Here is a 56,463-nt window from a genome sequence, read left to right as displayed (position 1 = left end):
CGAGAGCAGATTGAGACTGATCGACAACTTGTTGAAAATTCAAGGCTCGGGCGTCAACGCCGCCGTTCGGCGTTTCGGCGAGGGACGGCGGTTTCTGGTGCGGATCGACGCCCATGCCGACTATCCGGCCGACTATGTGGCCCGCCTGCTTCAGGCCGCCGAGGCTACCGACGCCGCATCGGTGGTGGTCCCCCTGGCCTCGCGGGGCAAGGGCTGTTTCCAGGTCGCCGCCGCCGTGGCGCAGAACTCGAGGATCGGCACAGGCGGGGCGGTCCACCGTGTCGGCGGCGCCAGCGGCTGGATCGACCACGGTCACCATGCTCTGATGCGGATCGAGGATTTCGTCGCCGTCGGCGGCTATGACGAAGGCTTCAGCCACAATGAGGACGCCGAGCTGGATCTTCGACTGGTTCAGGCAGGCGGCCGCATATGGATGCAGGCGGACCTGGCCGTCGGCTATTATCCGCGGGCCACGCCCGGCGCGCTGTTCCGTCAGTATGTTCACTACGGCCAGGGACGGGCCCGGACGGTGCGTCGGCATCGGACCCCGCTCAAGTTGCGACAGGCGGCGCCGCTGGCCGTCGCGCCTGCTGTCGCGCTCGCCGCCCTTTCGGCGCCTCTGACGCCATTGAGCAGCGTCGCCGCGCTGGGGGGGCTTCCAGCGGCGGTCTGGGCGGGCGTCTGCCTTGCGGCGGGAGCCTGGGCCGGGATGAAGTCGCACTCGGTCTGCGGGCTGGCGTCGGGTTTCGCCGCCATGATTATGCATCTGGGCTGGTCGTTGGGATTTCTGAGCCAGACCATCCGACCCGCCGGGCGCTTCTTAGCCAGGCCTGTTCCGCCAGTCGCGCGATCAGGGACAGGCTGACGCGGGGCGAGGTGAAGGCGCTGAGGCCGCGCCCCGGATCGCGGGCCTTCACCGCTTCGATCAGCCGTCGCCACTGGACGCGGGCGTCGATGCTCTGATGGTGGGCGCGGATCGCGCGGCGTTCGGGCGGTGTGAAGCAGCGAAGACCGGCCAGCCGCAGGTCACAGTCCCGGAGCGCCTCCAGATCAGCTACGTCGTGGCGGGCGCTGAGGGAGTCCACGCGCGTCACGGCGCAATAGCCCATGGGCGGCAGCAGGTGCAGGCGCGCCCCCAGGGCCAGGGCGCGGGCGTAGAGGTCGTAGTCCTCGCCCAGCCGCATCCCTTCGTCATAGGCAAGGGCGTGAGCTGCGAGGAAATCCCGTTTCATCAGGGGCTTGATGAAGCCCATCTCCTCACGGGAGCGGCCCGGCCGGGTGATGTTGGCGCGAACGAATTGCTCGAAACTGACCTGCTCGGGCGCGGCCTGATCCTGCCTGACCCAGGCCGCGTCGTCGCGCAGGGGCCGGTCGGCGATCAACTCGGCCTCGCCGCCGGCGCGCAGCATCCGACCGATCCGACCGGGCAGGAAATGATCGTCCGCGTCAAGCACGCAGACCCAATCCGCTGTCGTCAACGACAGGGCCTGATTGCGGGCGGCGGCGGGGCCGTGATTGACCGACAGGGCCAGCATTCGGAGCCGTCCGGAACCGTCGTCATGGCGGCGCGCCTCCGCCGCTGTCGCATCTTGGGAGGCGTCGTCCACGACCCAGACTTCCGCGACCTCGGGCTCGGCGAGGGCGGAACGCACCGCGCCCCCGATGGTCCGGGCGGCGTCATGGGCGGCGATGACGACGGCGACGCTGGTCATGTGGCCGCCTTCGGCCCGCGCTTCTGATCAGGACGCACGGCGATACCTGTCTGAAGGCCGAGCAGCAGCGCCCACATCATGGCCACGGATGGAATCTGGAGCGGATAGTCCACCAGCCCTTGCAGCAGAAAGACCAGGTCGACGGCGAAGAAGGGGGCGAGGCTCTGGAAGGCGCCGCGCGTCGCGCCCTTCACCGCGACGGCCAGAAGGCAGGCGAGCGTGGCGAACATCAGGACGGCGCCGATGAGCCCGCCCTCGACCAGCCATTGCAGATAGACATTGTGGACGGCGCGGATGTTCCACAGGGCGTCATAGGTGTCCGGCGTTACGGACATCTTGGCCAGGATCGGCGCCGAGCCGAGGCCGAATCCGTACAGGGGCGATTGCAGGAAGGCCGATCCATAGGCGCTCCATATGGCCCAGCGGTCGGCCGCATCGAGGCTCGTGTCCGCCAGCCGGCTCAGGACGGTGCGATCCGTGGCGAAGGCCAGCAACGCCAGACCGACGCCGCCGACGACGCCTGCACCCGCGATCCAGGCCCGCTTCTCCGGACGGGCTCGCCAGAACCGGGCGCCGACCAGCAAGGGGCCAAGCGCGACCGCAAGGGCCAAGGCCGAGCGCGAAGCCGTCAGACTCAGGCAGAGGGCGAGCAGGGCGGCGTAGGCGGCGTAGGGCGCGGCGCGGATAGCCCTGTCCAACGGGCGACCGCGCCGTTGGGTCAGTGGTCGGGCGGCTCGCCCCAGCGCCAGAAGGAAAAGACAGAGCAGAAGACATCCAGCCGTGTTCGGACTGACGAACAGGCCGCTGAGGCGAGCCTGGCCGTTGATCAGAAACCCGCCCAGGGCCGCCAGTGTCCAGACGAGACCCAAAGCGAGGATCAGATTGACCGCTCGGCGCGCCTGCAGCGCCTCGCTCCCGATCTGGAAACCGCAGATGACGGCGGCGGCGAGCCCGACCAGCTTGATCAACTCCAACTGGGTCTGGTCCGGGGCGATGGCGACGCGCGATGATCCGACGAGGGCGGCCAGAGGCCCTTGCAGCAGACGCGAGGACGGCGCCCAGGCTGTCCAGACGACGAAGGCCAGAAGCGCGACGAAACAGACCGCCGCCGCATAGAGCGGGCGGTAGTCCAGCGACCGGCCGAGCGTCCCGCGCCAGACGGTCACGCCCGCCGCCGACATCGCGGCGATCAGGATCAGACCGGCCTGGGCGCTGGTGGCTCCACCGAGGCCATGCGCGACAAAGACCGTCAAGACGGCAGGGGCGAGAAGGGCGTACTCGATCCAGGCTGAGCGGCTGGACCTGGCGCTGCCCGCCGCGCCCCTGTGACCCGCCTCAAGCGGCGTAATAGTTCTTGTAGCTGGAGTAGTAATAGCCCGGGTCTCCATAGCCGTAGCGGGCCTGTTCGTTGACATCGACCTGGGTCAGGACGACGCCGGCGATAGTGGCGTCCGATGACCGAAGCGCCTGGAGCGCCGCCTCGGCCGCCTTGGCGGGGGTCTTGCGCCAGCGCATCAGGAAGACGACGGCGTCCGACTGGCTGGCCAGGACGCGAGTCTCGGCGATGGCGAGCAGGGGAGCGGTGTCGAGGATCACCAGATCGAACTGCTGGCGCAACTGCTTGAGCAGGTTGTCCATGGCCGGGGTGTTGAACACCTCGTGCGGGGTGAACTCGCGCTTGGCCAAGGGCAGGATCCAGGCGCCCGAAGCTTCGTCCAGCAGCATGGTCTCCTTGAGCGTGGCCGACCCTTCGAGCACGTCGAGCAGGCCCTTGTCGGCGCTGACGCCCAGCAGGCGGCTGACGTTGCGGCGACGGATGTCGCAGTCCACGACCAGGACGCGCGATCCGGCCTGGGCCGCCGAAATCGCCAGGCAGACCGAGGTGGTCGTCTTGCCCTCGCCGGGCAGGGCGGAGGCCACCGCCACGACCTTCACCGCCTGTCCGAGGCGGGCGTAGAGGATGGAGGTCCGCAGGCCGCGAAACGCCTCGGCGAAACCGGACAGCGGGCGGCTCAGCAGATAGTCGGTCGGCGGCATGTGCCGATCCTTGCGCTCGGCGATCGACATCAGCAGGGGCACGGAACCCAGCGTCGGCAGACCCAGACGGGCCTCCACGTCGTCGGCCGTCAGCAGGCCGTCGTCGAGCATCTCGGTCAGCACCACGGCGGCCAGCCCCGCGCCGATCGCGAAGATCAGGCCGAAGACGAGATTGACCGGGATGTTGGGCGAACTGGGCGAGCCGGGCGCCTTGGCGGCGGCGATGATGCGGCTGTCGGCGGTTTCGATGCCCGCGCGCGAGGTGGTTTCCTGGTAGCGGTCCAGCAGCCCCTTGTAGAGGGTCCGCACGGCTTCGGCGTTGCGTTCCAGTTCATTCAGGCGAACCGAGGCGGCGTTGTTGCCGGCCAGGGCGCCGCGCGCACGGCCGATGCTGCTCTGGACCGAGTTGGTGCGGTCGCGCGCGACCTGGACCCGGGCCTCCAGATTGGAGATGACACGCTGGATTTCGGCCTGGATCTGGCCGTCGATGGCGGCCAGTTCCTGCTGGGCGCGAAGCATCTCTGGGTGGCGCGGGCCATAGCGGGCCTGAAGGTCCGCGACGCGGGCGGTGACGACGGCGCGCTGGGCGCGAAGTTGACCGACCACGTTGGATTGCAGCGCCTCGCCGACGTCGTCGCCGCTGGACCCGCGCGCCAGCTGGCTGCGCGCGGCGCGCAGGCGGGCTTCCTCGGCCGCCTGTTCCGCCTGGGTGGTGGCCAGCTGTTGGTTGTAGCTGGAGATTTCCTGCTCGGTCAGGGTCGCGCCGGATGAGGTCAGCAGGTTGTTGGCGGTGCGGTACTGCTCAACCGCCGCCTCCGCCGCCAGGACCTCGCCGCGAAGTTGGTTCAATCGCGTGTCGAGGAAGCTGTTGGCCTGGTTGTTGGCGGCGTACTTGGCTCCGATCTGGTTCTGGACGTAGGTCTCGGCATAGGCGTTGGCGATCTGGGCCGCCTTTTCCGGGTTCAGCGACGTATAGGCGATGACGATGATGTAGGTCAGGCCCGCGCGGCGCACCGCCAGGCCGCCCTGCAGCGCCGAAGCCGCGCGTTCGCGGCCTTCGCGGATTTCGGCGGGCGTTCGGGGCGGCGACGGCGGGGCGGTCGAGCGGCCCTGCAGGCGGGACAGCAGGGCGCTGAAGCCGCTGTCGGGCCGCAGGGCCCAGTTGAATTCGGGATCGCGTTCGAGCTGGAGTTTCTCGACGACCTGTCGCGCCAGGTCGCGCGACTGAAGCACCTCGACCTCGGAATCGATGACGCCGGATTCGGCGGGCAGGTTGGACAGCACCGCCTTGGTGTCGACCACCTGCTCCTGCCGGGTGTTCAGCATGACCTGGGCCTGCGCCGTGTAGCGCGGGGTGGTGCGGGCGGTGATGACCAGGGCCGCCAGGAAGACAATGAGCACGATGGCGGCGAAGAGGCGCAGGCGCCGACGGAAGACGGCCAGCAGGTTCCTCAATCCGAAGGTCTCGGAGGGAGGCTTGGAGAAGGCGGCCGGAGCTTCAATCGTCGTGGACATGAGGGGCCGTACAGTCTGTTCCTGGGCTGCCCGTTAGTATTGGGCGACAAGCGAGAGCACGAAGCGGTGGGTGTTGAAGTCGTTGGTTCGGTCGAACCCGGAGGAGCGGCGGTTCTCGAAATCGTAGGCGGCGGTGACGCCCAGCCGCCGGTTGAGCAGATAGGTGGCGCGCACGCCGCCGAACCAACGGTCGTTCTGGCGGTCGATGGCGTCGAAATCTTCCTGGGCGAAGCCGGCCCGCGCTTCGACGATGACGTTGCGACGAAGCTCGTAATCCGCCGTCAGCTGGACCGTGGACGACAGATAGCCGCCGGACCCGGGCACGCCGGAATCGCCGACAGACCGGTCTGCGTTCAGACCCAGGGTCAGAAGCTGGGTAGGGAAGTATTCCAGGCGAACCCGGGTGCTCAGGCCGCTGGTTGAACCATAGAGCGGATCGTCGAATGACTGATCCAGATAGCCGACGCCCGCTTCGCCCCGAATGAGATTGGTGAGCTCGAAATCGACGCCGACGATGGCGTTGACCCCGCTGGAATCCCGCTTGGGCGTCAGGGCCGTCCCGGCGGCGTCATAGGACCGGTCGTTGAATGACACCCGCGCGAATACCGCCGTCGCGGGACTGACGGCGTAGTCAGCCCGGCCAGTGATCTCATAGGTGGTCTGGTCGCGATCAGACTGCGGCACCGGAACCCCGGCAAGCGTGACCCCGTCGTGATAGTCGTAGGAGCGGACGTCGCCGCGTCCGGAAAACCGCAGGCGATTGAAGGAGTGGCTTCCAGTCACATAGGCCTGCGCCCGGTTGTAGCGAATGGGCTCGGCGATCGACTGAGGCGAGTTGGACGAGGTGCGGGGCTCGACTTCGCGAGCATAGTCCATGCCGCCGCCCAGATTGGTGCGACGGCGCAGATCGAGGCGCCCGGCGGTCCCTACCGACCAGGTTTGATAATTCTCGCTGCCGTAGCTGGCTGACCAGGTCGATTGGCCTTTGGCGAAGGCGGTCAGCGAATGACGAGACCAGTCGGACTCGACCTCGACGCCCGGGGCGAGTCTGATGAGGGTGTCTGACTGTTCGTCGGTGTCCGTGGCGAAGATATTGCTGTCGTAGCCGACGTCGGCCTGGATGCGGGGATAGGCGCGGAAGGAGCCCCAGCGCACGCCGAGAGCCTCATACTCCGGGTGGGGCCGATCCTTCACCGAGACGTTGCGGTCGCGTGCGAAATAGTCGGTCTGGGCCTGGGCGCTCACCGACGGCAAAGCCAGAGCGCCGCCCGTCGCCAGCACGGTGAGCAGTCGAAGTTTCATGCGGTCCCCCATGTTCATGCCTGTGCAGGTGTCAGTTGCCGCGTCGGTAGTCTGATCCGCCGCCGCCGCTGGTCGGCGGAGGGACGCCCGGGCCGGCGATGCCGCCATTGCCGCCCGTCGCGCCGGGGCCTTGCAGTCCGGCGCCCACCGCCATCGAGACGCGGTTCAGGCCCTCGCAGCCGACATGGCTCCAGGTCTGATCGTCGCGCAGCAGGCAGTGTTCCCGCGCCATGGCCAGCCGCAGGGCGGCCTGCACCACCATGGGATCGGCGCCGCTGGCGCTGATGACGTCTTCGACCGCCTGGGACACGGCCAGTTCGATCTCGCTGCTGTCGCGACCCCGGTTGTTTTCGATCGCAGCCGCCATGGCCGCCCTGATCCGAGCGGTCAGGGCTTCCACTTCGGGAGAGGGTTGATCGGATGGCGCCGGGGCCTGTTGCGCGGGTGTCGAGGTCGCGGCGGGGGTCGCCAAGCAAAAGGCGACGATGGCGAACAAGCAGGTATGTTTCATCGTCATTCTCGATCTCGGCGGTGCAAAGGAAAATTTCGCATGAAACTGTCCGATCGATGGTGTCTGACGTCTTTTACCTACTCAAAAAAGGTCGTTTATACTCATTTATTTGATATAATGATTGTTCTGATCTAGGCGTATTCGTTCCGTATCATGGGCTTTATCATTCATGAAGCTTCAAGAATTCAGGAAGCGGTGGATCGGTAGTTGTGACCCGGCAACGGAAAGCAGTATCGATGACTCCAGGCTAGAAGGCGTGAGCGAACGGCGACCGACGACCAAACAATCGTCCGTTCGGCAACCGGTACGCTTGAGGCCAAAATATGTTCCAGAGTCGGACAGCGACCTGCGTCGCGAGGGAATTCGCCGGGCCTTGTCACGGGCCATGATCGCCGTGGCGGTCTTCTTCGTCGCCTTGGTCGTCCTGGGCGTCATCCTGGACTATCTGCCCGCCTATCTGCGGACCTATGTCTATGATCGCTGACGCGTCGCGCCGGTCAGATCCGTCTCTGTCCTGAGCCGCGAGAAGGCGATGAAGGCGATCATTCGTCCGCGCGGATTTCGGATGGTCGACGGCAGATCCCTGAGCGCCCAGCCGTGGCGCGGGAAGACGGCGGCCAGTTCATTCATCGCCTTGCCTTGCAGGGCCGGAGACAGGGCGTCCCAGTTTTCAAAGAGGAAGCTCAGCCGCCACCGTGTCAGTTCGGGGCCGAGCGGCTCCAGCTCGTAAGAGCGCAACACATGGGCCTGTGCACGCTCGGACAGGGGCGACTGACGGGCCCGATCGATGTAGGCCAGGCGCAGCCAGGCCGAGGCGTCGCTTGGGCGCTGGGCGATGTAGTCGTCGGTCAGTCTGGTCGCCCGCCGAAGGTCTTCGGACGCGGGGACGGGCGCTTGCAACCCTTCGACGGCTGCGGCCTCCTGGCGGTCGAGGGGGAGGGGGCCGATCGACCCCATCAGGCCCAAGAGCGCCAGAGCCAGTGCGAACAGACTGATCGATCCGGGCAGCCAGACGGCCATGCGCCGGCTCACTCGGTGGCGACGTGCACCCATGTCAGCATCTGGCCCGGCGCCTGGCGTTCGCGCCATGTCAGTCTGGCCTCCGTCCAATGCACCACCCAGGGGGTGAGATTGTCGAGAACGTATTCCCCCTGATCCGTGGCGACAAGGAGAACGGCGTGGCTCAGCCCCGTCCGCGTCGTGACCAGGGCGATGGACAGGGCCTCGGCGGGGACGCCCTGCGCGATCAGGCGTTCGCGCTTGGTCAGAGCGAAGTCCTCGCAGTCGCCAACGGGCCTGGCGCGGCCGGTCGCACGCGGGATCGTCCAGTAGTCGGCCTGTCGATAGGCGCGCAGATCGTCCTCGGCGCGAAGGGCGGCGTTGACCTCGGCGTTGACCGCCGTCACCGCGCTCCACTGGGGGCTGCGCCGCTCGACAAGCGCGCCACTGGTTGTCGTCGTAGGGCGACGAGGCTCGACCTCGGCTGGCTGGCGAGCGGATCCTGACACCAGTGAGGTGGCGCCCGGCGGCGATGCCTGATGCGAGCGGTCAAACAACTGTCGCCAGTAGACTCGCGCCGCCGCCTGGATCAGGACCTCGACATCCGCGACCGTCGAGCCGGGTGTGCGGCAGGCCTCTGGATCACGGCGGCAGTAGTCGATCACCCCCGCAGGCGGGGCCGCTTCGGCGCCCAGGGGCATGGCTGAACGAGGCTGGGCGCAGGCGGGGGCCGCCGCCACGCATAGGGCGATGAACGCCGACGACGGCGCGAGCCGGAAACTGGGTCGCGACATTCCTTCGAGCCCTGCACAGATGGGTGATCGCGACGTTGCGGCTGCGGTCGTCAAGATTCCGTAAGCTGACTCGTCCGAAATTTTGAACGCGAAACCTGCTGCGTCGTTAGAAGCGAAGCTGTGCAGACTGGGAAGGCCGACATGATCTCTCGTCGTCTGGTGTTGCTGACCTTGCCGGTCCTCGGTCTGTCGGGGTGCGCGACCGCGGCGCCCTTGAGCGCGGGCGAGACCTCCGGGGCTTCCGGGTCAAGCGATCGCGTGGTCGAGGACTATCGTCTGGGGGCGGGTGACAAGGTCCGCGTCAATGTCTTCGGCGAGCAGGCGCTGACCGGCGAGTTTCAGGTCAGCGGCGCCGGGATGATATCCCTTCCCCTGATCGGCGACATCCGGGCGGCGGGTCTGACGGTGGCCGAGTTTCAGCGCTCGGTCGAGGAGGGTTTGAAGCAGGGCTATCTGCTGGATCCCAAGGTCAGCGCCGAGGTTCTGACCTATCGGCCCTTCTTCGTCCTGGGGGAGGTCGGGGCGCCCGGCACCTATCCTTACAGCACGGGACTGACAGTGTTGAACGCGGTCGCGACGGCCGGGGGCTTCACCTATCGCGCCGACACCAAGCGGGTTTTCATCCGTCGCGCCGGCGGCGGAGACGAAGAGGTCTATCGCCTGACCACAGGCACCATGGTGGCCCCTGGCGACACGATCCGGATCGGAGAACGGTTCTTCTGAGCGATGTTCTTCAGCGCACGCCCCAGAATTGCGGATGACCTGTCGCAGCGCGGCGTGCCTTCGGACACCCTGATATGGGCGATAGGCGACGTGCACGGTCAGGCGGATTTGCTGGCCTGTCTGACGCGGGCGATCGTCACAGACCTGGGCCAGAGCGCCTGCAGGCGGCGGATTTTGCTGCTGGTCGGCGACTATGTCGACCGTGGGCTTCAGTCGCGCGAGGTGATCCAGCACGTTCTCGACCTGGAAGCTGAGCTGGAGGCTGAGGGAGGCGAGGTCGTCTGCCTCAAGGGCAATCACGAGGAACTGCTGCTGAGATTTCTCGAGGATTCCGCGATCGGTCCCGACTGGGCGGCGCTGGGCGGCAAGGAGACGCTGATCTCCTATGGGGTGGAGCCACCGCCCCTGGGTGCGAAGTCGGATCAGTGGCAGCGCGCCTCCACCGCCCTGCTGGAGCACATGCCCAGGGACCATCTCGAGTTTCTGCGCTGCCTGCACATCTCGGTGACGCTGGGGGACTTTCACTTCGTCCATGCCGGGGTCAGGCCTGGCGTTCCGCTGGAGCAGCAGACCGAAGCGGATGCCCTGTGGATCCGCGACGCTTTTCTGGCCGATGAGACGGCTCTGCCCAAGGTGGTGGTCCACGGTCACACCCCGGTTCACGAGGTTCACGTCGATCATCGGCGGATCTGCATCGACACCGGCGCCTATGCGACCGGCGTGCTCAGCGCCCTTCGGCTTGAGAGCCGGACCCGGATGCTCATGCGCGCCGAGCGCAAGGGGAGGGAACTCGGACTGTCCTTCGGGCGATTGTAGTGGTTGAGACGGCGTCGCTTGGCGTGACCTTGGCGGTCTGACAGGGCGTCGGGAGGGAGAAGGGTGGAGGAGCACGCAAGGGCTTTGGCCGCCTATGGCGGAGAAGTGTGGCGGCGCGGTCTGGCGACGGCTGCGGTGCTTGCCCTGCTGGCGGCGACCGTCTTCATCGGCCAGAGCGTGCTTCAGGCCTGGAATGAGCGCCATCTGCGGGTGTTTCACCCCATCGCCGGTCTGGACTACGAGCGGCCCCTGGTCGACGTCGCCGCCACCACGCCCGACAATCCCGTGCCGATGGCGTTCCAGAAGATCAGCGCCAATGACGCCTACCGCTACAACGCCTCCGTTCCGGTGGTTTCGGGCGCGCTGGCGACGGCGCGCCCCTTCTTTCTGCCGGTGATGGCGGGGGTCAGCAACGAGCGCGCCCTCTATTGCCTGACGGCCGCCGTCTATTACGAGGCGGCGTCCGAGAGCGCCGCGGGTCAGCAGGCCGTCGCCCAGGTGGTTTTGAACCGGGTGCGCCATCCGGCCTTCGCCAACAGCGTCTGCGGGGTCGTCTTTTCGGGATCGCAGAGGGCGACGGGATGCCAATTCACCTTCACCTGCGACGGGGCCATGGCGCGTCGGCCCAGCATCGCCGGCTGGGCGCGGGCGCGTTCGGTCGCCCAGGCCGCATTGAATGGCTACGTTTATCCGGGCGTCGGCACGGCGACCCACTATCACACCCTGTGGGTAGCCCCTTACTGGAGCCCGTCGCTGACCAAGGTGGCCAATATCGGCGCCCATACCTTCTATCGGTGGAAGGGCGGCAACGGCCTGCCGGCGGCCTTCACGTCGCGATACGCCGGCTTCGAGCCCGCGCCGACGCCGGGCGGGCGGGCCGAGGTCGTGCTGGCTGCGGCGGTTCCGGCCCCGGTCGAGGTGCTGGACGTGACCCCGGCCAAGTCGACCCTGCCGCCGCCCCAGGAAGCGGCGTCGATCCCTGCGCCGCCGATCATTCCAGCCCCGCTGCCGACGGTCGTCGTGGAGGAGGCGCCGGTTGTCGCCGCTCCGCCGCCGCCTCAGGTTCTTGTCGAGAATGACCGGCCCCGGCGTCGGATCGCCAAGCCCAGCTGGTAGGTCAGAAGAGCATCCAGATGACCGTGATGATCCCGGCCCAGAGCACGATCGAAGACGCGACCACGAACGCCAGCGTCCGGCGGGCGGACCAACGGGGTTCGGCCGGTCTAGGTTCGGCGCACGGCGTCGATGTCGGCAGGGAGGAGGCGGTCACCGAGGTTTCCTCTGGCGTGTGCGGATCAATCGAACGTAACGCCGCCTTGCGGCCTGTTTGGGGTTCGTATCTGTTCAAGGTGCGACAGGCGGCAGGGGCGAGACCTTATGAAGTCGTCTCCCTGCCTAGGGAGATTCTTCTCCCCTCGCCAATCAGGCGGGTGCATCCCTTACCGCGTCCCCGACGCCTGTCAGCCTCGGGGTTCAGATGACGGATTGCTCCATCATCGTCTGCACGCGCAATCGCCTCGAAGCGCTTCAGCCCTGCCTTGCATCGATCATTCAGGCCGTCGGCGCTGCGGATGACGCCCGGTGCGAAATCGTCGTCATCGACAATGGCTCGACCGATGACACGGCGCGATGGGCTGCCGACTATCTGTCGCAAGCGGCCGTGGCCTTTCGTGTCGAGCGAGAAGAGCGGCCGGGTCTCGCGGCGGCGCGGAATGCGGGCGTCCGCTGCGCCTCGGGCCGCATCCTGGTTTTCACGGACGACGATTGCCGTCTGACGCCGGACTATGTGCGCAAGGCCCTGCATTATCATGCGGCGGATGCGGCGCCGGTGATGCGGGGCGGGCGGGTGGATCTGGGCGACGCCAGAGACCTGCCTTTCACCGTGATCGCCGACCCGCGTCCACGGCGCTACGATCCGGAGCAGAAGACCCAGAATCTGGGCGGCTTCATCCTGGGCTGCAACATGAGCGCGCCCAAGGCCCTGCTTGAAGCCGTCGGGGCGTTCGACGAGCGTTTCGGCGTCGGCGCGCCATTCCGGGCGGCGGAGGACACGGACTACCTGTACCGCATCCATCTGGCCGGCTTCGGCGTCGAATACGTCCCGGACATGGTGATCCGCCACCATCACGGCCGCCGCAGCGTCGGTGAACTGCGCCGGGTCATCGACTACTACAACGAAGGGGAGGGGGCGATTTACGCCAAATACCTGTTCGGCCCCCGCGCCTTCTTCCGTCAGCTGCGGTGGGATCTCCGCGACGCCCTGGCCGAGACGCTGATGCGGCGGCCGATCCGGGACGTCTTCGGCGTGGGCAAGCTGACCAAGTTGAGGTCGAACGCCGTGGGCTTTTGGCGCTACCTGACCTACCCCGGCGTAGGTCCCGAGCGGCCAGGTTTCTGAGATGACGCCTGCCCCGAACGTGACCTCGAAACCCGGCGCCCTGGGCCGCACCACGGTCGGCGGGGTGGCCTGGCTGCTGGCCCAGACCCTGGCCAATCGCGGCGTCGGGGTGATCAGCCAGATCGCCCTGGCCTGGCTGCTGATCCCGGCGGACTTCGGTCAGTTCGGCCTGGCCCTGTCCATCGTCCTGGTGGTGGGGCCGCTGACCAGCTTCGGCGTGGACGACGTCCTTCTGCAACGGTCGGCCAGGTCGCGCGTCTGGGCGCCGCCGGCCTTCTGGACCGGCCTGATTGCGGGGCTGGTCAGCATGATGTTGGTTCTGATCGCGGCGCCCTTCCTGGGCGAGGCCTATCGCGCGCCCCGGATCGTCGGCGTCATGGCGGTGCTGGCTGTCGCCATTCCGGTGGCCTCGCTGTCCACGGTGCCGATGGTGACCCTTCGCGCCCAGCTTCGCTTCAAGACCCTGGCCTGTATCGGCACGGCCGAGTTCGCGGGTCAGCAGGCCCTGACCGTGGCCCTGGCGGCGGCGGGGATGGGAGCCTACGCCTTCGCCATTCCGGCCTTGGCGGTGGCGGCGATCAAGGCGGCGGTGCTGTGGCGCATGGCGCGACCGTCCTTGAAAGTGGGGCGTCTCGGTCTGTTCCGGCTGCTGGCTCAGCGCGGCGGTTCGGTCTTCCTGTCGCGCATCCTGATCGCCCTGAGACATCAGGGGGACGTCGCCATCCTGGGGCTGTTCGCCACCCAGGTTCAGGTCGGGCTCTACTTCTTCGCCCTGCGGATCGCGGCCCAGCCGGTCCAGATGTTCGCCGGCAGCCTGAACACGGTCCTGTTTCCCGCCCTGGTGCATCTGAGCGGCGACCGCCCGCGCCAGCTGGCGGCCTCGCTCAATGCGGCGCGGACCCTGGCCTTCCTGATCACCCCCATCTGCTTCATGCAGGCGGCGGTGGCCGAGCCCCTGCTGACCCTGCTGTTCGGCGCCAAGTGGGCCGGCGCGGTCCTGCCGATCCAGTTTCTCAGTCTCGGTCTGGCCTTCGACGGCGTCGCCTGGGTGGCTGGAGCGCTGTTGACCGCGCGGGGCCATTTCAGACTGGGGGCCATCTACAACGCCGTCATGCTGGCGATCTTCGTCGCGGTCGTTCTGACGAGTTCGCTCCCAGGTCGCGCCGCCTATGCCGCCCTGGCCGTGGGGGGATTCTATGCCGTCGTGCCGCCCGCCTATTCATGGCTGGTGTTCCGCCGATACGGCGCCGCGTCGAGCGACATCCTCGGTCTCTACTTCAGGCCGACCTTGATCGCGGGCGCGGCGGTCGGGACGGCATGGGCCGTGTCGCGTCTGGGGCCGTGGGGCGCGGACCCCTTCTGGACCTGCGCGGTGGTCGGACTGGTCGGCGTCGCCCTATATGCAGGCCTGACGCGCTGGTTGATGGCCGACCTGTTCGCCCAGACCCTGGCAAGGCTGCTGGGACGATTCAGCCGTCCGGGCCGGATCGCCGTCGCCGTGCCTGATCGGCCATGAAGGCGTCGAAGGCCGTGTCCGACCGCCCCAGCAGCCGGATGGCCAGACCGCGCAGGCTCAGGTTTATGACCTGCTTGAGCGGCAGTATGGATAGAGCCTGCGGCCCGGCCAGAAGCGCCTTGGTCAGGCCCTTCGCCCGGTCGATGCGGCTGGCCGGAAAGTCCGGCAGGCTCAGGTAATCACGGCGGCGTTCAGCCCCAGCCAGTCGCCAGGCCTGTCGCTGCAGCCTCTGGGTCCGGTGCTTAAGGTCCAGTTCGCGGCGCAGATAGGAGGCCTTGTTCCCCACGTCGCGGGTCGTCTGCTCGCCGTTCTCGGCCCACACGGCCAGCGGCTCCATGGCGACCAGGATGGGTTCGCTCACCGCGAAGGTTCGCATGTATTCCTGGCTGGTCGCGGTGCAGGGGCCGATCTCCAGCGCGCTCCTCACATCTCGCGTCCAGAACAGACCGCCGTTGGAGACGCCGATCCCGGTCAGCAGGACCAGCCGAAACAGATCCGGTTCGTACAGCCCCTCGATGAGCTGACCGTCCAGCACCCCGCCGTCGCTCAGGCGCGCCTGAGCCGTGCCGCTGGCCAGTTCGACGAACTGATTGCGCAGGATCAGCTCGACCTTGCGCGTCCGGCACAGGTCGATGTTCCGTTCCATGAACGGCGGCAGCAGAGAGTTGTCGTCTTCAACCACGCAGAAATAGTCGGCGTCATTCGGGTTGGCGGCCGAGAAGCACTGGTCGATGTTGGCCGAGGCGAACTTGCGCGGTCGGTTGGCTGTATAACGGATGCGCGGGTCGTTCAGGGCCGCGCAGACCGCGCGCCCGCTCTCGTCGGGATCGTCGTCGAAGACATCGCAGATCCAGTCGGTCCAGGTCTGGGCCAGCAGAGACTCCAGACAGCGCTTCAGCGCGACGGGGCGTCGGTAGGTCGGCGTCCGTACCTGAACCCGTCCTCCGTTCCGCTCCACCCGGATGCTCCCTCAAGCCTGATCGGATCATCGGCGCGCATGACGCCGTTATCAACATGGCTGGCGTCGAAACCTGTTCAGGCGGATAGTTGGCGCGGGGCTCAGGAGACGCCATGAGGCCGCACTCGCCTGCGTTGAGAAGCCTGTTGCGCTTCGCCCTGGTCACGCCCCTGTGTGGGCTGGCGTCTTTCGCGCGGCGATCCTCACGGCAGGATACGGGGGCTTCATCAGCCTCCGCCGCGCTGATCCCGACGCCGATGGACCGCGCCTTGCCGGACTGGCGCGGCGTGACTCTGCGGGTCAATCGCTGGCGCACCCACCCGTTTAATCCCTCGTACTGGAGCGAACCCAAGCTGGGTCCCTATGCCTGGAGCCCGCGCAATGCGCTGGTTTCTGACGGCGCCTTGAAGCTGCGCGTCAGCGAAAGGGCGTCCGGTCAGATTCAGGCCTGGGATCGGGCCTTCGCCACCCGCGCCCTGTGGGAGGTGGACGTCACCTTGCCGGCCATGGCGCCCGGCCTGATCGCCGCGCCGCTGTGGACCTACAACCGCACGACGCTGGAAGAGAGCGACTTCGAGGTCGTCGGCGTCAAAGGCCTGTTCGTGACGCTGTGGGCCAAGGTCGGCGGCCGGCACGTCGCTGTCTGGGACAACGGCGGGGCGCCGATCATTCCGGGCGACCTGTCAGGACGGCGGCTGCGCCTAGGCATGGCCTATGAGGCCGGGCGCGCGGTCGTCTATTTCGTCAACGGACGCGAGGTCGCCCGCGTGACCCCGGCGGACACTCGCGACGGACGCTTTCCGACCGGACCGCAGAAGGCCTATCTGGACCTCTGGGTCGCCGCGGGTCTGGATCCTGGCTGGGCGGGGGTCTGGCGCCCCATGCCCGATGGGCGGCGGCTTGAAATGGTGGTCCACGGCTATCGCCAGGCCTGAACGCGACAAGCAGGAATTTCAGGGTTTTATCGGGAACCGGCGTTCTTCGTGCGCGTCTAACTTGATAGGGTGTGCATTCAGGAGCGGGCGCGGGTCATGTCGTCCAAGGATATCGCGGATTTCGCCATTGAACTGAGGTTCGAACCGGTCGCGGACTGGCTGTGGGCCGTCATCGACGCCGAGGGCTTGACCCTGACCTCAGGCAGTTCGACGTCGCGAACCCTGGCCTGGCGAACCGCGACGCGCGCGGCCGAAACCCTGCAGCAGGCGCGTCAGCCGTCCCAGGGACGGTAAGCGCAGCCTATTCGATGGTCTTGATGTAGCGGGCGGGCACGCCGCCCCACAGTTCGCCGGCAGGCACTTCCCCACGCACCACGCTGCCGGCGGCGATCACCGCATTGTCGCCGATGCGGGCTCCCGGCAGGATGGTGCAGTTCGCTCCGATCCAGACGTTGGCGCCGATCTCCACGCCGCATTTGACGTCGTCCCAGGGCGTATGAAAGCGCGGCACGCCCGGCTCGATCCTGTGATTGGCGGCGACCAGCACGCAATGCTGGCCGATGCCGGAGCGATCGCCGACGCGGATGACGCCGCCCGCCGCGCGGATATTACAGCCGGTCGAGATGACGACGGCGTCGCCGAGGACCAGCCCGCCTTCGACCGGGCTGTGCCTGGCATGACGTTGCACCAGCACCTCGGTGAAGGCGTAGACCCGCACCCCCTGGCCCAGCTGGATGGCGTCGACGTCGCGGTAGCCGTAGTCCCAGATCACGGTCGGGTCGCTGAACAGCGTCGGGTTCCGCAAACGGACGCGCAGGGCCAAGAGCCATCGTGTCGCGCGCAGGCGACAGTCGCCCACCAGCACCTTGAGCAAGCCTCCACGGCTCATGTCGTCGTCTCCAGGGTCAGCGCCTCGCGATGCCAGGCGATGGTCCGGGCCAGGCCCTCGTCCAGCGAGACCCGAGGTCGCCAGCCCAGTTGTGCGCGCGCCAGCGCCGCGTCTCCGGCCAGATCGAAGATCTCGGTCGCCCGTTCCGGAGCGCCGCCAATGTCGAGCAGGGCGGTCGCGTCCACCATTCCGGCGATCCGGGTCGCGATATCGCGGATGGCATGGCCCTCGCCGCTGGCGATGTTGAAGACGGCGCCGCGCAAGCTGTCATGCCTGTCTGCTGCGGCGACGGCGGCGCTGACGAAGTCGTCCACGTGCAGCAGATCACGGCGCTGCCGCCCTTCAGTCAGGGTGAAGCGCCGCCCGCGCAGCAGGGCGTGGATCAGGCCGGGGATCAGGAAATCGCTCGACTGGTCCGGGCCATAGATCAGGGTGGGGCGCAGGGTGACGACGGCGAAGGGCAGGTGCGGCTGCATCATCTGGCCCAGATGCGTTCCCGCCGTCTGGGCGAAGGAGTAGGGCGAGCATGGGGCTTCACGCTGGCTTTCCACGAAGGGCGCGGGCCCGGCGCCGTACTCCTCCAGTCCGCCCGTGCGCACAAGACAGCCCAGCTCCGGCGCCGCTTCGCGCGCGGCCTGCAGCAGGTTCATCAGTCCGCCAATCCCGTTTGTGGCGGCGCGCTCGACGCTGGCCCAATCGCCGGAGAAGGCCCGCAGGCTGGTGTCGCCCGCCAGGTGAAAGATCGCCTCGGGCCGGGCGCCCCGACAGGCGGCCCGCAGCGAGGCGGCGTCGGCCATGTCGCCGGTCCAGACGGTCAGGCGGCCGGCGATGTCGCGCAGCCGCCGAAACTCGCTGTCGGGCCGCGCCAGCACATGCACCTCGTGCCCCTGCGTCAGCAGGCGACGCGTCAGGTGCGACCCCAGAAAGCCCGTGGCGCCGGTGACCAGAACCGAACCCCCCGCCGCCATGGGTTCAACCGACCACGCGGGGCTGGGGAATGGGCAGGATGAACCGGCCGCCTGCCGCGCGATAGGACTCGAGCTGCTCCATGATCTCGTCGGCGAAGTTCCAGGCCAGGATCAGCAGATAGTCAGGCCGGGTCTCGGTGATGACCTCGGGCGAGACGACGGGAATCCGCATTCCCGGCGACCATCGACCCTGCTTCAGCGTGTTGCGGTCGGCCAGATAGTCGAGCAGGTCCGGCCCTATGCCGAAGTAGTTGAGCAGGGTGTTGCCCTTGGCCGGGGCGCCATAGCCCGCCAGCCTCATGCCTTGTTGCTTCAGGTCGTGAAGCATCGCCATCAACGTCCGGCGCATGATCTCGACCCGTTCTGCGTGGGCGACATAGGTCTCGCGCTCGAACAGGCCGGCGTCACGCTCGCGCTGTAGCCATTCCGCCACCACAGGCTTGGCCGGTCCGTGACGCCGCAGATAGAGCCGCATTGACCCGCCGTGGATGGGCAGGTCGTCGATGTCCACGACCTGAAGCCCGTGCGGACGGCCGATGGCCTCGACCGAGGCGACGCTGAACACCGACAGATGCTCGTGATAGATGGTGTCGAACTCATTGAGCTCCACGCAGGTCAGGGCCTGGGGAACCTCGATGACGAAGGTCCCCTCCGGCGCCAGCAGGGTCTCGATCCCCTCCATGAAGCCGTGCAGATCGTCGATGTGGTTCAGGGTGTTGGTGGTGACGATGACCTGGGCCGGTCCGTAGCGCGCCAGGATTTCATGGGCCGAATCCCGGGTGAAATAGGCGTTGAAGACCTCGATGCCCCTGTTTCTCGCCAGTTCTGCGATGTTGGCCGAAGGGTCCACGCCGAGAACCTTGAGGCCCTGATCCTGGCAGGCCGACAGCAGCAGGCCGTCGTTGCAGCCGATATCGACCACCAACTGGCCCGGCGCGGTGATCAGTTCGTCCCGGAAACGCCCGGCCAGAGCGGCGAAATGCTTCGGCATCGTCGCCGAGGCGGACGGAACATAGACGTAGTCGACATAGAAGTCGGACGGCAGTTGGTCCGGCACCTGGATCAGGCCGCACGCCAGACAGGCGTGGGTGTCCAGCGGATAGCGGCGATCCGGCTGATCCAGATTCTCGGGCCTCAGGAAGTCGTTGGCGGCGGGGTGGTCGCCCAGCGGCAGATAGCAGAACAGGTTGTCGGCGCCGCAGGCGCGGCAGGCGGCCATCGTGCTCATCTCGCTTCACCCTGTAAGGCCGAGCCCATTGCGACGCTTCGCAAGACATCCAGCGTCTGACGCGCGTTTTCGCTCCATCGCAGCGACCGTCCGCGCTCGCGGCCCCGCCGTTGCAGATCGCGTCGCAGGCCGTCGTCCTCCAGCACCCGGCCGACGGCGTCGCTCAGGGCGTCTCTTTCGGGCGTGACCATCAGGGCGTGGCCGCGCGCCACCTCGCCCAGGCCGCCCCGGTCAGCCGCCACCACGGCCACTCCGCAGGCCAGGGCCTCGATGGTCGTCATCGACCAACCCTCGTACTCGGACGGATGCACGAAGACGCTGGCCGCCGCATAGACCGGCACGATGTCAGTGTGTTGCTCGATGACGCCGTCCGTCTGGACCACGTGATCCGTGACGCCGAGCTGTGCGCACAGTTCGGCCAACGGCAGGTCGGGCGGGCAGGGTCCGAACAGCAGCAGGCCGTGGGGGATGTTCCTGGTCGCCCGCAGCCGGGCGAAGGCCTCCAGCAGCATGGGGATGTTGCGCCGCGCCGAGCACTTGCCGACGAACAGGATGTAGGGCCGGTCGTAGCCGAAGAAGCGGGTGCGGACCGCCGACAGCACGGCTTCATCTTCGACGGGGGCGAAGGCGTCGTCCGTCCCCTGATGCACGATGGCGATGCGCTCAGGGCGGACGCCGTAATGCTCGACCACCAGATCCCGCGTCGATTGCGCCGGCACGATCACCGCATCCGCTCGCCGCGCGCAGGCCCGGTGCAGCCGCGAATGGGTCTGGCGATAGACCCAGGAATGGGCGGCGGACTGCACCTCGTTGACACTGTGGGTGGCCACCACCATCCGCCCCGGATAGGCGAGCGGCGCGGTATAGGCCGGGCAGAACAGCACGTCCTGCGACGCCGCCGCGCCGCGCAGACGCAGGCTTTCCCACGGCAGGCCCGACATGCCGGACTCCAGCAGGACCGGCCGGATGCGCGGGCTGAGCGCGGCCAGGTCTTCGTCCAGCGGCCGGCGCACGAACAGGGAGACGGTCTCGTCGCCTTCAAGCTGGGTCGCCCAGTGGCGCAGCATGTATTCGATATAGCGGCCGACGCCGAACCGCTGTCCGGCCAGGCGTTGACCGTTGACCGCGATGCTCAGGCTCACCGATGGCTCTCGGCAAAGGCGCGGAACTGCTCGTGGACATAGTCGATCTGGATGGGCGTCAGGCCGTGGTGACAGGCCAGCAGCATCCCGCCACGCATGACGCGGTCGGCGTTGGGGTATCCTTCGGCGGCCTCGCGGCGCTGAATGTCCGTGAAGCCCGGCTGACGCAGGATGTTGCCGGTGAAGACCGTCCGGGTCTGGATTCCCCTCGTCTCGAGGTAGATCTGCAGGTCGCGCCGGGTGAAAGGCGCGTCGTCGCGAACAATGATGGGATAGGCCAGCCAGCCGGTGCTCGAATCCGCCATCTGACGCGGCAGCATCAGCCAGTCCTCATAGGCGGCGAAGAAGGCCGCGTGCTGGGCGAAATGGCGCGCGCGCGCGGCGACATTGGCGTCCAGCCGACTCAACTGCACCAGACCGAAGGCCGCGCCCATCTCCGACGGCTCGAAGTTGTAGCCGATGTCCGAAAAGACGAACTTGGCGTCATAGGGAATGCCGCCGACATCGACGTTGAAGCGGTTCTCGATGGCCTCTGAATCGTCGAACAGCGACGAGTTCCGGCCCCAGCTTCGCAGCAGCCGCGCCCGGTCGCGCCAGTCGTCGCGATTGACGCACAACATGCCGCCGTTACCGGCGCAGTTGATGACGTGCGAGCCGTAAAAGCTGGTGGTGCTGATGTCCGACCGGGCGCCCGTGCTGACCCCGCGCAGGGTGGCGCCCAGGGTGTCGGCGGAATCCTCGATGACCAGCAGGTCATGGGCGCGGGCGATCGCGGCGATGCGGTCCCAGTCGGGCAGGTTGCCGATCAGGGACGGGATCATCATGGCCCGCGTGCGCGGCGTGATCGCGGCCTCGATCCGCTCGACGTCGATGTTGAAGGTGTCCGGCTCGACGTCGACGAAGGCAGGGATCAGCCGGTTCTTGACCAGGGGCGCGACGGTGGTGGCGAAGGTCAGGACCGGGGTGACGACCTCGGCCCCCTCGGGCAGGCCCAGCAGTTCGACGGCCAGGTAGTTGGCGCTGGAACCGGAGTTGACCATCACTCCGTGCGTCTTGTCGAACAGGTCGGCGACGCGCTGCTGGAACCGGCCGACATGGTCGCCCATCTGGGTCGAGCCGCGCAGGACGGCGACCACGGCGGCGATTTCCTCCTCGCCGTGCACGGTCTGGCCATAGGGGACGCGCATCGCCGCGCGGGGCGGAGATTCGATCTGGGTCATCCGGCGCTCCGAAGTTGGGGGCTTTCGACCGGACGCCGCCGCCAGGGCGGGTTGCCGCTACGCCACAGATCTTCGAGCAGGTTCTTCTCGCGCAGGGTGTCCATGGGCTGGAAGTAGCCCTCGTGCCGATAGGCGACCATCTGGCCGTCACGCGCGATCCGGTCGAGCGCGTCGCGTTCCAGCGACGACTGCGGCCCCTCGATATAGTCCAGCACCTCGGGCTCGAAGACGAAGAAGCCGCCGTTGATCCAGTCGTTCGCCGTCTGGGGCTTTTCGGAGAAGCGGGTGACCGTGTCGCCATCCATCTCCATCAGGCCGAACCGGGCGGGCGGGTGCATGGCCGTCACCGTCGCCAGCTTGCCGTGAGCCTTGTGGAAGGCCACCACCTCGTCGATCGGCACGTCGCTGAGCCCGTCGCCATAGGTGCACATGAAGGCCCCGTCGCGCAGGTGGTCGCGCAAGGACAGCAGCCGCCCGCCGGTCAGGGTCTCCAGCCCGGTGTCGATGCAGTGAACCCGCCAGTCCGGCGCCCCTTCGCCGATGAAGGTGCGCTCGCCGCTGCGCAGGTCCATGGCCCAGTCGGAGTGGTCGAAGTGCAGGTTGCCGAAATACTGTTTGATGACCTCGCCCTTGTAGCCGCAGGCGATGACGAACTCGCGGAAGCCATGATCGGCATAGGCAGACATGATGTGCCACAGGATCGGGTGGCCCCCGATCTCGACCATGGGCTTGGGCCGCAGCGAGGTTTCCTCGGCCAACCGGGTGCCCAGGCCGCCGGCCAGAAGCACGGTCTTCATCGGGCCCTCCCTGACGCTGCGCTGAGGGCGTGGGCTTCAATGCCGGCGAGGCGTGGACTGCTTGCGGTTCGTCCCGTCGCATGGCTCGCCAACGCCGCGTCCACGGCGGAGGTCGAGGACGCGACCATGTCGCGCCCCTCCAGCCAGTCTGCGTACCAGGTCGCCGTCGCCTCGACGGCGGCGGGCGTATCCAGCCGCGGCCGCCACCCGAGGATCCGCGCGGCCTCGCGGGAGTCGAGCGCCAGGCGGCCAGCCTCCGGCATCGTTGGTTCGGGCGCCAGGCGCCAGTCGACGGCGTGACCGGTTGCGGCGCCCCATAGGTCGAGCAGGCGGCGCACGCTGATCTCGCCGTCGGCGGGACCGAAGTTGAGGGCGGCGGGCGCGGCCTCGGGCGTCGTCATCAGCCGCTCGGTCAGCAGCAGATAGCCCCGCAGCACGTCCAGCACGTGCTGGAACGGCCGCGTCGCCTCGGGCTGGCGCAGGCTCAGGGTCGCGCGGGACCGGATCGCCCGCACCAGGTCTGGGATCAGCCGCTCCTCGCCGAAGTCGCCGCCGCCGATGACATTGCCGGCCCTCGCCGTGGCCAGAGGCGGCAATTCGCTCGAAAAGGACGCCCGCCAGGACGCCACGGCGATCTCGCAGGCCGCCTTGGAGGCGCTGTAGGGATCGGCGCCGCCTAGCGCAGCCTGCTCGGTGAAGGGGCGGCCGGCGCCGTCGTTGCGGTAGACCTTGTCAGATGTCGCCACGAGCAGGGCCTGAACGCCCGTCATGCCTCGGAGCGCCTGCATCAGGTTGATGGTTCCATCCACATTGGTCGCGAAGGTTCCCGCCGGATCGCGATAGCTGCGGCCGACCAGGGCCTGGGCCGCCAGGTGCAGGACCACATCCGGCTTCGTCGCCTGGACGAAGGCATGCAGTCGCCCGGCGTCGCGAATGTCGAGCTGTTCGTCGCCGGCGAGGAGGGCGGGCAGGGCCAGCGCCTGGTAGGCGGTCGGTCCGTCCTCCGGAGCCAGGGAAGCGCCGATCACCTCGGCGCCGAGGCGATGGAGCATCAGGCACAGCCAGGCGCCCTTGAAACCGGTATGCCCGGTGACCAGCACCCTGCGACCTTCCCAGAGGCCGGGCGTCAGCGATGCGTTCACACTCAAGCCCTCCGCCCGGTGAATCGTCTGACCAACGCCAGCGTGGCCGTGTCGTTCCTTAGAAAAATCAGCCAGGTCAGGGCCAGGCAGATGGCGGCGAACAGCGCCCTGGCGCCGAAGCCGGTCAGGCTGAACTCCGCCCCGCGCATGAACAGGACGCCGCCCGCTGCGATGACGACCATCATCCAGGCGACGCGGCCATGGATTTGCGGTGTCAGGCTGACCCCGTGCTTCCATTTCAGACGGACCAGAATGGCGCCGGCGTAGAGGGCCATGCCGAGAGTCATCGCCGCCGGCGCGCCGATCAGACCCATGCGCGGCAACAGCAGTTCGGTCAGCAGCGCCGACCCGCCAAAGCCGATCAGGGCAAGAACCGGCACGGAGACGAGATCGTCCAGGCCGATGAGAAGCTGCAGGCAGATGTAGGAAATCTGCGTCAGGCACTGCCACAGCACGAAGCTGAACAGGATGTAGGCGGCGGGCGTGAACTGGTCCGTATAGAGGATGCGGATGACGGTCTGGGGGAAGCAGAGGATCGGAATGACCGCCAGGATCATGACCGGCAGCAGGCTCATCATGAAGCGCTCGCAGGCCGCGACCTTGTCTGTCGTCGGGGCTCTGCGACTCAGGATCGGGATCAGGTAGAGGTTGATCAACGGCGTCAGCACGGCCCCGGCCGTCAGGGCGATGCTCATTCCGCTCTGGAAGAAACCCGCGGGCGCTTCGCCCATATGGGCCAGCACCAGGTAGCGGATCAGGAACAGGCTTCCCGCCGACAGGACCATGGTCAGATAGAAGCCGGCCGAGGCCGGGAAGTGCCGCAGGGCCTCTGCGAGGCCGCCTTCGCCGCGCTGTCCCATGACCCAGCGCACGCCGACGTCGCGGAACAGGAACAGGCCCGCGCCGACGGTGCTCAGCAGGCCCGCGATCGCCGTCCCGGCGTACAGACCGTTCAATCCGTCCAGGGCGACGCCGATCACCGCCCCCGCCGCCAGGGCGAAGGCGACGGCGAAATTCATCATGGCGGCGCCGACAGGCCGCTGCGCCGCCGCCAGGGTGTTGGCGGCCAGGATCGCCAGCATGGCGGCCGGAACGCACAGGGCGGCCACCTTCAGATAGGACAGATAGGGCGTCAGCTCCCGACCGATCCACTCGGGCCTGAACTGCAGGATCAGCAGGAGGATGAGGGTGCTGAGCAAGCCCGCCGTCAGGATCGCCTTTGCGAACCCGGTGGCGACGCGCTGGAACTGCACATGACCCTCGCCATGGGCCTGGGCCATGTATTTCAGGCTGGCGAAGGGCATCCCCAACGCGCCCAGCTGGACCACGGTCATGATCAACTGGTCGATGGTGGCCGCCACGCCGAAGCCGGACGGCGACAGCATGACCGCCAGGATCTTGGCCCGGCCCAGCGCCACCAGGGTCATCAGAATCTGCAGGGCCGCGATCCATCCCAGCGGACTGCCCCAGCTTCGTCGGCCTCGCTCGTTCGACGCTGTCGTCATCGGCGTGACACCCCTCAATGGGTTCGGCGTTTCTCTCGCCGGACCTTCACTGAACGCCCGAAATTCGATGACTGCAACTAGACCGTAACTCAGGCGTATTGAGCATTGAGCGTGGAGTGGTGGCGGCAGGTACTTATTTTACAAATAATGAGCCGATGAATGCTCGGCGTCGCGATGGTCGGCGTCTGATTTCGCCGGCGGATGGTCGAGACCGGTGGATAGTCATTCGGATGAAGAGGGGCGAATGCACGCGGATCGCGGACTGTTCCGTGGCCGTGACGGCCTTGAGCGCGCAGAGGTGGCCGTGCGGAAAGGACCGCGCGCCGTCCGACGCAAGAGCGCCCTGCCCATCGGTCTGTCCGACGCCCTGATCACGGCGGCTTTCGGCGTCGGCATTGTTGTTGTCTGGGTTCTGCTGGTCATTCGCCTGGGTTGGGTCGGCGGCTTCTTCGCGGGTTGGATCGTCGCGCCTTTGACGGGTGTGGCCTCGGCCCTGCTGATGGCGGTCTGGACGATCCCGCTGCGCAACGAGGACGTGCTGAGCTTCAAGCGGCGGCGCCGGCATTTCGAACCCGACGCCTCGGCGTCAGCCCGGCGCAAGAGCATCTCGGTCGTGATGCCGGTCTATAATGGCGAGCCCTACCTGAGGATCAGTCTGCCGCCGCTGATCGCCATGCTGGTCGACGGCGCCCTGGCCGAGGTTCTGATCATCGACGACGGCTCGACCGACGCCTCGGCCGCCTACGCCAGGGAACTCGGCGCCACGGTGATCGGGTCTGGCGGACGCATGGGACCGGGCGCAGCGCGCAATCTGGCCATCGCGAACGCGCGCGGCGAGATTCTGTGGTTCGTCGACGCCGACGTGGTCGTCCACCCCGGCAGCGCCCATTACATCCAGAGCGCCTTTTGCGCGCCCAATGTGGTCGCCGTCTTCGGCTCCTATGACGATCGGCCTGCGGCGCCCAATTTCGGATCCCAGTACAAGAATCTGGTGCACCACCACTATCACCAGCACGCCGACATCGACGCCTCGACCTTCTGGTCCGGCTGTGGCGCGGTCGACAAGGCGGCCTTCGCCGAGGTCGGGGGGTTCGACGCCGAAACCTTCCGGATGCCGTCCGTCGAGGATGTCGACCTGGGTTACAAGCTGCGTCAGGCTGGGGGCGCCATTCGTCTCGACCGTCGCCTGTTGAGCACCCATCTCAAGGTCTGGTCGGTGACCGAACTGGTCAGGACCGACATTTTCCGACGCGCCATCCCCTGGGCCCGGATGATGCTGCAGCGTTCGGAAATCCTCGACGATCTGAACGTCGGCACCTTCGAGCGGCTGCGGGCGCTGCTGGCGGCCTCGCTGATCTTTGTGACGATCGCGGCGGTCGCGGGCTGGATCAGCCCATGGTGGCTGGCGCCCATGCTGCTGACCATCCTGACGGCGAACTGGCACCTGTTCCGGCTTTTCTACCGCCGCCGCGGCCTGCTGTTCGCCGTCGCGGGACTGCTGTTCCATCAGGTCTATTATCTCTACAGCGCCGCCGCCTTCGTCGGGTGCTGGCTGGAGTTCAGGCTTTCCGGGCGCTCGGCGCGAACGGCGGAGGCCGCATGATTGCGCCGCATGACGCCGAGCCTGCGCCGCACGTCGCCGTGCTGATCGGTCTTGTCAGCACGGAGGACGGCGATCGCATCCTGGAAACGCTGGCCGCGCTGGCGAACGACGGCGACCATGCCTGCGAGGTGGTTCTGGTCGACCGGCGCCGGGATCAGGTCAGCGCCGAGATCGCCCGACGGTTTCCCGGCGTCCTGCTGCTGCCTTGCCCCGCCGACGAAACCCTGCCGGCCATGCGGGCAATGGCCCTGTCGCATAGCCGGGCCGCCATCGTGGCGGTGACCGAGGATCATTGCGTGCCCTGCCAAGGCTGGCTTGGCCAGATCGTCGACGCCTTCGACGCCGACCCTGGTCTTACGGCCGTCGGTGGCCCCGTTCAGAACGGCGTCGTCGATACGGGGCTGGATTGGGCGACTTTTCTTTGTGAATACAGCTTCTTCTCACCGCCTCTTGATGAAGGGGCGACAGCGGTCCTGCCGGGCATGAACGTCGCCTATCGCCGCGCGGCCCTGACGTCCTTGCCGGCCCAGGCCCTGACCGACGGCTTCTGGGAGACGACGGTTCACCCGCGCTTGCAGGAAGCGGGCGGGCGCTTTCAGTTGCGAAACCGTATGGTCATGTTCCACTGCAAGCGCTTTTCGGCGGGGCTCTTTCTGCGTCAGAGGTTCGTCTATTCGCGCTACTACGCCGGTTTGCGCTTCCCAGCTTGGCAAAGGGCGAAGCGAGCCGCCGCCGCCGTGGCTTCGCTGGTCCTGCCGCCGGTCCTGCTGCTGCGTATCGTGCGCTCGTGTCTGGCCAAGGAGCTGCGCGGTCCGCTGTTGAGGGCCCTGCCGTCCCTGCTGCCCATGGTCTGTGTCTGGGCCGCCGGCGAGTCCTGGGGCTATGTCCGGGGTCCAGGGCGCGCCCTGGCCGAGATCGAATGACCGGGCGGATCGCGTTCTGTTGTCCCGCGTGTCGCGGCCCGGTGTCGATGCAGGCGGACGCCTATCGCTGCGACGCCTGCCGTCTCAGCTTTCCGATCCTGTACGGCGTTCCTGATTTTCGTCTGCGTTCCGACCGCTACCTGAGCCTGGAGCAGGAGCGCTTGAAGGCCGCGCGGCTGGCTGACTTCGCGCGCTCCCACAGCTTCGCCGACCTGCTGACCTTCTACTATTCGATCACCGACGACGTGCCGCCCGAACTGGCGAGGCGGTATGCGGACTACGCCCGGGGCGGGTCAGAGCGGGCCGGTGCGGTCCTTGCCGATCTGGCTCCCCTGACTTCGCAGGACCGGCTTCTGGACGTGGGGTGCGGGGCGGGGGGCATGATGGTCGCCGCCGCGCGGCAGGGCGTCGAGGCGGTCGGCGTGGATATCGCCCTGCGCTGGCTGGTCATCGCCCGCAAGCATCTGGAAGGCTGCGGCCTGAAGGCCGCGCTGGTCTGTGCCGACGCCGAGGCCCTGCCGTTCACGGATGGCGGCTTTACGCGGGTCGTCGCGGTCGACGTGGTCGAGCACGTCCGCGACCCCGAAGCCTTCGTCGCTGAATGCGGGCGGCAACTGACCGGGGCCGGGCGGTTGTGGATCAGCGCCACGAACAGGTTCTGGCCCGGCCCGCATCCGTCGGTCGGCCTGTGGGCTGCAGGCTGGCTTCCCGCGTCCGTTCGCAGCGCGAGGCTGCGCCGGCTGCGAGGCGTGGACTCGCTGCGGTTCGTCCACCTTCTGTCGCCTTTCCGCGTCATGCGGGCCTGCCGCGAACGCGGCCTTCGCATCCTCAGCCGCCGGCCGCGCGCGGCGCAGGGCGGGCAGGGCGTCGCGCGCCGTCTCTACGCCGCTCTGGCGCGCGCGCCGGGCTTCAGCGCCTTGCTGTTCGTCGCCGGCCCGGCCTTTCAGATGATCGCCGCCCGTCCTCAGGGAGACCGTCCATGAAGTTTGGATTGATCGGCGCCGGCGGCATAGGCGCCGTCAGGGCGGCGGCGCTGAAGGCGTCCAAGGCTTGCGATCTGACGGCGATCAGCGATCTGGACGAACCGCGCGCCCGCGTCCTGGCTCCGCAGGCCCGGTTCCATGCCGTGCCTGACGCCCTGTTCGACGATCCGGCCGTCGAAGCGGTGGTGATCTCGACCCCGCCGCAGTTCCATGAGGCGCTGGCCGTCGCGGCGCTGGATGCGGGCAAGCACGTCCTGGTCGAAAAGCCCATGGCCCCGACCCTGGAGGCTTGCCAGAGAATGGTTGAGGCCGCCGAGCGCAACGGGCGGCTGCTGACCGTGGGTTTTAATCACCGCTATTTCGACGCGGTCAAACGGGTGCGCGAGGCCGTCGTCTCGGGCGCCATCGGAACCCTGACCCACGTCAAGGGCTTCACCGGCCATACCGGCCTGTCCGAGTTCAAGGCCGCCTGGATGTACGACCCCGCCGTCATGGGCGGCGGCGCCTTGGCCGACAACGGGGTGCATATGCTGGACCTGTGCCGCCACCTGATGGGCGAGGCGGTCGAGGTCTATGGTCACGCCTCCAGCAGCGTCTGGAACCTGGGCGCGGCTGAAGACAACGCCTTCGCCCTGATGCGGTCCGATGCCGGCGTGGTCGGCAGCCTCCACGCCAGCTGGAGCGAATGGAAAGGCTATCGTTTCCACATCGAGGCCTATGGCGATCGCGGCATGGCCCGCGCCTACTATGCCCCCATGATGTCCACGGTGATCCAGTTGGACCGGCCGGGCGGCAAGAGGCGGACCGAGCGCAACTTCTATCCCGCCGCCATCGTCCGCGAGCGCCTGTCGGGCTGGCAGAGCACGGTGATCCGCGCCTTCGTCGAGGAATTCGCCGACTTCGTCGAAGCCGCTGAGGGCCGCGCGGGCAGCGGGCGTCTGGCCACCGGCTTCGACGGTCTGCGCGCGGTCGAGATGGGCAAGGCGGTCTACGCCAGCGGCCCCAGCGGACGGGCGGTGGCGCTTTCGCCGCGCGGTTGACCTTCAGTCGATCAGGCTCTCGTCCCCGGCGCGCCCGGTCAGATAACCGACGCATTCGCCAGCCGACCAGCCTGCCTCGACCCACAACAGATGCGGCCAGAAGCGCCAGAAGGCGCCGCGGCAGGTCTCGACGCGGCGGGCGTGGCGATGGATCCGCGTCAGCCTGAGGAAGGGCAGAATCGGCGTGAACAACGCCGCCCCTAGCCGGGACGGAGCGCCGGGCTGCGTCAGGCGATGCGCGGCATAGGCTCGGCCGTGCCGATACCGCCGACGGCGATAGGGGCCGAGCGCGAAGGTCTTGTGGTGGATGACCAGGCAGTCCGGGGCCAGTTCAGGCGTCATCCGCCCCAGCAGCGCGGTTTTGACGAAGCCATGGGCGGCCAGCTCCGCCGGGTCGCCTGTCGCGGTTCGGGGCAGGATCAGATTGGCCCCGGCCACCTCGGTAGTCGTCGCTATGATCTGGCGATGAAACTGAACATATTCCGTTAGATACCCTATTATTCTCACGTCTTGCGCGCTGTATGCCGGCTCGACGGGGCCGAAGAAGGCGGCAGGGCTGTCGTCCAGTCGATCCAGCACGGCGTCCAGCCAGTCCGGCGCCGGGACATACTGCGCGTCCAGAATGGCGACGTAGCGCGCCGTCGTGCGGCCTATGCCCGTCTCCCACAGTCGAAACACCGAGAGCGTCTCGGCCGCCAGGTGCAGGCGCACTCCGTCGGGCGGCGGGGGATGGAGCCGGGTCGTGCTGTCGCCGAGGATGTGGACCTCGACCTCCCGCCGGTCCAGGACGCCCGACGTCTCCAGCATGCGGTTCAGCGCCGCTGCATCGCAGACCCCCTTGGCGGCGAACAGCAACGCCAAGGTCACCATTCGCCGCACCGGATCACGGCGCCGGGCTCGGCCTCATAACAGGCCAGCAGCAGCCGCAGCGTGTGGCGCGCGTCGTCCAGCGTATAGGGCGGCGGGCGTCCAGCGTTGATCGCCTCGATGCTCATGCCCAGCAGCCGGGCGGTGGCGTCGGCGAACAGGTCGAGCGGGGCCGTCGCGATCCGCTCGTAGGCCTCGCCGCGATAGAGCCTGGCCGTCCCGCCCATGGCCATGTCCAGTTCGACAAAGGGCCGACGCGTGCGGGGGCGCAGACCCGCCTTGACCTGCATCCGGCCGCCCAGACGGGTCTCGATGGCCGCCTCGGTCCCGTCCAGCCGGATATCGAGGTAGCGATGTCGCCCGCGCGTCAGCCGGTCCAGGGTGATCTGGGCGAAGCGATCGCCCGAGAACTCCAGTTCCAGCAGGTTCAGATAATCCGGCCCGTCGGGTCGCCCCGGTCGCGGCATTCGCGCACGCAAGCTCAGAGGCCTCTCGCCATAGAAGAACCGGGCCAGGTCCAGAACATGGGTGCCGAACTCCTTCAGCGTCCGCTGCGGATCGGCGCCGCGCCAGCCTTCCTCGGTCTCGGGGGTGACGACGAAGCTCTGCTGGATCATGACGAACTGCAGGTCGCCGAAGCCCGGTTGAGACATGCGCCGCCTGGCCTCCCAGTGGATCGGCATGAAGGGGAATTCGCTGTTGACGACCACCTGTCGCCGTCGTTCGGCGGCCAGTGCGGCGATGGCGTCGGCATCATCCAGCGTCTCGGCCAGCGGCTTCTCACAGAAGACATGGCAGTCCGCCAGCAGAGCCCGGCGTGTCAGTTCGACGTGCGACGCCGGCGGCGTGGCGACCACCACCATGTCGGGGCGGGCCTCGGCCAGCATCTGATCGATGGACGAGAAGCTTGGCAGGCCCAGGGCCTCGCCGCCGCCCTGGACGTCGTAGGCGCCGACGATCTGGACGTTCTTCAGCTTCTTGAGGGCGGGCAGGTGAATGGTTCGCCCCGCCTTGCCTAGGCCGATAATGGCGATCCGTTCTACGGCCTTCTCGACCAACTTATTGTTTTCAGAATAGGTCATTACGAGCGATTCCGAATCTGACGAATGAGGCGACGCAAGCCGATGTATCCGTGCCCGACGGTGTGGTTCAGCTGCCGTATCAGCCAGGGATGTCGGAGGTAGTGGCTGTCGAGGCGCGGCAACTGGGCCGCGTCGTCCCCATCCCCTAGATCGGCCAATCGGGTGGTGAAGCTTGCCCGATAGCGTCGCCTGGCCTCCTCTCGCGTGGCCCCATTATGGAAGCCATAGGGGTAGGCGAAATAGCGCGGCCGTCGCCCCAGTTGGTCGGCGATGATCCGGTCGGCTGTCTCCATCTCCTCGGTGATCTGCGACAGCGACAGAGCGCGCAGGTCGGGATGGCGGTGGGTATGGCTCTCGATGCACACGCCGCCGTCGTGCAGAGCCTCGATCTGATCCCAGTTCATCATCGCATAACGCGGCGCGGTCGCGGGCTGGCCCGGCCAGGCGTTGTCTTGGCCCACATAGGCGGTCGGCAGGAACAGGTGAGCGGGGGCGTCAAACGCTTTTAGGATCGGCAGGGCCGTCTCATGCACGCTGGCCAGTCCGTCGTCGAAGGTCAGGGCCACGCCTTCCTGCGTCGCCGGATCGAGCAGGGCGTCCAGCGTCAGGATCGGCGTCCCCATCTCCTGCAGGGTCTCTATCAGCGCCCGGAAGGCCTCGGGCGGATAGGACAGGGGCGAGCGCGCATGGTCGACGGCATGGAAGGTCAGGACGGCCTTCATGGGCGCGATCCTTCCGCCCGCTTACGTTCCAGAACACGCGCGATCAGCGTCTCATAGCCATCCAGATGCCGATCCAGCGTGTGATGGGCTTCGTATCCGGCGCGTGCCGCCGCGCTCCGACGTTGACGCAGTTCCGGCTGGGTCGCGAGGTCACGCAGCAAGACCTCCAGCTCGGCCTCATTGCGATAGACCAGCCCGCCGCCGGTCCGCTGGACCGTCTCGACCGCCCCGCCGGCGCTGGCCGCGACCAGGGTGGGCGTGCCGCAGGCGGCGGCTTCGACCACCCCCAGACCGAAGGTCTCGGGCGCCAGAGACGGCAGGATCAGGGCGGCGGCGCGGGCATAGTGCCGGGCCAGTTCGGCCTGGGGCAGGGGGCCGAGGAAGCGGATGTTGCGGTTGGCCGCATAGGCCTTCTCCAAGGCCGCGCGCTGGTCGCCGTCTCCGATCACCAGCAAGTCGAACTGCGGCAGGCGGGCGAAGACGCGCAGCAGCGGCTCCACCCCTTTTGAGGCCGTCACGCGGCCTACGATGATGAAGGTCGAGGGCGAGACCGGCGGGGCCTTGGCGAGGGTCGGAAAGGCGGAGAACAGCGGCAGAACCTCGATCACCCGTCCCAGTGCGGCGTGCTTTTCGGCCGTGAAGGCGCTGGGTGCGATCAACTGGTCGACATGGTCCAGAGCCTTGCTGATCAGCGGGCCGTAACGCCACAACTGCGGCGGCACGCGGGACTTGAGGCAGCAGCTCAGGCAGGTCGGCCCGTCGCAAGCGCGATTGCGCGCCTTCCAGAAGATGTGGGTGGGGCAGATCAGCCAGTGTTCGTGCAGGGTGTAGAGCGTGACCGGGGCGTGGCTATAGGCCAGGACGCCGGGGCCGCCGACCAGCGAGATGTTGTGGAAGTTGACCACGTCGAAACGGCCCTCGCCGAGCAGGCGCTTCAAGGCAGCGGCCTTCAGCCCCGGCCGACCCGTCTGCTGGGTGATCAAGGGCGAGAGCGGCCCCCCTCTACTACGCAGGCGGTGCACCCGCACGCCGGGATCCTCGATGATCGGTTCGTCGGGCCCCCGGCCGCCTAGCAGGTCATAGGCATCCTGACAGTGGATCACCTCGACTTCATGCCCCCGCGCGGCCAGTCCGCGCGACAGGTTGCGCACATAGGTGGCGTCGCCGCCGAAGCTGTAGGGAGGATAGAAGGTGGTGACCATGCCCAGGCGCATCAGCGGACCCGCCCGAACTGTTCCAGAACGTCGAGGGTGGCCGCCGCCGCCGCCGGCCAGCTGAGTTGCGCGGCGCGGATCAGGCTGGCGCGCCGCAGCTGATCCATCAGGGCTGCGTCGGTCGCGGTTCGGACGATGGCCTGCGCCATGTCGTCGACGTCCAGCGGATCGAAGAAGACTCCGGCCGCGCCGACCACCTCGGCCACGGCGCCGCCTGCCGTGGCGATGACCGGGGTGCCGCAGGCGATGGCCTCGGCGGCGGGCAGGCCGAACCCCTCGGACAGGGCGGGCATGGCGACCACATGGGCGGCGCTATAGAGGCTGACCAGGTCCTCGTCTGGGACGAATCCGGTGAAATGGACGCGGCCCTTCAGGCGGGCGTCGCCGTCGATCAGGGCCTTCAGCTCTTCATGGTTGGAGTGGAAGCCGTCGCCGTTCGGGTCCCCGACGAAGACCAGGCAGAGGTCGTCCAGAGCCGGATCGGCTGCGGCTTTCGCAAAGGCCTGGGCCAGCCGCAAGAGGTTCTTGTGAGGAGCCAGGCCGCCGACATAGACCAGCAGCCGATCATCCGGCGGCAGGGCCAGACGGGTCCGCATTTCGTTCAAACGCGCCGGGTCCAAGACGCGCGCGAAGATCGGATCGGCGGCTTCCAACACCACCTCGATCTTGCCGCGCGGGATCTTCAGATAGCGCACGATCTCTTCGCGCGCGGCCTCAGATACCGTGGTGAAGCCCGCCGCCGTGCGACGCGCCAGCCAGGTCTTCAGGTTCCAGAAGAAGCGACCGACGCGGTCGGGAAAGACGAGGTCGGAATAGTGCTCGGCGATAGCGTCGTGGAAGGTGATGACCGTCGGCGCGCCGCCCCTGGTCGGGAACCAGGAATAGACCGCCGGGAAGTAGAGAACGTCTAGCGGATGGGCCGATGTCGCGCGCTGAAATCTCAGCATATCCGATAACTTACGCCGACTTTCCGCCACCGCGGCTGAGGTGGCGGTGGCGCTGGTTTCGACCCGGATCACATGGACGCCGGGCCGGATCATCTCGGGCGCGGGCTCGCGGTCGATGAACAGGTAGATCTCATGTCCCCGGCTGTCGGCGAGGATGGCGGTAATCAATTGTCGTGTGAAACGTCCGAAGCCCCGACGGTTCCACCAGCAGGTTGCGTCGATCCCGATCCGCATGGGATCAGGTCCAGCTTTCGGCGGCGTCGCCGACGCTGCCGGTCAGGTAGCCGATGAACTCGCCTGCGGACCAGGCGGTGCTGAGCAGGCATAGCCATAGAACCGCGCCGGGCCAGACTTTCAGCCCCTGCGGACGATCGCGCAGCGTCCGATGGATCATCGCCGCCGGCAGCAACAGACAGCCGGCGGCATGGCCGAGGCGGCGAACCAGAAGCGCCTTGGGAAAGCGGCGTCCCGCGAACAGGCGTCCATGCTGGAATCGCGTCCGCAGACGCGCGCCCTGCTCATGTTCGGCGGCGTAACAGACCGACATGGCGTCGCTGGTCCGCACCGTCCTGCCGGTCTCTTTCAGGCGGCGGAACAGGTCGCCTTCGATAAGGCCGCCCGTCTGGTCGTCCAGCAGCGGCAGGACGGCGTCGCGCGCGACGGCGAAGGCCAGGCCGGGCAGGCCCGAGGCCGGGTCCTGCTTCATCTCGTTTGGAGAGAAGCGAGCATACTCGCTGAGGCCCAGAGCGAGGCCGCGGGAGGACAGGCTTGGCGAGATGGTGATCGGCCCTGCGACGGCGGCGGTCCCGTCCATGGCGAAGGCGGCGCTCAGGCCTCGACGCCAGTCCGCGCCCGGCACGGCCGTGTCCTCGATGAAGGCGACGTAGGGCGTTCGGGCCGCAACCAAGGCCTTCATTCTCAGCACGGGAACCGGGGTCTTGGCGTCGTCGGCCGTGTCCGAAGCGCCGCGACCCACGACGACGATCCGGTCTGCCTGACGGGCCAGCGCCGTTAGGCAGGCCTTAAGCGCAGCGCCGCCGACCAGAGAAACGACCACCACGGTCAGGTCGTCAGGCGAAGGGGTTTCGGGGCGCTCAAACATCGCACACCTCCGCCCCCGCGCGCCGCATGCCCGCCAGAACAGCGTCGCCCGCCACGGCGCAAGCCAGGGTCTCGTCCAGCGAGATCGGGCGCTGCCCAGGATCGGACAGGGCGTCGTAGAAGCGCCGCGTCAGTGTTCGCAGGCCGGGGTAGGCGAGATCGCGGCGCAGCACTCGACCCGTCAAAGCGGCGGTCGCGCCGGCCAGTCCCTTGGCCCCGCGCTCAAAGGGCGCGACGATCTTGGACGTTCGCGAGACACGTCCGCTCAGAACAACGTCGTGACCGTGAAAGCCGTCGATCTCGATCAGGCCCTGATCGGTGTGGATGCGGGTCTGAAAACAGGTGGGGCGCGCGCTCAGGCTGATGGCGATGGTCGCCGTGGTCGCTCCCAACTGCCCGATGACGCTGACCTCGCCCGCCTGGGCGCGATGGACGATCCAGTCCACCGCGTCGATGGCTTCGTCGGGCAGCAGCCGTTGCAGGATGGACAGGGGGTGGGGCAGGATTTCAGCGGCGACCGCGTCGGCTCGGCCTTCGAACCGACCGAACGCCCCCGCCGAGCAGAGGGTGAAATCGATCCGTCGAGCGCCCCCGGCCGCGGGGATCCGCGCTCTGGCCCGCTCGACGCCGGGCTGAAATGCGTACTGGTGCGTCGGGCATATGTAGAGGCCGCGCGCATCGGCCGTCTGGATCAGGGCGCGGGCGATATCGGCGCCCGGCGCCATCGGCTTTTCGACGAGGACGTGGGCCCCGCGTTTCAGCAAAGACGTCGCCAGGGCGGCGTGGCTCTGGACGGGGGTGCAGACATGGGCGGCGTCGATGCGCATGGCCTCTGGAACCAGCGTCAGGTCTGTCAGGGCGCACGCGCCAGGCGCCGACCGCGCAAGGGCGTTGGCCGCCGCTTCGTCCTGATCCACCACAGCCATGATGCGGGCGCCGGCCCGCCGGGCGGCGTCCATATGCCAGCGGCCCATCGGGCCGGCCCCCACGATCAGGGCCTGGGGCGCGCCGTCGGGGGGCGCGACGCGCGGCTGCGGCTCAGCGGTTGGCCTCACCCACCAACTCCCGTCTGACCCGCTGCGGCGTCAGCCGCACGCTGCTCAGGGCCTCCTGCGCGCCTGAGACGCCGGCTTCGGAATACTCGGCGTCCTCGTTGACGCCCCAGACGTCATAGAGACGCTTGCCAGCCAGGATGTTCTGGACCGTCAGCATCGCCGTCATCATGGCGTGGTCCTGATTGTTGTACTTGTGCATCCCGTTTCGCCCGACCAGGTGAAGGGTCGGGTATTCGCGCTCATAGTCCTCGCGCACGGCGTCGACGGCCTGCTGATAGGTGTCGTCGTAGACGGGATAGGCGCGGGGCTGGCGAACCACGGTGCCGTCGATGACGTCGGCCGGATCGACCAGGCCGATCTGGCCGATCTCCCGCTTGGCCAGTTCGATCATGTCGGCGTCGTCGGCGGTCCACAGGCCGTCGCCCTCGAAGCAGAAATACTCCAGCCCGACGCAGGCGAAACCCTCGGGCGCCATGTGCGGCGACCAGGACAGGAAGTTCTGCACCCGCCCCACCTTGAGGTCGGGATCGTGGATATAGACCCAGTTGTCGGGGAAGGTGGCCGAGGCCCGTGCAATCAGGGCCACGGTGATGAAGTCGCGATAGCGCAGGGTCTGGGCCTGGGCGTCGCTGCGCGGCCGGGGGGAAATGGCGGCGGACAGTTCGGTCAGCGGGGCCGAGGAGACGATGTGCGCGGCGGTCAGGGTCTGTGGGGCGCCGTCGGCGGTGGTCACGGTCGCGGTCCAGTGCGCCCGGTCCGCATTCCACGACAGGCCGGTCAGGCTGCAGCCCATTCGGACCTCGCCGTCCTGCGCCCGCACCTTGTCGGCGGCGGTCTCCCACATCATGCCCGGCCCCTTGGCGGGATAGCGAAAGGACTCGATCAGGGTCTTGGCCCCGCCCGATGCCTGTTTCAGGCCCAGCGAGCGATTGACGCCGTCAATGATGGCGGCGCCCAGGTCCAGCCCCTTGATCCTCTGCGCCGCCCAGTCGGCCGAGATCTCGTCGCACGACATGCCCCAGACCTTTTCCGTGTAGGTCTTGAAGAAGATCGAGAACAGGCGCTCGCCGAACTGGTTTCGCATCCACTGGTGGAAGGTCTGCGGGTCGGGAATAGGCTGCAGCCGCGCGCCCAGATAGGACAGCATGCAGGCGCTGCTCTTGAGAATGCCGAGGTTGGTCAGCGCCTCGAAGGCCCGCAGCGGATAGCTGTAAAACTTGCCGTCGTAATAGATGCGCGACAGCCGGGGCCGCTCGATCATGTCGTCGGGCAGGATCTCGTCCCACAGTTCGACGACCTCGCGGCTTTTGGAGAAGAAGCGATGCCCGCCGATGTCGAACAGGAAGTCGCCGTGGCGGACGGTGCGGCTGATGCCGCCGACATAGACGGGGTCACGCTCGACGATCACCACGTCGCGGCCGGCCTTGGTCAGCAGATAGCCGGCCGTCAGACCCGCCGGGCCGGCGCCGATGATAAGCGTCTCGGTATCCAATGACACGCGCCGCTCCTCCCATTCGCGGGCCGAGGCTCGCGAAGTCTCCCGAGGGCATAACTCGGAGTTTCAAAAAGCGTTGCCTTAGCTCTTGAAACGAGGCGACAGCGCCGCCTGCGCGCGGGCGGTGGTGCGCTCGGAGCGTTCGTATTCCGGCGCGCATCCGGGCAGGCTGGGGTCGGGGGCTTGCGGCGCTTCGCCCACGGCCGTCGGCGTCATCGTCGCACGATAGAGCCAGACATTGGTGTCCTCGGCGGCCAGATCGACCTTGGCGTCCAGGCCGCGCGCGCGCCACTCGACGTCGTTGCCCTGAATGTTCCATGGCTCCCGGCCATAGTCTGTGATCAGGATCCACAGCCGATGCTCGGGCGCGACGACAGGCAGTTCATCGATCACGCAGTTCCAGCGGCCCGACGTCAGTCCGCGCACCCATTGAACACCCGCCAACCCGGCCTCGCCCTGATAGGTCAGGAAGGCGGGGGCCGAGGTTCGGGTCACATAGACCACGTCGCCCGGTCGCGCCTCGCGAGCCAGGGTCTTCAGAACGGGCTGCATCTCCTGCATGGCGAAGGGCGGGCTTCGGCTCAGTTCGCCCGCCAGAGCCCAGGCCGACGGGCCGACGGCGGCGGCGAACAGCACCGCCCCCGCGGCCAGGCTGCGCATCCTCACCGCGATTTGCGAAAAGCCGATCCCCGCCAGCAGGATGGTGGTCGGCAGCAGGAAGAGGGTCAGCCGCTCGAACAGGGGATAGAGCTTCAGCCCCGATCCGATCACCGCCGCCGCGGCCGGCAGCAGCAACAGGAGCAGCAGCCAGGGTTGGCGCCGAACCCCGTAGATCACGCCGGCCAGGATCAGACCCGCCACCGCGAACTGCAGCCCGCCGAAGAAGTAGTAGAGCATCTCCTTGGGCGCGGTGACATACCAGGCCAGGGCCTTGAGCGAAGTCGGGGGCAGGGGGGCGAAGTAGTTGGTCTCGAAGAAGGCGCGCGACACGCCCGAAGTGACCGAGGTGCCGGCGGCCTGCGGGGCGGCGAAGACCACATAGGCGAAGGCGAAGGCGGCCAGCCACGCCACGCAGATCCCCGCCGTGGCCGCCGTCGCGCGCCAGTCCTTTTCGATGGCCTTTTTAATGAAAACGGCGGCTCCGGCCCCGAACAGGACATAGACAGTCGGGAAGGAGAAGAAGGGCGCGACGGCGCCCACGATCAGGAAGGCGGCCCAGGTCCACCAGCGCGCTGCGGCGGTCGTCAGCAGATGATGGCCGATCGCCAGGATCAGGCAGGCGAACATCACGTCCAGGGCGTAGGGCTTGGCGTCCCCGGTGAAGCGCACGAAGACTACCGAACAGACGAACAGCGAGACGGCGCAAAGGAAACCCAGGCCCCGCGTGGTCCGCGCCGCCAGATGACGGAAGGCCGCGAGCGCGGCGATCCCCGCCAGCAAGGACAACAGGCGCAGGTCGTACTCATAACGCCCCGTCAGTCCGTCCAGCAGCTTCTCGCCCAGCAACCATCCCACCGGCGCGACCTGGCCATAGTCCAGCGGACCCAGCAGTTCCTGGGGCGACAGGTAGCGGATGTTGAGCGCGATGAAGGCCTCGTCCTGACGCAGCGACCGGGCGCCGAGGACATTGTAGATCTGGGCCAGGGCGCCGACGGCCACGATGATCCAGGACAGCGGGGACAACAGGCGGTCCTGCGGCGAACCCGCCAGCAGGCGCTCCCAGACCGTGTCTCGCCTCGTCGCTTCGCCAGCCTCAGTCATGGCCACCTCGCTCCGTCCGGGCATCTCGCCTGAAGTCGGGCGCAATGCGGTCGACGGAACACAGCTATACGGGAACGTTTTACTTGGGAAGCGCGGGGTGTAGCGTCCCGCTTCATGGGAGGTCCTATGGGCGCGATGATGACGGCTCCTGCGCTGACCGTGGTGATCGCCGTCAAGGGCGGGCAGGCCAATCTGTCCGCGATCCTGGACCGTCTGTCTGACGTCGACTCTCGCACGGTCGAGGTCCTGTTCTGCACGGCGGGGCCAGCCTCCGAGGCCCTGACGTCGCCCGGCGCGCGACACCGCGTCATCGAGGCGGAGGCGGCCGCGCTTGTTCCCCATCTGTGGCGCGACGGTCTCTTCGCCGCGCGGTCTGACCGCGTGGCCCTGACCACGGCCCAGTTCGTGCCGCCCGAGGACTGGATCGCCGGGCTTCTGGCCGCCGACCTGGACCGCTGGGCCGGCGTGGGCGGGCCGATCGAGAACGACGCGGCGGTCAACACCGTGCGCTGGGCCGTCTATTTCCTGCGCTACTGGAAGTTCGCGCCGCCGCTGCCTCCGGGACCGGTCGAGGAGATCGCCGCCGACAATGCCGTCTATGATCGGCGCGAAGTAATCAAGCATCCCGACCTGCTGGCGCGGGGCTTCTGGGAGCCGTCGTTTCATGCTCGCTTTCGCGCCGACGGTCGGGGCCTGGGCCTGGATCCGCGCCTGCTCAGCCTCTATCGCGGCCATGACAGCGTGGGCGAGTTTTCGCGTCAGCGCTTCGCCCACGGCCGGACCTTCGGCGAGACGCGGGGACGGGCGAGAACGCGCGCCAACGCCGTCGCCTACCTGCTGGCGACGCCGCTTGTGCCGCCGCTGCTGATCGGGCGGATCATGAGCCGCGCCTTTCGCCGCCGACGGCTCGCGGTGCGCTTCTTCCAGGCGCTGCCGTGGCTGCTGGTCTTTGTTACGGCCTGGAGCGCCGGCGAGGCGGCGGGCTATCTGAAGGCGGCGTTCGGCGCGCGCGACTAGGGCGAATTGGAACCAAACAGCGGTCAAGGTTCTTGGCAATTCGAATGGACATGACCCCGACCCAGGATGAGATCTACACCCCCGGCTACTACGACCGGATCGGGGCGCTGGAGCACACGCACTGGTGGCACCTGGGCGCGCAGAGGGTGGCCAAGACCCTGCTGGCCTCGGTGCGGGCGCCGAGCTTTCCCGCGGTTCTGGACGCGGGCTGCGGCGCCGGCGGGATGATGGCCTGGGCGCGGGCCGAACTGGGCGCAGTCTCGCTGTCGGGAGTGGATGTGTCGCCCGATGCGGTGCGGACTTGCGCCGGACGCGATCCCGACTGGTCCGTGCAGTTGGGGTCGGTCATGGACATGCCGCTGCCCGATGCGGGGTTTGATCTGGTGATCTGCAACGACGTGATCCAGCACCTTCCCACCGACGGCGGCGACCTGAGCGCGCTCAAGGAAATCAGGCGGGTGCTGAAGCCGGGCGGGCTGCTGATCCTGCGCACCAACTCCCGTCAGGGCATGGGGCAGGACCCGACGGCTCAGGATCATGACTACAAGCGCTACATCCGTCAGGAGGTCGTGGATCTGATGGTCCAGGCGGGGTTCGCCGTGCGCCGCGCTACCTATGTCAACGCCATCGGCGGAGCGCATGAAACCCTGCGGCGCTTGGTGCGCCCGCCGCGTTCTCAGCATCATCATCATCATGACGTCGCGACCGGCGATCAGCCTCAGCGCCACCTGTATGAAGGGCTCACCATGCGCGATACGGCGAAGGAGAAGCCGGCCCTGAATCGGATGCTGCTGGCTCTGTTCGGCGTCGAGGCGGCGATCCTCAAGGGGCAGGGACGCAGCCTGCCGTTCGGCCATTCCATCGTGGTCGTCGGCGAAGCGCCTCAGTAGGAGCCGCGACCCGAGGTGACGGCGGGCAGGGTGGCCACGATGATCTTCAGGTCCGTCTGCAGCGACTTGTTGCGTGCGTACAGGACGTCGCAGGCCACCCGCCGACGATAGGTCATGTCATTGCGCCCGCTGACCTGCCACAGGCCTGTGATGCCTGGCCGCACGGCGCAATAGTATTGGAAGTAGCCGCCGTAGCGCTCGATTTCGCCGACCACGATCGGGCGCGGGCCGACGATGCTCATGTCGCCCTGCAGCACGTTCAGCAGTTGCGGCAGTTCATCGAGGCTGGATTTGCGCAGGAATTTCCCTAGCCGGGTGACGCGCGGGTCGCGATGCAGCTTGTGGTCGCGTTCCCAGGACTCTCGAGCATTGGGGTTGGTCTTCAGCAGATCCGTCAGCACGGCGTCGGCGTTGCAGATCATGGATCGGAACTTCAGACAGCCGAAGATCTGCCCGTCCTTGCCGACCCGGGCGTGGCGAAAGATCGGCGCGCCGCCGTCGCTCAGATAGATGACGGCCGCGACGACCAGCAACAGGGGGGCCAGCAGCACCAGCGCCGCCGCCGCGACCATGATGTCCAGCAGTCGAACCCACTGTCCGTCGCTGATCGAGGGCGCGCGCAGGGGCGGGATCGGCCCTAGCGGACGAACACTGACACCTTGGCTCGCAGAAAGACCCAGATCCATGAGAACCCACCCAGCACGCGGCGTTAATGAATTCTTAACGTCGCTTTACCGGCAAGGTTCAGATTGAGTTAATCCTATGATTTGTATTGTTTTTATGCCAAAATTCGCGAAGTCAACCGCGAATAAAATGGGGTATATGGCGCAGTCCTCAGGCCGCTCTAGCGGCGCCAGACCTCGCGGCCCTCCTTGAAGGTGGCCTGCACCTTGATCCCGGCCAGCTTCTCGGGATCGACGGTCATGGGGTCAGCGTCCAGCAGGGTCAGGTCGGCCACTTTGCCGACGGTCAGGGAGCCCTTCGTGTCGTCTTCATAGTGCTGCCAGGCCGCCCACAGGGTCATGGCCTTGAGGGCGATGTCGACCGGCACGCATTCGTCAGGGCCGAGGATGTCGCCCGAGCGGGTGCGGCGGGTGACGGTCGCCGACAGCACGCGCATGGCGTCGGGATTGGCCACCGGGGCGTCGTGGTGGCTGGTGAAGCGCATGCCGCGGCGCACGACCGAGGCGCAGGGCGAGATGAACTCGGCCCGACGGGGGCCCAGCACCGAGTCCCGGTGGAAGTCGCCCCAATAGAAGGTGTGCATGGGGAAAAGGGACGGCACGATGCCGAGCGTCTTCAACTCGTCCAACTGATCCATGCGGACGGTCTGGCCGTGAATCAGGACCGGGCGACGGTCCTTGGCGCCGTGCCGGCGGGCGGCGTCGCGCACCGCCCCGATCAACAGGTCGATGGCGGCGTCGCCGTTGGCGTGGACCTCGATCTGCCAGTCGTTCTTGAAGGCCAGTTCGATGGCGTCCAGGGCCTGTTGCTCGGTCACCGCCGGATAGCCGCGATAGGAGGCGGGCTTGCCCTCGGGCGGTATGTAATAGGGCTGGGACAGCCAGGCGGTCTTGCCCTGGGGCGAGCCGTCCAGCGTCAGCTTGACCCCGCCGATGCGGAACTTGCCGACGTAGTTCTTGCGATAGAGCGGCGTGGTCATGACGTCGGTCGAGGTCAGAATGTCGGGGAAGGACAGGATGTCGATCGGCAGTTCGCCGCGCTCGGCCATCTGGGCCATCAGCTGGCAAGAGCCGGTCGAGGAACGCCCGTCCTGGGCCGTGATGTAGCCAAAGCTGGAATAGAAGCGCGCGCCTTCGCGGATCATCTCCATATTGGCCTGAACGTCGAGGCGCGTGAACAGGGCGCCCATGACGGCGAAGAGGGCGGTCTCCTCCATGACCCCGTTGGGCTCTTGCGAGCCGTCTTCGCGACGGAAGGCCCCGCCGTCGGGGTTGGGGGTCGAGGCGCTGATCCCGGCGGCCTTCAGGGCCGCGCCGTTGGCGGCGCCCAGGTGGCCGGACTGATGCAGGAAGAGGATCGGCACGCTGTCGGATATGGCGTCCAGCTCGGTCCGCGTCGGATGGCGGCGCTCCTTCAACTGGGAGTCGTCATAGCCGAATCCGATGACCAGCTGGGTGTCGCGGACAAGCTGCTCATGGGCGTTCATCCAGTCGCGGGTGATGCGCTGCAGGGCAGGGATGTCGTCGCCCGCCCCGTCCGGCGCCGGCAGCAGGTTGGCGTAGCGCGCCTGCAGCCCGACCATGGAGACGTGGCCGTGCGGGTCGAAGAAGCCCGGCAGCAGGGTGCGCCCGTCCAGATTGACCGTCTGGGTGTTGCGACCGACAGCGGCGCGGGCGGCGTCCAGCGAGCCCACGGCGACGATGACGCCATTGCGCACCGCCACGGCCTCGGCCGTCGGCATGGCGTCGTCGATGGTCAGGATCGGCCCGCCGGTGAAGATCGTGGCCGACGCGCCGCGCGGGGTCTGGGCCCGGCTGCGGCCCCCCAGCAGGGCCGCTCCGGTCAAGGCCCCTGCGCCCGCCAGCAGGCCACGGCGGTTGGAAGGGAAGCCGGCGGTCGGATCGCTCAGGTCAGGGCGCATCGCTCACTCCTCTGCTGCGCAGAGGCTAGGTCGAAATCATGACGCTCAAAAGCGCAGCCGTTTCGAAGGCGGCGATGTTCGGCTTGTCGGTGAGGAAAGATGGTGGACGCGACAGGGATTGAACCTGTGACCCCCTCGGTGTGAATCCTATTTTAGCGGTTTCAGGCCGGTTCAGCCGGTTTCAGTTTTTGAAGCAAGATATTGTTTTTACGTCATTTATCTACAATTGATCATTTCAGGTGTTTTCAGGCAGTTTCGTATTGGGCGCCCCCCTAACGCCCCCCTTGGTGTAGTATGAGGGGGTCAGAAGTGATTTGAGGGACAGATGCCTCGGGATCCCGTGCGTACAGATCGTCAGGTCGCCGCCCTGAAGCCGCGCGATGCGCGGTATGAAACGGCCGTCGCGGACAGCCGCGGCCTGTACGTCCGCGTGTGGCCTACGGGGGCGAAAGGCTTCGAACTTCGATACACTGCCGAGAACGGCAAACGGCGTCGTCATGTGCTGGGCGCCTATCCGGACATCACCCTTGCCGAAGCTCGTCGTCTGGCCGCTACAGCCCGGGTTGCCGTCGCAGGCGGGACAGATCCGGCCGCTGCCCGCAGTGCGCGTCGGGAGGAAGCCAGGACGGGGGACACGCTCGAAGATCTGGCTGAGGCCTACTGGAGGGCTGCCGGAAAGGGACTGCACGGCGGACGACGACGTCCCAAGCAGGCGAGGACCATCGAGTCCGAACGTTCGCTTTTCCGCCGCTACATAAAGCCGGTTCTCGGCGACATGAAATTCGCCGCCGTCAGGAGGACGGATATCCGCATCTTCATGCGGGACCTGGCGGCGGAAAGCGGGCTGGCCCCGGCCAGTCTCGCCTCGGTCGGGGGCGTCCTGATGAGCGTGCTGGGCTTTGCGGTCTACGAGGATCGCCTTGAAGCCAACCCGGCCTACGGACTGACCAGGCCCCTTGCGCTCACGCCCCGCGAGCGGATGTTCGATGACGAGGCGCTGCGGGTTCTGTGGAACGAGGCCTCGCTGGCGTCATCGCCCCGCGCGCCCGGCGAGAAGACGGCCGGCATGCATGCACGTCTCGATGCGCCCACGGGCCTGGCGATCCAGTTTCTTATGACGACTCTGACGCGCCGGTCTGAAGTCGCCGAGGCGCTTTGGAGCGAGATTGATATGGCCAGCGCCGTCTGGACCATCCCTTCGCATCGCACCAAGGCTCGACATGTGCATGTCGTTCCCCTTCCAGACGAAGCCCTGGCCGTCTTGCAGCGAGCGCGTGCTCTGTATCCGAAGAGCGCTTGGATCTTCCCGGCTCCGCGCAACAGGACTGGTCCTGTGGATCCCCGCGCTTTGACCAGGGCCGTCGTCCGCACCTGCAAGCGTCGCAACCTGCCCGCCGGTTCGCCACACGACGTGCGGCGGTCAGGCGCCACGACCCTTACCGGCAGATATGGAGTAGGGCGTTTCATCGTCGGTCATCTTCTTGGGCACACCGTGCGGGACGGCGCCGCCGTCACGGCGGTCTATGATCGTTACAGTTACATGGCGGAGAAGCGGGCGGCCCTTCAGACCTGGGCCAGCCATCTCGCCAATCTGAAACCCTCCGCAGAGGCCGGTGGATGACGCCAACGCCATTGATGCGACGGATGCACCCTTGCTAGCGGATGCCTGATCCGACGCCGTTCCGACGTATCGGTACACGATATTGTTTCATGGTGTCGCGGAACATCGCGCTCATCCAAGGTCTCATTCGGACCGTATCCAGCTCCCGCCCCGGACTTGCTCCAGCGCGGATGCAGTTCCGAGTTTGTTGATGAACCATACGTCCCGCCTGACCGAACTTCGCCGCTTCCAGCTCAATGCGGAACACATGGCGAGGCTGTCGCCCTTCAAGGCCGACCGCGAGAAGTTCGGGCGGATCGCGGAGCGTTACAGGCAGGAAGCCGAGGTTCTGAAGGGGGAGGGCGGGCCGCCCGCGTCTTCCCGCAAAAGCGGATGAACGGCAGCTGCGGCGTCTCCGCCGGCCTCGGCATCGCCGTCGGCGCTCAGGGATGCGTCTGAATCAGGGAACGGGCGCGGTGCGTTGACGCGGTCACGTCTCGATCATGGTCGTGACCTTCGACGCTAGGTCCGACATCGCGAACGGCTTGGTCATGACCTCCATGCCCGGTTCCAGCAGTCCATTGCCCACGGCGGCGTTCTCTGCATAGCCCGTGATGAAGAGGACCTTGAGGTCCGGACGCCTCAAGCGGGCGGCGTCGGCCACCTGTCGCCCATTCAGGCCGCCAGGTAGACCGACATCTGTGATCAGGAGCTCGATCCGGTGCTCGCCTTCCAGAAGGCGCAAGCCTGAAGGCCCGTCGGCTGCTTCCAGCGTCGTGTAGCCATGCTCACGCATAATCTCGACGACAAGGCTGCGCACAGACGCCTCGTCATCGATGACAAGGATGGTTTCGCCATGACCAGCGACTGGGTTCGGACCCGCCGCCACCGGGTCAGGCTCGGCCGGGGCGCCGTGATAACGCGGCAGGTAGAGACACATCGTGGTGCCCAGCCCGGGTTCGGAATAGACGCGGATCTGACCGCCGGACTGCCTGACGAAGCCGTGGATCATCGACAGACCCAGCCCGGTGCCCTGTCCGATCGGCTTGGTGGTGAAAAAGGGTTCGAAGATCCTGTCGATGATCTCGGCGGACATTCCTGAGCCGGTATCGGTGACGCAGATGGAAATATATTGACCAGGAGGCAGGTCGCGCTCGCGGGCGTGGCGATCGTCGAGCCACTTGTTCGCGGTTTCTATCGTCAGACGGCCGCCTCCCGGAGCCATGGCGTCGCGTGCGTTGATGCACAGATTGAGCATGGCGTTCTCAAGCTGCGATGGATCAATTTCGCTCAGCCACAGACCGCCGGCGCCGACGACTTCAAGGTCGATATCAGGGCCGACCGTACGGCGGATCAGATCCTCCATCCCGCCGATCAGGCGGTTCGCATCCGTAGGGCGAGGGTCCAGGGTCTGGCGACGAGAAAAGGCCAGAAGGCGCTGGGTGAGGGTGGCCGCCCGCTGGGCAGCGCCCTGCGCCGCTTCAACATAGCGCCCGATTTCGGCACCGCGACCCTGCGCCATCCGTTTGGAGATCAACTCCAGGCTGCCGGAAATCCCTGCGAGGAGATTGTTGAAGTCGTGGGCAATGCCGCCCGTCAGCTGGCCGACAGCCTCCATCTTCTGGCTCTGACGCAGGGCGGCATGAGCGGACTGCAGTTCTTCGGTCCGCTCTTCGACGCGGGCTTCAAGCGAGGCGTTGAGATCCGCCAGAGCTATTTCAGCCCGTTTCCTCGCCGTCAGGTCCTGGAAGAGAACGGCCACCTGACGACCTCCGGCTGGTCCGACCTTGAAGGCGGCCAGTTCCAGCCATCGACATGTGGCTTCCAGTTCCTTTTCAAAGCGGATCGGCCGGCCTGTCTCGAGGACGTTCCGATAAAGCGAAACCCAGCTGTCGGCCTCGGCGGGCACCATGTCGCGGACCCGGCGGCCCACCACGTCCTCAATCCCCGCATGTTCGGCATAGGCGGCGTTGGCTTCGACATGAATATAGTCGCTGAGCGGCCCGTCAGGCCCGTCGATGAATTCGATGACGCAGAAGCCCTCGTCCATGGTGTCGAACAGGGTCTGGTAGCGTTGCTGGCTTTCAGAGCGCTCGGCCTCGGCGCGAAGCCGTTCCAGGACGTTTCGGGTTCGCGCCGCCACATCCTGCAGAAAATCCAGGTCGATCTGGCTCCACGCGCGGGAGCGGGCGTCGGTGACGAAAAGCATGGCGACCAACTGGTCGCGTTCCAGCAGGGGCACGGCGGCGAAGGTTTGAATGCCCGTTGCCGCCAGGACGGCGGCCTTTGCGCGCATGAGGGCGTCCTGGGCGACGTCGGCCACAGCGACGGCGCGCCCCTGGGCCAGGATCTTGAAAATCTCGGGATGGTCTCGCGGCGACCAGGCCTGCTTCGGCAGTTTGGCGCCCTTGTCGAGCGAGACGTAGGCCGCCGCCAGGTCCAGGGTTTCGCCGACGATGCGCGCGGCGGCGGTCGAAATCAGTCCGGGGTCGTCCAGGGCGGTGAGCTCGTCATGCAGGCGGAGCAGGGCGGCTTGCCTGACTTCGACCTGCTTGCGCTCGCTGATGTCGAAGCTGACGCCGGGAAGACGGCGGAGTCGCCCGTCGCCGTCCAGCACGCACCGGCCCTCGGCGACGACCCACACCGTTCCTCCGTCGGACTGGACCAGACGGTATTCCGCGCTGAAGGCGGAGCGCATCTCAACGGCGCGCTCGATCGTCGCCCGGACTTCCGGAAGGTCCTGAGGATGAATGGCGCTGAAGAAGACCTCGAGCGGCGCGCCCTCGCGCGCGAAAACGGGATCTACGCCGTAGAGCCGGGCGAAGCGTTCATCGGCGCGCACGATATCCGTGGCGACGTCCCAGTCCCAGGCGCCGACGCCGCGGCCGGCCGACAGCGCCAACTCGAGCCGTTCGACCGCCTCGGCCTTGTGAGCGGCGAGACGGATTTGCTCGGTGATTTCGGAGACGAAAACCATAACGCCGGCGGGATGACCGAATTCGTCAGGAACCGGGGCGTAGTGAAGATCAAGCCAGGCCGATTCAGGGCCGGAGCCTCGATCCAGCACCAGTTCCTGGTGTTCAAGCGACCAGGACTCTCCCGCGAGCCCGCGACGAATATTGGCGTCGTTGAAATCGGCGATTTCGGGCCAGCCCTCACGCGCGCCCATGCCGAGCAGTTCGGGGTGGCGAGCGCCGGCGAAGCGCGCATACCCGTCATTGTAGAGCAGGACGCCGGAAGGCCCCCAGAGCAGAACCATAGGATTTGGCGCGGCGATCATCATGCCGACGACCGTTGTCAGACCTGGCGGCCAGGCTGACCGGGGGCCGAGCGGCGTCCTTGACCAGTCGTGGTCCCTGATGAGCCGGGCCATTTCGCCCGGACCGTTCAGGAAGTTCCTGTCTGCGGCCGTCTGAATCACAAATCCCCCTGATCGCCATGCGATCGGCCGCTGTCTAGGTCGTTTCGCCAATGAGGCTGTCGAAGGCTCTGGCCACATTCTCCAGCGTATAGGGCTTTTGCACGATCGGACGCCCCCTGTGTTCGATCGGCGGGTTGGCCTGTTCGCCGTAGCCGGTCGCGAAGATGAAGGGAACGCCGACTTCCGCCAGTCGGTCGGCGATCGGATAGCTGTGACGATCGCCGAGATTGATATCCAGCATGGCGACCGTGGGACGGGCCGTCTCGATGAATTCGAGCGCTCCCTCCACCGTGGCGGCGGTGGTGACGGAAGCCGCCCCCAGCCTATGGGCGATATCCTCGGCGTCCAGCGCGATGATGAGGCTGTCTTCGACCAGCAGAATGTCGTGGTTGGCCAGCACCGCGTCCGGGAGGGCCTGGGGGTGGCCTGGGGCGGGCCGCGGGTATCTGATCATCTTGCCGCCGTCCGTGGGCCGCGGTTCCGACAGATGTCGCGCCGGGATGCGGAAGACGGCGTGCACGCCGCCGGGCTCATAGGCGACGTCGGCCGATCCGCCGAGATCATAGGGGACCGACCGGCTGATGATCGTGGTGCCGAAGCCCTGCCGGATCGGCGGGGTCACCGGCGGTCCGCCGATCTCACGCCACTCCATGACCAGGTCACCCGCCGCATTGCGGCTCCAGCCGATCACCACCCGCCCGTCCTGCGCCGAAAGACTCCCGTACTTGTTAGAGTTCGTGACCAGCTCATGCAGCACCAGCGCCATGGTGGAGTATGCGTTCGGGTTCAGGAGAACGGGTTCGCCCTGAAGCGTGATGCGTCCCCGCTCATCGACGAAGGCGGCTGCTTCCGCGTCGATCAGCGCCTGCAGCGGCGCGGGTCCCCAATGGTCGTCGGTGATCTGGTTGTGGGCCCGCGCCAGGGCATGGATGCGTCCGTCCACGACTTTGACGAAGTCCGCGATGCTGGCGCTGGTGGGTTCCGACTGGCGGATCAGGCCCCGTATCAGACCCAGGATGTTGCGCACACGATGATTGAGCTCAGCGATCAGAAGCTCCTGACGCGCACTCGATTGCTGGCGCTCGGCGGAGGCTTCATCGGCAAGACGCAGTACGACCTCTATCAGGGTCGCCCGCAGGGTCTCCGCCACCCGGATTTCTGACGCCGTGAACGGCTGAGAGCGTCCCTCGACAAGCTCTTTCCATTCCGCAAAGCTCTCGCGCGGCGTCAGGCGAGGACCGTTCGGGCCGAAACTCACCGGCTTGTGCGGGTCGCCGCCCCAGCGCACGGAATGAACCAACTCTCGACGAAACAGGATGACGTAATCGCGCGGCGAGCGAGAGATCGGAATGGCCAGAAGACCGGCCGCGCCCGAGGCGAAGGCGGCCGCTTCAGGGACCAGCGAGCCGATGTGATCCGTAGCGAACACGCGACCGGCGGCCGTGCCGTTCAGCGCGCGCACGATGCGACGGAAATCCTCCAGAGGGGGCGTCTCGCCGGAAAACGCGTGATTGCCGCCCAGCCATACGCCGACACCGTCGGCCGGTATGGCGTGGGTGAGGATGTCTGCGAGCCAGTCAGGATCCTTGAGCAGGGTTTCGTCCGACGCCACGGCCCCCAACAGCTGGTCAGAAATATCCCGAGCGCGACGTTCATACTCGACGGTTTCCTTACGCTCGCGGCTCTCCAGTCGCATGGAGAACATCTGGGCGAACAGCTCGCTGACCGACCGTCGCTCGAAGGTGGGGCGTCGCGCGGCGTAATGATGGCAGGCGAAGAGGCCCCAGAGCTTGCCGTCGACGATGATGGAAATCGACAGCGATGCGCCGACGCCCATATTCTTGAGATACTCGATGTGGATCGGTGAAACCGATCGCAGCGTCGAAAGGGAAAGATCTAGGGGTTGGCCGGCCTCGTTGCGCGAAGGAATGACGGGAACCGGCACGGCGTTGACGTCCGTGATCAATCTCAGGAGATTGCGCCGGTAAAGTTCCCGCGCCTGGGCGGGGATGTCGGTCGCCGGATAGCGAAGCCCCATGAACCGGCCGATGCCCGAGCGCACCGCCTCAGCCACGACCTCGCCGGACCCGTCCTCGGCGAACCGGTAGACCATGACTCGATCGTAGCCGAGGAGGGCGCGAACCTGGCGGGCGCCTTCTCTATAGAATGCGGGAAAATCCGCCGCCTGATCCAGCCGCGACATCATGGATCGAACGGCGCCGCTTGCGTCGCCGTGTTCGCCGGACGCCGGTTCGGCCTCAATGACGATCTCTCCGGCGGAGACATGAACGGCGACGTCGAAAGCCGGACCACCGTTTACGAGCACGCAGTTGAAGAGACGCTCAACGGCGTCACGTCCCCCCAGCATGGCGACGCGGTTGCGCAGATCGTGAACCGCCGTAGGGGTGAAGAGGTCCTGGACCAGGGCGCCGATGACATCCTCCGGCGACTGATGGAGGAAATCCTCGATGTTTGCGGAGGAGCGCGCCACCTGCCAATCGGCGGTCAGAGCGAGCAGAAAACCGATCGGTTGGATGGCTCCAGGGATGTGAATAGGTTCACGATCGCAATTGGTCAGATCGACCGAGGCGGCGGGGGTCGTCACTATCGGTCGGCTCCGGGGTAGGCGCGTGCGGCGTTTTCGAACACCGCGAACACTGAACAGGCGGCGCTTGCGGCCCTGTCGAAGCGGTCTGGCGAACTGAGCCGTTCATCAAGAACAGAGGCTAATGCGCGCCAGGCGGCCGGGTTCCCGGACGAGAGGAAAGATCTCGGGAAATCGTCAGGTACCGAGCGGATCAGAACGGCGGCGCCAAGCCGAGAGCCTTCAAGGACATAGATGGCGCCCAATACCTCCGCCTCTCCACGAAAAGGCGTGACCGAGGCGGGTTCGGGCAAGGCCAGACCCATCAGGCTCAGATCGGATCGCAGCGCCTCTGTGCGACGTCTTTCGGGCCAGTCCGGCAGATAAGCTCCCGCTTCGGCGCCATCCAGAGCGCCCTCGACGCCCATGAAGGCGCTCGCCTGGGCCTGGAGAAAGGCGGCGTAGTCGGCGTGACGAGTCAGATCATAGCCAGACATAAAGGCGTCCAGGCGCTCATGAGCGACGGAGGTGGCCGCCTTTAGCCTGAAGCGCGCGCTAATCGCGGCGGCCGGTCCAGAGAGATGGGGCAGGACAGGTTCCTTGGCTTGGGCGAGGGTACGCGACGCGGACGCCTATTGCTTAAGCGCCTGGAGCTTTGTCAAACACATGACCGCAGCCTGGCCGTAACGCATTGACCTAGGTTAGGATCGGCCATGCGTAGATCGAAGTATCAAAGCGCATGGGCGCGGAAATCGGACGCGGTTGAAACAACCTGAAATGCCGATTTGAGGGTGGCTTGCGTGGCCCCTACCGTCCGCCTTGACGCAGTGCGAAGGGGCAAAGGCAGGTCATGAAGCGAGCGAGAACATAGCTGCCGAGCGGGAGGCCGCCCCCGCCCAAGACCTAATTGTCAAACCTCGAATACGCGGTATGGGAGTTCACCCAAGGTTCGCAGAACAGGCAGGGCGACATTGTAGACGGGGACGCCTCGTGCCGTGCGGCCTTCAGGCGCGCCGCGGTGCGCATGCCCGTGGACCACAAGTTTGACGTTCTCGTAGCGATCCACGACCTCCCCCAGGCGAGAGGAGCCGAGGAAGGGGTGAATCTCCGGCGGCTCGCCGATCACCGTGTCTACGATAGGCGCGTAGTGCAGCAGCACCACGCTGCGTTCAGTGCGAAGGGTGCGGATGGAATTCTCGATGAGGTTGGCGTCCTCGACCGCCTCCTGGACGAACTGCTTGATCGAAGCCTCTCCGAACGAACTGAGCATGTAACGACCGAAGCCGCCGACAAAGCCCTTGCCGCCGGCGAAACCGACGCCCCCGATCTCATAGGACTCTCCGGTCAGCATTCGGACGCCCGCCTCGGACATCAGTCGGGCGACTTCGTCGGGCTGGCCGCATTCATGCTCATGATTGCCGAGAACCCCGACCATGGGGATGCGGCAGGCCCGCAGGTCTTCGAGCAGGTTCTCGACCTCGCCTGTCTTGCCGAAGTTGACCAGGTCGCCGCACAGGCACAAGACATCTGCGTCTTCGTGGACGCGGTCGAAAAGATCGCGGTAGAGGCGATGCGAAGTCTCGCCGACGTGCAGGTCCCCGACGGCGGCGATACGCAGCTTCCTTCCTGGTCCAGCCTCCATGCCGGGTTGAGGCGTCTGGATGTCAGGCGACGGGGTCATGGCGTTCCTCCAGGCCCTTGCCGACAACGTCGCCGAAGCCCCATTCGCTGATGTCGGCGATATAGTCGCGAGGGCTGAACAGACGGCCGCGACAGACCCTGACGCGCGGCGCCGGCAGATCGACCTGGGCCTGAAGCCGTTCCAGGAGCTCGGTCATCAGCCATGCCGGCACACGGCCGCGCTCTGTGGGATAGGCGAAGCGGAAGTTGAGCAGATGGGCCATCAGCACCTCCCAGTAGAGGTCCATCTGATCCAGCATGGACTTCCAGTCGATGGCGTCGGACTGCTTCAGGATGACGTGGTTCACGTCCGCCCCGTCGTAGCGATACCGATCCTGGATGAAGACCTTGGACAGGATCAGGGCCGTGGGCGGGGTGATGGTCACCTCGTGGCCGTAGACCGTGATCCGGTTCTCGCCAAACCAGCTGTCCGACACCGCGATTGTCCCGTTCGACATGGCGAAGATGACGTCGAAGAAGTGTTTGTCGTCCTTCCAGACCTTGGCGATCCAGCGCTCGTCCTCGACATCCGTCCGGTAACCACGGGCCTGGAAGTAGGCGAGAATGCGAGGGTAATCCCCGGGCTTGCAGAAGACGTCCAGGTCCTTGGTTGGACGGCGGATGCCGGTGTAGGCCGTCACCGCATAGGTGCCGGAGAGCAGGAAGGGCACGCCGGATTCCTTCAGAAGCCGAAGGCTCTCCTCGTAGAAGGCCATGGCCTCGGGCGGAGGTTCAAATGCGGGCTCGGCGACGGTGTCGGACATGCAGCGGGGTTCCTGAACAAGGTCAGGGAAACGGAGCCGCCAAGGCGAGGGTTCCGCGTCAGAAACGTCGGCGGAAGGGCCAGGACCATGAATATGCCGCAGAAGCCGTAAGGCTCGAGCCATGAGCGCAATAGGCCGCCGGTTGAATGAGATGGCCTGTAACCATTCGGCTATGCCGTTGAACCTTCTCGCGGCCAAGCAGTTAGCCAAAGCCAGGCTTTAGGGAGAGGGCGACATGACCATCGATGACCGATCCGGCGGGGTGGTTCGACCCCTACATCGCATATTGCTGGCGTTTCCGATCAGCCTCTTCACCTTCGCCCTGTTCACCGACATCGCCTATCTGAAGACGGCGGAGATTCAGTGGACGAACTTCTCGGCCTGGCTCATCACCGGGGCGCTGGTGTTCGGCGGTATCGCAGGCGTCTTCTCCATCATCGATTATGTCGTCGGCGCGCGGCGGGGTCGGTCGCGCCTCGGCCTGATTCATCTGGTTGCGCTCGCCCTGGCCTGGGTGCTGGGGCTGGTGAACGCCTTCAAGCACAGTCAGGACGCCTGGAGTTCGGTCGGCGCCTTCGGCCTGATCCTGTCCCTCCTATGCACCTTGCTGGTCTTCGTGGCCGGCTGGATCGCCTACTCCGCGCGGGAGACAATCTGATGGACAAGAACCTGCTTGCCGCCAGCGCCGCGACCCTTGCGATGGCTTTGACCGTGGCCTCCTGCGGAAACGCCAGCGATCCCAAGCTGAACCAGACGGGCGGCGCTCCCGACCTGCCAAGCATAAACGAGACCCTGGTTCCGGCCATGAAGATCAGTCCGCCCGCCAGCTGGAACGGCGAGGCGCCCACCGTGCCCCAGGGCTTTACAGTCAGCGCCTTCGCGACCGACCTGAAGATTCCACGCCAGATGCTGGTCCTGCCGAACGGCGATGTGCTGATCGCCGAAGGGCGCGGCGGTCATGCGCCGCCGCTGCGCCCCAAGGACGTGATCGCCGGTTTTATCAAGAAGCAGGGCAACACCAAGATCAAAGGGGGCGACCGCATCACCCTGCTGCGCGACGCCGATAATGACGGCGTCCCCGAACTTCGCGCCGTGCTGGTCGATAATCTGGATGCGCCATATGGTCTGGCCTATGTCGAGGGCTACCTCTACGTCGCCGAGCAGGGCGCGCTGACCCGTTTCGCCTTCCAGCCGGGGCAGACCGGTATCGCGACGCGGGGGGAGCGGGTCACAGCACTGCCCTCCCGCATAAACCACCACTGGACCAAGTCCCTGACTGTCAGTGCGGACGGGACCAAGTTTTATGTCGGCATCGGCTCCAACTCCAATATCGGCGAACGGGGACTGGCGGTGGAGGAGGAGAGGGCCGTGGTCTGGGAAATCGACCGCGCGACCGGCGCGCGTCGCACGATCGCCACCGGCATTCGCAACCCGACAGCCCTGGCGATCGAGCCGACCACCGGCCTCCTGTGGTCGGTGGTCAATGAGCGTGACGAACTGGGCCCGCAACTGGTGCCCGACTATCTGACCCAGGTGCGCGACGGCGCCTTCTATGGCTGGCCCTACAGCTATTGGGGCCAGAATGTCGATCCGCGCGTGAGACCGCAGAAGCCGGACATGGTCGCCAGGGCCGTCAAACCCGACTACGCCCTGGGCTCGCACGTCGCGGCGCTCGGTCTCGATTTCGCGCGCAGCGGCGGCTTTGGCGGCCCGTACGCCGACGGCGCCTTCATCGGCATGCACGGCAGTTGGAACCGTGAGGATCCGTCCGGCTACAAGGTGGCCTGGGTGCCGTTCAGCGGCGGGCGTCCCGTGGGACAGCCCCTCGATTTCGCCACGGGTTTCCTCAAGGACGGCGAGGCCCGTGGCCGTCCCGTCGGCGTGGCCTTTGATCCTGCGAAAAGGATTCTTCTGGTCGCCGACGACCTGTCCAACACGGTCTGGCGGATCGCCCCATCGCGCTGAGGCGTCGTGGTCGCGAAGCATGATTGAACCGTCGCCG

Annotated in this window: 51 protein-coding genes (1 of these 51 cut by a window edge); 18 read left to right on the top strand and 33 right to left on the bottom strand. The window is 66.9% G+C overall.

The genetic code is table 11. From position 1 onward, the window contains the following. Window positions 1-865: the 3' portion of a glycosyltransferase family 2 protein gene (locus B3K53_RS05840; protein WP_292083179.1), read on the top strand. Its footprint begins 179 nt before the window's first position; 865 of the gene's 1,044 nt are visible here — the last part of the coding sequence; its start codon lies off the left edge, out of view; it ends in the stop codon at window positions 863-865. On the opposite strand, the gene B3K53_RS05835 is transcribed toward B3K53_RS05840, so the two are convergent. The 7 genes from B3K53_RS05835 to B3K53_RS05805 form a co-directional block, all read right to left on the bottom strand. Next, entirely contained in the window at window positions 759-1,712 is a 954-nt protein-coding gene (locus B3K53_RS05835) for a glycosyltransferase family 2 protein (protein WP_292083178.1), read from the bottom strand. The two genes, B3K53_RS05840 and B3K53_RS05835, sit on opposite strands and share 107 nt — an antisense overlap. After that, the gene (locus B3K53_RS05830; RefSeq protein ID WP_292083177.1) at window positions 1,709-2,965 is read right to left on the bottom strand and encodes an O-antigen ligase family protein; all 1,257 of its coding nucleotides are present in this window, start codon (window positions 2,963-2,965) and stop codon (window positions 1,709-1,711) included. Before B3K53_RS05830 ends, B3K53_RS05835 begins: the two co-directional genes overlap by 4 nt. Window positions 2,966-3,047: 82 nt before the next feature. Beyond that, window positions 3,048-5,264, bottom strand: coding sequence for a GumC family protein (locus B3K53_RS05825; RefSeq protein ID WP_292083176.1), 2,217 nt, complete (start codon window positions 5,262-5,264; stop codon window positions 3,048-3,050). 33 nt (window positions 5,265-5,297) lie between these two features. Beyond that, on the bottom strand, window positions 5,298-6,566 hold the full coding sequence (locus B3K53_RS05820; protein ID WP_292083175.1) for an outer membrane beta-barrel protein: 1,269 nt from the start codon (window positions 6,564-6,566) through the stop codon (window positions 5,298-5,300). Window positions 6,567-6,597: 31 nt separating this feature from the next. Further along, the gene (locus tag B3K53_RS05815) at window positions 6,598-6,933 is read right to left on the bottom strand and encodes a hypothetical protein (protein WP_292083174.1); all 336 of its coding nucleotides are present in this window, start codon (window positions 6,931-6,933) and stop codon (window positions 6,598-6,600) included. A 615-nt stretch (window positions 6,934-7,548) separates the two neighbouring features. Then, window positions 7,549-8,097 carry a hypothetical protein gene (locus B3K53_RS05810; protein ID WP_292083173.1) on the bottom strand — a complete coding sequence of 183 codons (549 nt, stop codon included), beginning with the start codon at window positions 8,095-8,097 and terminating at the stop codon, window positions 7,549-7,551. Between the two features lie 8 nt (window positions 8,098-8,105). After that, window positions 8,106-8,870 (bottom strand): transglutaminase-like cysteine peptidase, encoded by a 765-nt coding sequence (locus tag B3K53_RS05805; protein WP_292083172.1) that lies wholly within the window; start codon window positions 8,868-8,870, stop codon window positions 8,106-8,108. 141 nt (window positions 8,871-9,011) lie between these two features. Between B3K53_RS05805 and B3K53_RS05800 the strand changes: the two genes are divergently transcribed. The 3 genes from B3K53_RS05800 (at window position 9,012) to B3K53_RS05790 (ending at window position 11,525) form a co-directional block, all read left to right on the top strand. Further along, window positions 9,012-9,593, top strand: a complete 582-nt coding sequence (locus tag B3K53_RS05800) for a polysaccharide biosynthesis/export family protein (protein ID WP_292083171.1) — start codon at window positions 9,012-9,014, stop codon at window positions 9,591-9,593. A gap of 3 nt (window positions 9,594-9,596) precedes the next feature. After that, the gene (locus B3K53_RS05795; RefSeq protein WP_292083170.1) at window positions 9,597-10,409 is read left to right on the top strand and encodes a metallophosphoesterase; all 813 of its coding nucleotides are present in this window, start codon (window positions 9,597-9,599) and stop codon (window positions 10,407-10,409) included. Between the two features lie 63 nt (window positions 10,410-10,472). Next, window positions 10,473-11,525 carry a cell wall hydrolase gene (locus tag B3K53_RS05790; RefSeq protein WP_292083169.1) on the top strand — a complete coding sequence of 351 codons (1,053 nt, stop codon included), beginning with the start codon at window positions 10,473-10,475 and terminating at the stop codon, window positions 11,523-11,525. Window position 11,526: 1 nt separating this feature from the next. Here the strand turns inward: B3K53_RS05790 and B3K53_RS05785 are convergent, their stop codons facing one another. After that, on the bottom strand, window positions 11,527-11,679 hold the full coding sequence (locus B3K53_RS05785; RefSeq protein WP_292083168.1) for a hypothetical protein: 153 nt from the start codon (window positions 11,677-11,679) through the stop codon (window positions 11,527-11,529). A gap of 207 nt (window positions 11,680-11,886) precedes the next feature. Between B3K53_RS05785 and B3K53_RS05780 the strand changes: the two genes are divergently transcribed. Further along, window positions 11,887-12,807, top strand: a complete 921-nt coding sequence (locus tag B3K53_RS05780) for a glycosyltransferase family 2 protein (protein ID WP_292083167.1) — start codon at window positions 11,887-11,889, stop codon at window positions 12,805-12,807. A gap of 1 nt (window position 12,808) precedes the next feature. Continuing rightward, on the top strand, window positions 12,809-14,323 hold the full coding sequence (locus B3K53_RS05775; protein WP_292083166.1) for an oligosaccharide flippase family protein: 1,515 nt from the start codon (window positions 12,809-12,811) through the stop codon (window positions 14,321-14,323). Here B3K53_RS05775 and B3K53_RS05770 read toward each other — a convergent pair. Continuing rightward, complete coding sequence (locus B3K53_RS05770) at window positions 14,277-15,281, bottom strand: glycosyltransferase family 2 protein (protein WP_292083165.1); 1,005 nt, start codon at window positions 15,279-15,281, stop codon at window positions 14,277-14,279. The genes B3K53_RS05775 and B3K53_RS05770 overlap by 47 nt on opposite strands. A 113-nt stretch (window positions 15,282-15,394) precedes the next feature. Between B3K53_RS05770 and B3K53_RS05765 the strand changes: the two genes are divergently transcribed. Then, window positions 15,395-16,216 carry a hypothetical protein gene (locus tag B3K53_RS05765; RefSeq protein WP_292083164.1) on the top strand — a complete coding sequence of 274 codons (822 nt, stop codon included), beginning with the start codon at window positions 15,395-15,397 and terminating at the stop codon, window positions 16,214-16,216. A 96-nt stretch (window positions 16,217-16,312) separates the two neighbouring features. Then, entirely contained in the window at window positions 16,313-16,510 is a 198-nt protein-coding gene (locus B3K53_RS05760; protein WP_292083163.1) for a hypothetical protein, read from the top strand. Between the two features lie 7 nt (window positions 16,511-16,517). Here B3K53_RS05760 and B3K53_RS05755 read toward each other — a convergent pair whose 3' ends face one another. The 8 genes from B3K53_RS05755 to B3K53_RS05720 are packed head-to-tail and all read right to left on the bottom strand — an operon-like array spanning window position 16,518 to window position 25,107. Beyond that, a complete protein-coding gene (locus B3K53_RS05755; RefSeq protein ID WP_292083162.1) occupies window positions 16,518-17,105 on the bottom strand; it encodes an acyltransferase in 588 nt (195 codons plus the stop codon). Continuing rightward, complete coding sequence (locus B3K53_RS05750) at window positions 17,102-18,073, bottom strand: NAD-dependent epimerase/dehydratase family protein (protein WP_292083161.1); 972 nt, start codon at window positions 18,071-18,073, stop codon at window positions 17,102-17,104. Before B3K53_RS05750 ends, B3K53_RS05755 begins: the two co-directional genes overlap by 4 nt. A 4-nt stretch (window positions 18,074-18,077) precedes the next feature. Further along, window positions 18,078-19,301: a class I SAM-dependent methyltransferase gene (locus B3K53_RS05745; RefSeq protein WP_292083160.1), complete on the bottom strand. Its 1,224-nt coding sequence runs from the start codon at window positions 19,299-19,301 to the stop codon at window positions 18,078-18,080. Then, window positions 19,298-20,443 carry a glycosyltransferase family 4 protein gene (locus tag B3K53_RS05740; protein WP_292083159.1) on the bottom strand — a complete coding sequence of 382 codons (1,146 nt, stop codon included), beginning with the start codon at window positions 20,441-20,443 and terminating at the stop codon, window positions 19,298-19,300. Before B3K53_RS05740 ends, B3K53_RS05745 begins: the two co-directional genes overlap by 4 nt. Continuing rightward, window positions 20,440-21,663: a DegT/DnrJ/EryC1/StrS family aminotransferase gene (locus B3K53_RS05735; protein WP_292083156.1), complete on the bottom strand. Its 1,224-nt coding sequence runs from the start codon at window positions 21,661-21,663 to the stop codon at window positions 20,440-20,442. Before B3K53_RS05735 ends, B3K53_RS05740 begins: the two co-directional genes overlap by 4 nt. Next, window positions 21,660-22,460: a glucose-1-phosphate cytidylyltransferase gene (gene rfbF, locus B3K53_RS05730; protein ID WP_292083155.1), complete on the bottom strand. Its 801-nt coding sequence runs from the start codon at window positions 22,458-22,460 to the stop codon at window positions 21,660-21,662. Before rfbF ends, B3K53_RS05735 begins: the two co-directional genes overlap by 4 nt. After that, window positions 22,457-23,602: a CDP-glucose 4,6-dehydratase gene (rfbG, locus tag B3K53_RS05725; RefSeq protein ID WP_292083154.1), complete on the bottom strand. Its 1,146-nt coding sequence runs from the start codon at window positions 23,600-23,602 to the stop codon at window positions 22,457-22,459. The genes rfbF and rfbG overlap by 4 nt, the downstream gene beginning before the upstream one ends. A gap of 2 nt (window positions 23,603-23,604) precedes the next feature. Next, window positions 23,605-25,107, bottom strand: a complete 1,503-nt coding sequence (locus tag B3K53_RS05720; protein WP_292083153.1) for a lipopolysaccharide biosynthesis protein — start codon at window positions 25,105-25,107, stop codon at window positions 23,605-23,607. A gap of 244 nt (window positions 25,108-25,351) precedes the next feature. Here B3K53_RS05720 and B3K53_RS05715 point away from each other — a divergent pair, with 244 nt between their 5' ends. Genes B3K53_RS05715 through B3K53_RS05700 form a run of 4 tightly spaced genes read left to right on the top strand, consistent with a single transcriptional unit; the run spans window position 25,352 to window position 29,656 of the window. Further along, window positions 25,352-26,710 (top strand): glycosyltransferase, encoded by a 1,359-nt coding sequence (locus B3K53_RS05715; RefSeq protein WP_292083152.1) that lies wholly within the window; start codon window positions 25,352-25,354, stop codon window positions 26,708-26,710. Then, window positions 26,707-27,633 carry a glycosyltransferase gene (locus B3K53_RS05710; protein WP_292083151.1) on the top strand — a complete coding sequence of 309 codons (927 nt, stop codon included), beginning with the start codon at window positions 26,707-26,709 and terminating at the stop codon, window positions 27,631-27,633. The genes B3K53_RS05715 and B3K53_RS05710 overlap by 4 nt, the downstream gene beginning before the upstream one ends. A 47-nt stretch (window positions 27,634-27,680) precedes the next feature. Further along, entirely contained in the window at window positions 27,681-28,616 is a 936-nt protein-coding gene (locus B3K53_RS05705) for a class I SAM-dependent methyltransferase (protein WP_292083150.1), read from the top strand. Further along, a complete protein-coding gene (locus tag B3K53_RS05700; RefSeq protein ID WP_292083149.1) occupies window positions 28,613-29,656 on the top strand; it encodes a Gfo/Idh/MocA family protein in 1,044 nt (347 codons plus the stop codon). Before B3K53_RS05705 ends, B3K53_RS05700 begins: the two co-directional genes overlap by 4 nt. A gap of 3 nt (window positions 29,657-29,659) precedes the next feature. Here B3K53_RS05700 and B3K53_RS05695 read toward each other — a convergent pair whose 3' ends face one another. The 9 genes from B3K53_RS05695 to B3K53_RS05655 form a co-directional block, all read right to left on the bottom strand. Further along, the gene (locus B3K53_RS05695) at window positions 29,660-30,526 is read right to left on the bottom strand and encodes a hypothetical protein (protein ID WP_292083148.1); all 867 of its coding nucleotides are present in this window, start codon (window positions 30,524-30,526) and stop codon (window positions 29,660-29,662) included. Next, complete coding sequence (locus B3K53_RS05690) at window positions 30,520-31,605, bottom strand: Gfo/Idh/MocA family protein (RefSeq protein WP_292083147.1); 1,086 nt, start codon at window positions 31,603-31,605, stop codon at window positions 30,520-30,522. The genes B3K53_RS05695 and B3K53_RS05690 overlap by 7 nt, the downstream gene beginning before the upstream one ends. Further along, on the bottom strand, window positions 31,605-32,327 hold the full coding sequence (locus B3K53_RS05685) for a polysaccharide deacetylase family protein (RefSeq protein ID WP_292083146.1): 723 nt from the start codon (window positions 32,325-32,327) through the stop codon (window positions 31,605-31,607). The genes B3K53_RS05690 and B3K53_RS05685 overlap by 1 nt, the downstream gene beginning before the upstream one ends. Further along, window positions 32,324-33,541, bottom strand: a complete 1,218-nt coding sequence (locus B3K53_RS05680; protein WP_292083145.1) for a glycosyltransferase family 4 protein — start codon at window positions 33,539-33,541, stop codon at window positions 32,324-32,326. The genes B3K53_RS05685 and B3K53_RS05680 overlap by 4 nt, the downstream gene beginning before the upstream one ends. After that, complete coding sequence (locus B3K53_RS05675) at window positions 33,541-34,722, bottom strand: glycosyltransferase family 4 protein (RefSeq protein ID WP_292083144.1); 1,182 nt, start codon at window positions 34,720-34,722, stop codon at window positions 33,541-33,543. The genes B3K53_RS05680 and B3K53_RS05675 overlap by 1 nt, the downstream gene beginning before the upstream one ends. Before the next feature lie 4 nt (window positions 34,723-34,726). Further along, complete coding sequence (locus B3K53_RS05670) at window positions 34,727-35,590, bottom strand: glycosyltransferase family 2 protein (protein WP_292083143.1); 864 nt, start codon at window positions 35,588-35,590, stop codon at window positions 34,727-34,729. Continuing rightward, the gene (locus B3K53_RS05665; RefSeq protein ID WP_292083142.1) at window positions 35,583-36,644 is read right to left on the bottom strand and encodes a Gfo/Idh/MocA family protein; all 1,062 of its coding nucleotides are present in this window, start codon (window positions 36,642-36,644) and stop codon (window positions 35,583-35,585) included. The genes B3K53_RS05670 and B3K53_RS05665 overlap by 8 nt, the downstream gene beginning before the upstream one ends. Further along, window positions 36,628-38,142, bottom strand: coding sequence for an NAD(P)/FAD-dependent oxidoreductase (locus B3K53_RS05660; protein WP_292083141.1), 1,515 nt, complete (start codon window positions 38,140-38,142; stop codon window positions 36,628-36,630). The genes B3K53_RS05665 and B3K53_RS05660 overlap by 17 nt, the downstream gene beginning before the upstream one ends. A gap of 78 nt (window positions 38,143-38,220) precedes the next feature. Continuing rightward, window positions 38,221-39,900 carry a hypothetical protein gene (locus tag B3K53_RS05655; protein WP_292083140.1) on the bottom strand — a complete coding sequence of 560 codons (1,680 nt, stop codon included), beginning with the start codon at window positions 39,898-39,900 and terminating at the stop codon, window positions 38,221-38,223. Between the two features lie 135 nt (window positions 39,901-40,035). Here B3K53_RS05655 and B3K53_RS05650 point away from each other — a divergent pair, with 135 nt between their 5' ends. Together B3K53_RS05650 and B3K53_RS05645 are read left to right on the top strand one after the other, a co-directional pair. After that, entirely contained in the window at window positions 40,036-40,917 is an 882-nt protein-coding gene (locus B3K53_RS05650; RefSeq protein ID WP_292083139.1) for a hypothetical protein, read from the top strand. Window positions 40,918-40,967: 50 nt separating this feature from the next. Further along, the gene (locus tag B3K53_RS05645; protein ID WP_292083137.1) at window positions 40,968-41,807 is read left to right on the top strand and encodes a class I SAM-dependent methyltransferase; all 840 of its coding nucleotides are present in this window, start codon (window positions 40,968-40,970) and stop codon (window positions 41,805-41,807) included. Here the strand turns inward: B3K53_RS05645 and B3K53_RS05640 are convergent. Together B3K53_RS05640 and B3K53_RS05635 are read right to left on the bottom strand one after the other, a co-directional pair. After that, window positions 41,801-42,493 (bottom strand): sugar transferase, encoded by a 693-nt coding sequence (locus B3K53_RS05640; RefSeq protein ID WP_292083136.1) that lies wholly within the window; start codon window positions 42,491-42,493, stop codon window positions 41,801-41,803. The two genes, B3K53_RS05645 and B3K53_RS05640, sit on opposite strands and share 7 nt — an antisense overlap. Before the next feature lie 158 nt (window positions 42,494-42,651). After that, window positions 42,652-44,412, bottom strand: a complete 1,761-nt coding sequence (locus B3K53_RS05635; protein WP_292083135.1) for an amidohydrolase — start codon at window positions 44,410-44,412, stop codon at window positions 42,652-42,654. Window positions 44,413-44,752: 340 nt separating this feature from the next. Between B3K53_RS05635 and B3K53_RS05630 the strand changes: the two genes are divergently transcribed. Then, window positions 44,753-46,033: a tyrosine-type recombinase/integrase gene (locus B3K53_RS05630; RefSeq protein ID WP_292083133.1), complete on the top strand. Its 1,281-nt coding sequence runs from the start codon at window positions 44,753-44,755 to the stop codon at window positions 46,031-46,033. A gap of 190 nt (window positions 46,034-46,223) precedes the next feature. Beyond that, window positions 46,224-46,409 (top strand): hypothetical protein, encoded by a 186-nt coding sequence (locus B3K53_RS05625; RefSeq protein ID WP_292083132.1) that lies wholly within the window; start codon window positions 46,224-46,226, stop codon window positions 46,407-46,409. Between the two features lie 93 nt (window positions 46,410-46,502). Here the strand turns inward: B3K53_RS05625 and B3K53_RS05620 are convergent, their stop codons facing one another. The 5 genes from B3K53_RS05620 to B3K53_RS05600 form a co-directional block, all read right to left on the bottom strand. Then, the gene (locus B3K53_RS05620; RefSeq protein ID WP_292083130.1) at window positions 46,503-49,484 is read right to left on the bottom strand and encodes an ATP-binding protein; all 2,982 of its coding nucleotides are present in this window, start codon (window positions 49,482-49,484) and stop codon (window positions 46,503-46,505) included. Next, complete coding sequence (locus B3K53_RS05615) at window positions 49,468-52,038, bottom strand: HWE histidine kinase domain-containing protein (protein ID WP_292083129.1); 2,571 nt, start codon at window positions 52,036-52,038, stop codon at window positions 49,468-49,470. The genes B3K53_RS05620 and B3K53_RS05615 overlap by 17 nt, the downstream gene beginning before the upstream one ends. Continuing rightward, the gene (locus tag B3K53_RS05610) at window positions 52,038-52,514 is read right to left on the bottom strand and encodes a biliverdin-producing heme oxygenase (RefSeq protein WP_292083128.1); all 477 of its coding nucleotides are present in this window, start codon (window positions 52,512-52,514) and stop codon (window positions 52,038-52,040) included. The genes B3K53_RS05615 and B3K53_RS05610 overlap by 1 nt, the downstream gene beginning before the upstream one ends. A 413-nt stretch (window positions 52,515-52,927) precedes the next feature. Next, a complete protein-coding gene (locus B3K53_RS05605) occupies window positions 52,928-53,698 on the bottom strand; it encodes a metallophosphoesterase family protein (protein ID WP_292083127.1) in 771 nt (256 codons plus the stop codon). Beyond that, on the bottom strand, window positions 53,682-54,461 hold the full coding sequence (locus B3K53_RS05600) for a hypothetical protein (RefSeq protein ID WP_292083126.1): 780 nt from the start codon (window positions 54,459-54,461) through the stop codon (window positions 53,682-53,684). The genes B3K53_RS05605 and B3K53_RS05600 overlap by 17 nt, the downstream gene beginning before the upstream one ends. Window positions 54,462-54,696: 235 nt before the next feature. Between B3K53_RS05600 and B3K53_RS05595 the strand changes: the two genes are divergently transcribed. Both B3K53_RS05595 and B3K53_RS05590 read left to right on the top strand, forming a co-directional pair. Then, the gene (locus tag B3K53_RS05595; protein ID WP_292083125.1) at window positions 54,697-55,119 is read left to right on the top strand and encodes a DUF2231 domain-containing protein; all 423 of its coding nucleotides are present in this window, start codon (window positions 54,697-54,699) and stop codon (window positions 55,117-55,119) included. Window positions 55,120-55,160: 41 nt separating this feature from the next. Continuing rightward, window positions 55,161-56,426: a PQQ-dependent sugar dehydrogenase gene (locus tag B3K53_RS05590; protein WP_422653079.1), complete on the top strand. Its 1,266-nt coding sequence runs from the start codon at window positions 55,161-55,163 to the stop codon at window positions 56,424-56,426. The last annotated feature ends 37 nt before the right edge of the window (window positions 56,427-56,463 follow it).

The sequence above is a fragment of the Brevundimonas sp. UBA7506 genome, assembly GCF_002479495.1.
GTDB lineage: Bacteria > Pseudomonadota > Alphaproteobacteria > Caulobacterales > Caulobacteraceae > Brevundimonas.
Note: the sequence above shows the minus strand (reverse complement) of the source record. Positions and strands in the feature narration are given on the sequence as shown.

Coding starts and splice junctions, on each gene's coding strand:
- B3K53_RS05595 (WP_292083125.1), top strand. CDS start 54,697: ATGACCATCGATGACCGATCCGGCGGGGTGGTTCGACCCCTACATCGC.
- B3K53_RS05685 (WP_292083146.1), bottom strand. CDS start 32,327: ATGAAGGCCGTCCTGACCTTCCATGCCGTCGACCATGCGCGCTCGCCC.
- B3K53_RS05690 (WP_292083147.1), bottom strand. CDS start 31,605: ATGACCTATTCTGAAAACAATAAGTTGGTCGAGAAGGCCGTAGAACGG.
- B3K53_RS05755 (WP_292083162.1), bottom strand. CDS start 17,105: ATGAGCCGTGGAGGCTTGCTCAAGGTGCTGGTGGGCGACTGTCGCCTG.
- B3K53_RS05780 (WP_292083167.1), top strand. CDS start 11,887: ATGACGGATTGCTCCATCATCGTCTGCACGCGCAATCGCCTCGAAGCG.
- B3K53_RS05700 (WP_292083149.1), top strand. CDS start 28,613: ATGAAGTTTGGATTGATCGGCGCCGGCGGCATAGGCGCCGTCAGGGCG.
- B3K53_RS05705 (WP_292083150.1), top strand. CDS start 27,681: ATGCAGGCGGACGCCTATCGCTGCGACGCCTGCCGTCTCAGCTTTCCG.
- B3K53_RS05775 (WP_292083166.1), top strand. CDS start 12,809: ATGACGCCTGCCCCGAACGTGACCTCGAAACCCGGCGCCCTGGGCCGC.
- B3K53_RS05710 (WP_292083151.1), top strand. CDS start 26,707: ATGATTGCGCCGCATGACGCCGAGCCTGCGCCGCACGTCGCCGTGCTG.
- rfbF (WP_292083155.1), bottom strand. CDS start 22,460: ATGAAGACCGTGCTTCTGGCCGGCGGCCTGGGCACCCGGTTGGCCGAG.
- B3K53_RS05750 (WP_292083161.1), bottom strand. CDS start 18,073: ATGGCGGCGGGGGGTTCGGTTCTGGTCACCGGCGCCACGGGCTTTCTG.
- B3K53_RS05760 (WP_292083163.1), top strand. CDS start 16,313: ATGTCGTCCAAGGATATCGCGGATTTCGCCATTGAACTGAGGTTCGAA.
- B3K53_RS05670 (WP_292083143.1), bottom strand. CDS start 35,590: ATGTTTGAGCGCCCCGAAACCCCTTCGCCTGACGACCTGACCGTGGTG.
- B3K53_RS05640 (WP_292083136.1), bottom strand. CDS start 42,493: ATGGATCTGGGTCTTTCTGCGAGCCAAGGTGTCAGTGTTCGTCCGCTA.
- B3K53_RS05805 (WP_292083172.1), bottom strand. CDS start 8,870: ATGTCGCGACCCAGTTTCCGGCTCGCGCCGTCGTCGGCGTTCATCGCC.
- B3K53_RS05745 (WP_292083160.1), bottom strand. CDS start 19,301: ATGAGCACGATGGCCGCCTGCCGCGCCTGCGGCGCCGACAACCTGTTC.
- B3K53_RS05735 (WP_292083156.1), bottom strand. CDS start 21,663: ATGACCCAGATCGAATCTCCGCCCCGCGCGGCGATGCGCGTCCCCTAT.
- B3K53_RS05720 (WP_292083153.1), bottom strand. CDS start 25,107: ATGACGACAGCGTCGAACGAGCGAGGCCGACGAAGCTGGGGCAGTCCG.
- B3K53_RS05655 (WP_292083140.1), bottom strand. CDS start 39,900: ATGACTGAGGCTGGCGAAGCGACGAGGCGAGACACGGTCTGGGAGCGC.
- B3K53_RS05695 (WP_292083148.1), bottom strand. CDS start 30,526: ATGGTGACCTTGGCGTTGCTGTTCGCCGCCAAGGGGGTCTGCGATGCA.
- B3K53_RS05635 (WP_292083135.1), bottom strand. CDS start 44,412: ATGCGCCCTGACCTGAGCGATCCGACCGCCGGCTTCCCTTCCAACCGC.
- B3K53_RS05645 (WP_292083137.1), top strand. CDS start 40,968: ATGACCCCGACCCAGGATGAGATCTACACCCCCGGCTACTACGACCGG.
- B3K53_RS05765 (WP_292083164.1), top strand. CDS start 15,395: ATGAGGCCGCACTCGCCTGCGTTGAGAAGCCTGTTGCGCTTCGCCCTG.
- B3K53_RS05715 (WP_292083152.1), top strand. CDS start 25,352: ATGCACGCGGATCGCGGACTGTTCCGTGGCCGTGACGGCCTTGAGCGC.
- B3K53_RS05605 (WP_292083127.1), bottom strand. CDS start 53,698: ATGACCCCGTCGCCTGACATCCAGACGCCTCAACCCGGCATGGAGGCT.
- B3K53_RS05835 (WP_292083178.1), bottom strand. CDS start 1,712: ATGACCAGCGTCGCCGTCGTCATCGCCGCCCATGACGCCGCCCGGACC.
- B3K53_RS05680 (WP_292083145.1), bottom strand. CDS start 33,541: ATGCGCCTGGGCATGGTCACCACCTTCTATCCTCCCTACAGCTTCGGC.
- B3K53_RS05825 (WP_292083176.1), bottom strand. CDS start 5,264: ATGTCCACGACGATTGAAGCTCCGGCCGCCTTCTCCAAGCCTCCCTCC.
- B3K53_RS05810 (WP_292083173.1), bottom strand. CDS start 8,097: ATGGCCGTCTGGCTGCCCGGATCGATCAGTCTGTTCGCACTGGCTCTG.
- B3K53_RS05600 (WP_292083126.1), bottom strand. CDS start 54,461: ATGTCCGACACCGTCGCCGAGCCCGCATTTGAACCTCCGCCCGAGGCC.
- B3K53_RS05610 (WP_292083128.1), bottom strand. CDS start 52,514: ATGTCTGGCTATGATCTGACTCGTCACGCCGACTACGCCGCCTTTCTC.
- B3K53_RS05675 (WP_292083144.1), bottom strand. CDS start 34,722: ATGCGGATCGGGATCGACGCAACCTGCTGGTGGAACCGTCGGGGCTTC.
- B3K53_RS05650 (WP_292083139.1), top strand. CDS start 40,036: ATGATGACGGCTCCTGCGCTGACCGTGGTGATCGCCGTCAAGGGCGGG.
- B3K53_RS05795 (WP_292083170.1), top strand. CDS start 9,597: ATGTTCTTCAGCGCACGCCCCAGAATTGCGGATGACCTGTCGCAGCGC.
- B3K53_RS05625 (WP_292083132.1), top strand. CDS start 46,224: ATGAACCATACGTCCCGCCTGACCGAACTTCGCCGCTTCCAGCTCAAT.
- B3K53_RS05820 (WP_292083175.1), bottom strand. CDS start 6,566: ATGAAACTTCGACTGCTCACCGTGCTGGCGACGGGCGGCGCTCTGGCT.
- B3K53_RS05590 (WP_422653079.1), top strand. CDS start 55,161: ATGGCTTTGACCGTGGCCTCCTGCGGAAACGCCAGCGATCCCAAGCTG.
- B3K53_RS05815 (WP_292083174.1), bottom strand. CDS start 6,933: ATGGCGGCTGCGATCGAAAACAACCGGGGTCGCGACAGCAGCGAGATC.
- B3K53_RS05800 (WP_292083171.1), top strand. CDS start 9,012: ATGATCTCTCGTCGTCTGGTGTTGCTGACCTTGCCGGTCCTCGGTCTG.